Below are 57671 nucleotides of genomic sequence, written 5' to 3'. Positions count from 1 at the left end.
ATTCATGGCTACGAACACCCAGACTTCCGAAGAAATGCCGCGCTCCGTATGTTCAAACACAGTGTATCCGAAACCATGTCGGGTGACGTAGGGAGAAGCGCCTCTGACCGGATGCGGCATGGGCGACCAGAAATGGCCGCGATCCTCGTCGCGCAGGTAAAAGGCTTCTCCGCTTGAATCCACGACCGGATCGTTGTGCCACGGGGTGAGGCGGAATTCGTGGGCGTTCTCGCTCCAGGTGTAGGTTGGGCCGTTTTCCGAGACAATGGCGCCGAAATTTGGATTAGCCAGCACATTGACCCACGGCGCCGGTGTGACCTGCTCGCGACTGGTGGTCATGACGTACTCACGACCATCCGGGGTAAAGCCCCCGATTCCGTTGAAAAACAGGAGATCCTCACGCGGCTGGGGCGCAACCATGGGCGGCAGGGGGCGGAAAATACGGGTCGGCGCCAGGGCCGGGATTTTCGGCTGATCACGCCCGACGCGGTTCAGTTGATCCATGAGCGTCCCCCGGCTGTCCCGAATGACGACCCGGGCCAGGGCCTGAAAGATAATCCGGTCTTCCTCTGAAATCTGATCCGCGTTGCGCACGAACACCTCGCCCGGGCGATCCGCCCGCTTGCCGTGGACGCCGGCGGCGATAAACCCCATGATCTGGTCGTGCAGAATCTGTCGATAACCGGCATGATCTTCATTGATGATCACCAAATCCACGGCCAGCCCCTTGAGGCGCCAATAGGCATGAGCCTGGACGAGCTGGCGGGCCAGTTGGATATTCTCCCGATCCTCGATCCAGAGCAGGACAATGGGCAGATCACCGGAGATGGAGTAGCCCCAGAGGCTGGATTGTCCCCGAAGATTTTTCATGATCACGCCGGGATCGGCGCGCAGCCCGGAATTGGCGTAAAGAACCGAGGCCGCGAGCCGCCCGTAGAGCTGCGCGTCGGCTTCCGTGGCGTTGATCTGCTGCAGAAGCACCTGGCTATGGGTCCAGGCCAGCTCAAAAACACGGTCCACAAGATAGCGGTCCCGGTATTTGCCTACCAGTCCCGCACAGACATCGCGGGTTTGTGCCGCGCCGGTGATGATGTTCACGGTTGCCGATGTTTCCGGATCCAGGGTGATCCGGCAGCGAATGGCCACGATGGGATCCAAGACCGGCCCTTCGCCGCCGGAAAGGGGTAAGCGGCTGAGCATGGCTTCGGGAGCGGCCGGCGTGTTCCCGCGACCGATAAACCGCAACCTGTCGGTCTCATAGGACATTTCGCCCATGTCCGCGCCGTGGACGGCCATGGTGTGGAACATCCACGGCGGCTGCTCGTCGGCAAACCGAGGTCGCCGGGTGGCCATAATCGCGCACTGGGGCCTGATGATCTCGGTTTGGACGAAGAGATTGCTGAAGGCTGGATGCGCCGCGTCGGACGCCGGCGATGCCAGGACGACTTCCGCATAGCTGGTCACTTCGATGGACCTGCGGGTCTTGGACCGGTTGGTAATGGTGATCCGGCGCAGCTCGATGTCATCCTCGGGTGAAACGGCGATCTCCGTATGGGTGTCGATATCCTCATCCCTGCGGCGGAACTCGACCCGGCCTTCGGAGAAGATGGCTTCGTAGCGCTCGGCCGGCTTGAGCGTCGGCTGGTGCGCCGTGGACCAGAAGACACCGCTGGACATGTCCCGGATATAACAGAAGGCCCCCCAATTATCGCTGGTGCCATCTTCACGCCACCGGGTCACGGCCAAATCTTGCCAGCGGCTATAGCCGCCGCCGGCATTGGTGACCATGACATGATATCTTCCGTTGGACAGGAGCTGCACCTCGGGGATGGACGTATGCGGAGTCGTGGAGATGCGCAGCGGCTTCTCCTTCAAAGAGGTCGACATTTTCCGGGACTCGGACAATTCCGAGATTTGCGAGTGGTATGCCGTACTCTTGGGCAACCGCTCCTGAAGCAACAGCACGGTTGCCTGAAACATGGGATTCGCCTCGAACCGTTTCCGCATGGGCTGGTCCAAAAGCAGATGCGTCAGGGCGAGCAGGCTCATGCCTTGATGGTGGGCCATGTAGGAACGAACCACGGCGTTGGTCCGCCCGCGAGGCAGATGACTTGGTGTGTAGTCAATGGCCTCGTAGAATCCGTACCTGCCTTGAAAACCACGGGACGACATATCCTCAAGATTACGACAGGCTGCTTCGGGCGCCACCATCAGCGCCAATGCCGAAGCATAGGGGGTGATGACCAGATCCTCGGCCAGTCCGCGTTGCAGACCAAGACCGGGCACCCCAAAAGCCTTGTACTGATAGTTGAGCAGACTATCGGTCATGTTGTAGCCGGATTCCGAAATTCCCCATGGCACGCCGCGTTGCTTGCCGTAGTCGATCTGCCTGGCCACGGCCGCCTTGCAGCTTTGATCAAGAATCGTCTGATCGTAGGTGGGCATTATCACCAGCGGCATCAGATATTCAAACATGGAGCCGCTCCAGGACAGAAGAACCGACTCTCCGCCGGCAATGGTCAGCAACCGCCCCAGAGCAAACCAGCTTTCCTGAGGCAGTTGGCCCTGGGCAATGGCCACGAAACTGCTCAACCGCGCTTCCGAAGCCAGCAGGTCGTAGAAGCTTCCATCCCTGCGCCCCTCGCTGACGTTGTAGCCGATGGCCAGCAGACGGCGCGCGCTGTCGTACAGGAAGTCGAATTCCATGTTCCGGGCAAGTTTCTGGCACTGGTGCGCAAGATCTTCCAGGCGGGCGATGCTTCTCCCGGCACTGCGACTGGACTCCATGATCAGCCGTTCAAACGTGTCGAGTCGTTGTTTTTCCTCCGGCGTCCCGCTGCTTTGGCGCATTTCCTCAATCAGGGTCGGTACGTCATTATCAAGGCAGGCCAGTCGGCGCAGCGTGGGGATATCCTTGAGAGAGGGAATTTGATCAATAATTTGATCGGCAATTTGCCCGGAAAAGGGCGGCCCGGCCCAGGGCACCAGCACGTTCAACTCGTCAACCGCATCCCGGCATTGTTGCTCAAGGGACCGCGCCCACCACATGGTTTCACTTTCAGGGTTGTCTTCAAAGCTCAGATCCACCTCTCGCGCGGTTATTGCCAGCCGCTCCAGGGACGCCTTCAGATCCCCAAGGGTCTTGGCCGCCGGACTCGCGTTTGGCGGGCTCGCGTCCGGAGGGGAAGACCGGACGGACTCAAGGTCGTACATGAACTGGGTCAGCTTCGCGGGTATGCTTCCACTCGCGACGTCCATGAGCACCAAGGCCGTATCGGCGATTCCGTCGAACAGCCGGTCTCCCGTGAGCTTCTGGTCGGGAAGCGCGAGCAACCCTTCACGCAAGGTCATCAGACTCGCGGCCAGGTTCCCGCTGTCCACCGAGGAAACGTACATGGGCAGGAGCGGCTCGCGGGTTTGGGTGTCGTACCAGTTGTAGAAGTGGCCGCGGTGCCGGGCCAGCCCTTCCATTGCCCCCAGGGCGTTCTCCGTGCGCTCCATGAAGCGTCCGACGTTGATGTAGCCGAAGTCGAGGGCCGACAAATTCGAGAGCAGCGCAAAACCCATGTTGGTGGGCGACGTGCGGTGCGCCACCACCTTGCGTGGTGCTTCCTGATAATTGTCCGGGGGCAGCCAGTGGTCTTCGGGGCCGACGAATTTCTCGAAAAAGGCCCAGGTCTTGCGCGACAGCTTGCGCAGGAAGACCAACTGATCATCGGTCAAGCGGACTTTTGGGGGCCTGATGGGTTGACTGATCCACCAGGCAATCAGGGGAGAGACAAACCAGAGGACCAGCAGCGGCAGGGCCGCGACCAGTGCCCCTGGCGGAACCATTGCCTGAGGCGGAACGAGATACCCCGTCACGGTCATGGCCGCGACCGGGCCGATCCACATCCGGCGATACGACGCGCCAAGCGCTGCCAGGCCCGACGCTGTTCGTCCCGTCCCATGGGCCAGACCCGGCGGGTTCCATTCCAGGAGCCCTCGGCCGGATACCCCCATCCGCCACATGGTTCGCAGGATGGCGGCGCCATTGGTGGCCGCCTCATACGGCAGACAGAGCAACGTGAAAGTGGATTGGGCAAGGCATCCGCCGATGGCTTGGGCCGCGCCGGCAAGGTGATGGCTCATCAGGGCGTGGCCCTTTGTATTGAAGAAGCCCATCAGGCAGTTGATCAGGGCCGGAACCAGCACGATGCCGATGACCACCGCGGTCCAGAACCAGGGCGTGGCCGAGACGGTCCAGCCGAACACGAGCAGGAGAGTCAGCGCCATGGGCACGAGACTGCGCCGGAGATTGTCCAGGATCTTCCACCGGGACAGGAGTGAGAGCGCATTCTTCGTAAATTTCGTCTTCGGGCCGGGAACGCCGGGAAAAATCCATCGCAGGATCTGCCAATCCCCACGAATCCAGCGCGTGCGGCGGCTCACGTCTTCACTATAGCGCGCCGGATACTCTTCGAAGAGCTGCACGTCGCTGATCAGCCCGGACCGGGCATGGCATCCCTCGATGAGATCGTGGCTGAGGATCAGGTTCTCGGGAAACCGATCCCGGAGCACCTGATCAAAGGCGTCGACGTCGTAAATCCCCTTGCCGATGTACGAGCCTTCGCCGAAGAGATCTTGATAGACGTCCGAGACAACTCCGGTATAGGGGTCGATACCGGCGTCAATCCCATACATCCGGGCATACCGGGACCTGTTCGTTCCCGGCAGGCTGACGGCCGCCCGGGGCTGCAGGATGCCGTATCCGGACACGATACGTCCTTTGTCCTCGTCGTATTGGGGACGGTTCAAGGGATGGGCCATCGCGCCCACGAGCTGCCATGCGGTATCCCGCGGCAGGTCCGTGTCCGTGTCCAGGGTGATGACGTACTTCACGTCCCGCAACACTTCGAGATTGCCCACGATCAGCGAGAAATCGCCCCTGGAATCGGCCCCAAAACCACCATCAGGACCGCCCTCACGATTGTTCCTGAGCAGCGCATTCAGCGCCGCGAGTTTGCCCCGCTTCCGCTCATAGCCCATCCAGATCCGCTCCCGCGGGTTCCATTGCCGGGAGCGATGAAAAAGAAAGAAGGCGTCGCCGGCCTCTTTGTATTTCTCGTTCAACCCCTCGATGCCTTGTTGGGCCGACAGCAACAGCGGTGCATCCTCGGCGACGGTCTCCTGGTCCGCGTCCAGGAAGTCGGTCAGCAGGCCAAAGCGCAGGCTTTCTTCCCGTCCGGCCAGAAATCGGACTTCCAGGGCATTGATCAGGTCCGTGACGCTCTCCGGGCTGGAAAGCATGGCTGGGATCACGACCAGCGTGGACGAATCGGGTGGAATGCCCTTGGAAAAATCCATGCGGGGAAGCGCATGCGGCTTGGCAAGACGTGTCGCGACAAGGTTGACCAGCGCTATGGCCGGCTGGCTGACCGCCAGCAGGAATACGGCGGCCACGAGCCCAAGCAGCACGCCGTCCAAACCGTCCGCACGGGTCTTTGCCAGCAAACCCGCGGTGAATATCCCCGTGAGGAAAAAAATCGAGCCGAGATACAAGAGCAGGGGAAATCGGCGCCCAACGCCACGCAGCTTGTCCAGGACCGATGATCCGGCACGAACCCGACTTTCAAGCTGAGCCCGCCCGATATCGATGAGGTAGAACCCGACATGCCCCGTCCGGCTGTCGCCATGCGCCCCGGCAGCGCCTTGTCCGGCCAGCTCGATGGCTGTTCGGGCCACTTCCATTTCGGTGAGTCCGCCTTTTTTGGCGATCTCCTCCACCACGTGCCGGTATTGATCCCGGGTGTTGAAGTGCGTGCGGCCATAGATTCCGGCCGGGTCCCTTTGCAGGATGTGTTCAACGGCGCTCAGAGTCTCCACGAATCGGCGCCAGTCGATGACGCTCAGGACGCGCAGGCCCGCGATGCTGTTGCTGATGGAAAGCTGATCAGCCGCCTGCTGCTGGTTCTCCGATTGGACCAGTTGATCAATGGTCAGGGGGGATTCCAGGAGTTGCTGCTCGACCCAGGCCAGAGGAAGTGCGAGCGCCGGGCCCTGTCCCTGGAGGCGACGGGCCAGCTCCGCGACAAAGGAGCTGACCATGGGCGGAGCCGACCTGGCCATGTCGGCAACCGTGAGGATCAGCTTTTTGGGGTCTTTTTGGGCTGTCTCCAAAATTTTGTCGGCCCAGTGATCAGCCAGGTCGCGGTCGGCCCGGTTCACGGCAATTCGCGCGGCAATCCGCCTCAGATTTTCGATCAGGGCCAGGCGCAGCATGATCGGAATGGCCCACAGTTCTCCCAGACGCAGTGGCGTAACCGTCTGATAGGCAGCGACAAATCCGCTCAGGCTCTCCAGATCCACCCGCCCGTCGCCGTGGGCGATGGTCTCCAGGGCAATGTCGTATACTCGGGGAAGGCCTCTGGACGGGCCATCCTTCAGGCGGGGAAGCTTTCTGGCGTAGTTCTTGGGCAACAGCTTCCCGGCCACCAGAATCTGCTCTTCGATCAGATAAAAATTGTCCAGCAGCCATTCCCCCGCCGGAATAATCACGCGGTTGGCCTGCACCACCTCAGTCAGCAGATCGCGAACCTCGAACAGGACCTTCTCGTTCTTGGCAAGCCTTCCCAGCAGACGCTCCGGGGCATGCTCCGCGCCCAAGGCATGCATGCCCGCGAGGATTTTACCGTGTTCCTCCATCTGGGAGGTGCTGAACAACTCGGAACGCAGCGGCGCTTCGTCGTCTTTGTTCTCCTGGAAACGAAGAACCCAGCGCAAACGCTCCCGGAGTTGACCTGATTTTTCGACAATTGTCGCCGTGGTGAGCGTCATGGCACAAACATCCTTGGCTGGAACGTAATTGATCAGTAAGGCCAGGTAGACTACCTCCGGGACTCCGTGTTGCCTGGATACCGGCCTGCGCCGGTATGACGGAATGGAATACCTCGATAGCGAATCTTCTCGGTCGTCACCCCGGCGCAGGCCGGGGTCCAGGTGTTTTTGAGTGGTCCACTTGCCCGAAGTTATTGAACAGTTACGCTGAAACCTTTGAAACCGAACAGGGGCGGTTTACCAACCGCCCCTGTGAACATCGTTCGCGACCGCCTCTACGAAAACAGACGGGTTGCTCCTTGTTGCCGACGGAGAGGAACCGACACCTTAAAACTGAAAACGCAAGCCTGCGCCATAGCGGACGTAATCGTTAAAATCGTTGAGATCCTCCACTCCTATGCGGCCCTCGACAAACAAGGAAAGATTGCGCTGATACGCTTCCCCGTAAATCCGGTAGCCCGCGTTCACGATCATATCCGCGCGATCCTTCCGGCTGGAATGCCAGAATCCCATACCGCCTCCGAAGTACATTCGATCGAAGTGGTAATTGGCGGTCAGATCAGCCATGAACGAATCAGTGTCGTCGTCACCGTGGACGACCGGAGCAAATCCGATCATGCCCAAAAGGGAAAAATGCTCATGAAAGCGATAGGCGTAGCCGACCCGCATCAACAAATAGTTCGCGGGATCAGGCTGATGCAGATAGCCGAGATCGACGACGAAGTTCCCGCGCTTCAGAATCGGCTCCGTCCATGAGGTATCCGTGGCCGGGGCGGGAGCGGGAGCGGGAGCCGGCGCCGCGACAACCGGCGGCGTCGCCGGTGTCGGTGCCGTGACAACGGGAGCGGGAGCGGGCAGATCGCTTGACCGAAGCAGAGATACGTTGCCGCATATCGTCGGGACCACGAAAACATTGCGCTTTCCGTCTCTTTCAACGACCAACCGATATGCCTCGAAAGGCTCTTTGCCGGCCCAGATCACGTTTTTCATGACTTCGACGCGTTGCGCCTTTTTATAGATCATCCACTGCAGTTGCTCACCAATGGGCACGTCGACTTTTTCAATGTTGGCCTGCTGGACCTGAATCACGAAATCGTCAAGCAATGCAGAGGCGCCGGCCGTTGCAAAACCTCTTCTCAAATCCGGAAGCGTCTCTTTGACCATATCCTGAAATTCGCCGACCGTTTGCAATTCAGGTTTGTAAAACGGATTCCGGCCCAATTCCTTGAGTTCCGTTTGGGCCTGAGCCGTACCGACAACACCCAACAACACGAACATCGCCACCAACCATACGCCCAACTTCAAAACGCGTTCCATTCCCTTTCCCCCTTTTTTAAAGACGATCATGTTCCCATGCCGAATCAAACAATTTGTCCGGCACGCACCTCTCGGAGCACCATTCAGATCATTATCAACCTCCGACTCGTATTCCTGACAGAGATCCTATTACTCCAAAGACACTTAACAACCATATGATAACAGCAATAATCACGACGACATTCAGTATTTGTTTAATTTTTCCGTCCATGGGGATGTAGTTGTTGACCAGCCAGAGAACAACGCCGATGACGACCAGAATAATAATCAAATTAATTATGGGCATTCCTATCTCCTTTACTGTTTTCAATGTTAAACACGAATATCATGTCACAAAGTTCCACGGGATTGCTTTCCAGATTGGAGTGACGGATCAGCAGCCTCAGTGGGTGTCGAAAAAAATCGTCTCCGACGGTTCGTTCAAAAACCCCAAGCCTGGGCTGAATTCATGCCGACGGGAGCGGAGAGGGACGGAGCGACGATCCGGGCCAGTCCAAGGTTGCCGCACATCGCCGGGACGACAAAGACGTGGAGGTTTGCATTTCTTTCCACGGTCACCACGAAGGCCATGAAGGGATCTTTTCCCGCCCTGGCCACGTTCTCGATGACATCAACGTTTTGTCCATCAACGAACATCATCCACAAGAGATTTCTTTCCGGGAGCACCTCGATTATTTCAATGTCGGCCTGTTCGACCTGGCTTACAAAGCCGTCGAACAGGTCGGCGGCTTCGGCCATATCAAAACCTTTACGTAACCCCGGGAGCATCCGGCGGACCATTTGTTGAAAATCATCCATGGTCCGCAATTCAGGTTGAACAAGCGCACTCCGACCCGGTTGATTCGGTTGTTTTTGGGCCTGAACCGCACCGACGAGACCCAGCAGGAAGAAAGCGACCGCGCACAATACGGCCATTCTCAAAATGCACTTCATGGCTTCCCTCCTTCCGCAACGGCCGTGGGCATGGCGTTGGACAAACCGCTGGACGCCGGACGAACTTTTCGTCGTCTCACCTGTTTCAGCTTTCAGGACGAAGTGTAGCTTTTCCCTGAGCCGTGTCTGTAGGGAAATCGCTTAATTATACCGAGGAAAAACCCCGGAAGATGGGAGTATCTCCCGGGTGGAGGTTGGGAGTGCGAGTGTTGCGAGGGAGGTGCGGAGGTGCGTTCCCTGCTCGTGCTCAGGGGAGAGGGAAAAAGTGATCGTGAGTGGGCGGGCGGGTCGGGCTCAATCCTTCCACTGGTCCACATCGATCAGCCCGATTCGGACCGCGTAGCGAATCAGGTCGATGGGCCGTCGGAGTTCGAGCTTGCGCATGATGTTGACGCGGTGATTTTCGACTGTTTTCGGGCTGATGGCTAGCCGATTCGCTATTTCCTTGGCTGTTTGCCCTTCCGCCAGCAGCCGCAGGATCTCTTGCTCGCGGGAGGTCAGGCTCCCGTAGTCGCCATTGATGACGACCGTCTGCGCATCAGGAATTTTTGAGATTTTCAGGATCACTTCCCGGGACAGCGAACTGTCCAGGAAAAACTCTTCGTTGGCCACGGCTTCCATTGCTTTCAGCAGCCCATCGCCGGCGGATTCCTTGACCATGTACCCCAGTGCCCCGGCCTGGAAGGCCTTGGTGATGTAGTCTATCCTGGAATGCATGCTGACAACCAGGATCCGCGTCTCGGGCCGAAGGCTTTTCAGATCCTGGACCAGATCGATGCCGCCTTTTTCGGGCATGGATATGTCCACCAGGGCAAGATCGGGCCGCAACTCTTTGGCTTGCTGAAGCCCCGCCTTCCCGTCGCCGGCTTCCCCGACCACCTCGAATATCGGGCTTCGATTGATAATTGCCTTCAAACCTTCCCTGTAGAGCGGGTGATCATCAACGATCAATACTGTTTTTTTCTGAGTCATGAGGTTTCCTTTCATAAGGGAGTTCGACCAGGATTTGCGTGCCTTTTCCCAGTCGTGAGCGGATGCGCATCGTGCCTCCGAGCAGGGTGGCCCGTTCCCGCATGCTGTGCAGGCCCATGCGCTTCTCCGCGGTCGCGCCCGCCATCCGTTGCACCGGATCAAAGCCGAGGCCGTCATCTTCAATCCGCAAGATGATTTTCGGAAAGGATGCCACCATCCTCACGACAGCCCGCCTGGCCAAGGCATGCTTGTGGATGTTGTTCAGGCTTTCCTGGACCAGCCGGTACAGATTGATCTCGGCATCGACATCAAGAGACGAATTTTCCACGCCCGTAAAGGTCATGCGAATATCAAGCCCTGTTTTCTCGGCGAAATCCTTGCCGTATTGCGTCATGGCCCGCACGAATCCGAACTGATCAAGACCTGGGGGACGCAGTTCATAGGCCAGGTCCCGGACAACCATGATGGCCTGTTGCGTGAGATCGGAGAACGCCGTCAATTTCTCCAAACACTCCGGATTCTGAATGCGGTGCTCGTGTCGCAAGGAATCAAGGCCGATTTTCAAGGTCGAAAGGTCCTGTCCCACGCGATCGTGAAGCTCGCGGGATATCATCAGACGCTCGGCTTCATGGGCCCTGATGAGCTGTTGGGAAAGAGCATGAATGCTCCGTTGAGCGCCTTTTTCCTCCGTAATGTCCTGAATCTGGGTCATATATCCGACCACGGCATCGCCCGTGCTCATCCCCAGCGGGGTGATCAGCACGTCCAGATACAGCTCCTTCGTTCTTGTTGGATCAAGCACGCCGCCATCAACGGCTTTTGGAAAATCGACAACGACCTCCTCCCGGATCGCGTTGCCCGCCAGCAGTCTTTCTTTCGTCTCACTGCTCAGCAGAGGGTCGTCAAAGAGCGATGTTCCAAGGACTCGGGTTGCATCAGGCATTCCGTAAATTGTCAAATAGGATTTGTTCACTCCGTACATAAGGCCGTGCGCATCATAGACCGCGATGCCGATGGGCGACTCCAGAAAAATATTCTTGAGCTGTTCGTCGATCTCCTTCAGCACCTTTTCGGAGTGCATCTGAGCGGTAATATCGTCAAGAAAGCTCAGGACGGCCGGTCGGTCGTTCCATTCGATCAGCACCCTTTTGTTTCGCAGCCATCGTATTTGCCCCGCCTTGCCGACCACTCTCGCATTATATGACTGTGGCTGCACCTGCTCCCGCATTGCCCGCGCTTGATATTCCATGACCATCGCGACATCGTCCGGATGGACAAGATCAACGATGGGCAAACCGGCTAACTCTTCCCTGGTATATCCTGTAATATTTTCAAAATTGGCATTTGAAAATTTAATTTCGGAATTTTGCGTGACGATAATACCTTCATTCGCGTTTTCAACCACGATGCGGTATTTTTCTTCGGATTTCTGCAATTCCAGCTCGATCTGGCGACGCAGAACAATTTCCTTCCGGAGCTCCAGGTTTGCTTTTATCAGTTCACTCGCGCGGGCCTCGACCCGCTGTTCCAGTTCCTCGTTCGCGACCTTCAGTTCCGCTTCGAGACGGACACGCGCGGTGATGTCCATGACCGCGATGCGCAAACGATCGGTCTTCGCTGCGTCGTCAACCACGGACGTGGTTTGCAGTTGGGCGTGGAATCGCGAGCCGTCCTTGTTCACGAGCACAAGTTCGCAAACCTGCTTGCCCTCGGACGCAAGCACTCTTTTTCGATGGAAATAGAACGCATCCTGGGAGTCCGGGGCGATGAAGCGGGAAAATCGCTGCCGGATCAAAAGCGCCCTTTCCAGACCCAGGAGTTCCGCGCCGACAAGGTTGACCTCCCTGATCAGATTGTTCTCGTCCAGGCAAAAGTATCCGACAGGGGCAAAGTCATAGAGTTCGTGATACCTGTTCCGGGACTGTTCAAGAGCCGCCTGAGTCGCACGCAGTTCGTCATTCTGGATTTCCAGCTCAATCTGATGCACCCGCAGCTCATGGATCAGCTTCTGAACATCCTCGACAGGAGCTTTATGGATGCCCTGGGAATCCCCGGCCAGTTGCTTCTCAGCTCTGGCCCGAAGATGCTTGCTCTTGTTATCAGCCCGAGGCTTGGACTTTGGCACGGCTTCCTTTGGATGGTCTCAGGGTTTTGCGGGGTCGGAAATGAGGATGGTTCGTCCACCGCCGGAGGGAAAATCCCCCGCACGCGTCCGACCCTGTTCTTTAGCTTCACAAGATATGTGCGTTTTTTCAAACAAAGGCAAATGTCGGGTCCAAGGACGACTCGCGGTGCCCAGTTCGCGGGCGCGACGCTTTCTTCCTTCAACGGGATTGTGCAAGAGGAATGGACTCTCGATTCGAAAGGGTCCCGGACTTTTGTCGACTCACGGCTTGACAGACTTATCCCTCTCCGCTTATAGGCTTCCTCTTTCAGTTCTGAACGAGGAGACGGAGCGCATGAAGACATATTCCCCGACAGCGGCGGAGCTTGACCGCGAATGGTACGTGGTCGACGCCGAAGACAAGATTCTGGGCCGCTTGGCAAGCACCATCGCCATGCGCCTGCGTGGAAAACATAAGCCTGAGTTCGTCCCGCACATGGACAACGGAGACTTCATCGTCGTGATCAACGCCGAGAAGGTCAAAGTCACGGGCGCGAAGCTGGATCAGAAGATGTACAATCGGCATTCCGGCTACATGGGCGGCCTGAAGCAGACCAACCTGCGGACCATGCTCCAGAAAAAGCCCGAGCATGTCCTGCAACACGCGGTCAAAGGCATGCTGCCCAAAAATCGCCTGGGACGCGCGTTGCTCAAAAAGCTGAAGGTCTACACCGGCACCGAGCATCCCCATGCGGCACAACAGCCGAAACAACTGGATTTTTAAGAGAGGTCGAGTATGAGCAGTGAATTCTTTTACGGAACCGGACGCCGGAAATCCGCCGTGGCCAGGACCCGCATCTATCCTGGAAGTGGCCAGATTCTGGTGAACAATCGACCCTTTGACGAATATTTTCCTCGGGCCACTCTGCGGATGATCGTGCGCCAGCCCTTGAATCTGACCAAAACCCTGGGCAAGTTCGACATCAAGGCCACCGTGGACGGCGGCGGCGTAGCCGGACAGGCCGAGGCCCTGCGTCACGGCATTTCCCGCGCGCTGCTGGCCTTTGACCTGGAACTGCGGCCGACTCTGAAACGCGCCGGCCTGCTGACCCGGGACGCCCGGATCAAGGAACGCAAAAAGTACGGCCTGCGTTCCGCCCGCGCCCGGTTCCAATACTCCAAGCGGTAATCTTCGCCCCTTTCGACATTGCTTTCCAGGCGGATCTCTCCAGAGAGGTCCGCCTTTTTTGTTTTTGGCCGCTATTGTATCGTTCGATTTCACGATCATGCCCCTCGCTACGACCTTGAGCCGCCTTCGATCCGGCTTCACCAAACGAGCCACCAGTCCCGACGGAAGCGACCACCTCCCGGTGCGGCTGGGAACCAACCGCATCTATATTCTGCCCACCAAAACCGGGATCGGTTTTTTCATCCTGCTGGTCATCCTGCTGCTGATCTCCATCAACTACAACAATCCGCCGGGCTATCTCCTGACCTTCCTGCTGACCGGCATCGCCCTGGTCGGCATCTTCCACACCCATCGCGGCCTCTCCGGGCTGCTGATCAGCCAAGGTCCGGCATCTCCGGTCTTTGCGGGCGACCAAGCGAAATTTCCGGTGACGGTCACCAACCCGAGCCCGTGGCCGCGTCATGGGATTCAGGTCGGTTGGGCCCGGGGCGATACCGGATCACTCAAAGACCTCCCCACCGCCGGAGAGCAGACCTTTCTTCCATCCTTGTCGGCGACCAACCGAGGGGAATTGCGGCCAAAGCGGATATTGGTCGCCACGGTTTTCCCCCTGGGCCTGTTCCGGGCTTGGTCCTGGGTCGCCCTGCCGTTGCGCTGCGTGGTTTACCCGGCCCCGGCTTCAAGGGCTTCCGTCCTTGATCAACAAAGCGCTTCCCAGGACCAAGGCGAGAAACGGCCACGGGCGGGAAACGGACTGGAAGGCGAGGAATACCATGGCTTGCGAGCATATCAGATGGGCGACCCCTTGCGCCGGATTGCCTGGAAGGCCGTAGCCAGGGGCACGGAGCTGGTGTCCAAGGAGTTCGGCTCCGCCGCGAACCAGCAGGAGATCGTGCTGGACTGGGACGCCCTGCCCGGCGGGGAAACCGAGGCCAAGCTGTCCCTGCTCTGCCGCCTGGTTCTGGACGCTGAAGCCGCCGGACAAGCCTACAGCCTGCGGATTCCCGGCAAACACATTCCCGTCGGAAACGGACCGCGCCAGATGCACGCCTGCTTGACGGCCCTGGCCCTGTTCGCCATGCCTGCCTCAGAGCCGCCCGACGAGGCCCGACGATGATAATCCGTGCCTCGCGAACTCTCCTGCGAGATCCCCACGGCCCCTGGCTCTGGATTCTCGGCCCGGCATTCCTGGCCGCGCTGCCGCACTTCGCCAGGTATCCGGCGTGGATTGGGCTGACCTGCGTCGGATTGTGGTTTTTGCGACTGTACACCTTACAGCGCACGGGGTTGACCCCGTCCAGAATGATCCGTCTCGTCTTAACCCTGGGCGGCGTGGGCGGCGTCTACCTCAGTTTCGGCTATTTGCTGGGTCCGGAACCCGGCACGGCCCTACTCTTGCTCCTGCTGGCCCTGAAGCCCTTCGAGGCCAGGGGACGTCGGGATCAGGTCCAGATCCTGTTCATGACGTACCTGCTGGTGCTGCTCCAATTTTTGCACAGCCAAAGCCTGCTGGTGGCGGGGTACATGATTTTGGTCGTGCTGATCGCCACGGCGGCCTTGATTGGCGTCTCCCATCCGCCCAGTCAGACCGATCCGCGGTTTCGGCTCCGCCAGGCCGGCGTCCTGCTGCTCCAGGCCCTGCCGGTCATGCTGATCCTGTTCGTGCTCTTTCCCCGGCTGCCCGGCTCTCTTTGGGGCCTGTTCCAGGCCCCGAGAACCGGACTGACCGGGCTGAGCGACACCATGAGCCCCGGAGACATCAGCGAACTGCTGCAATCCTCGGAAGTGGTCTTCCGGGTCGCCTTCGTCGACCAGCCTCCGACAGTGAGCCGGATGTACTGGCGGGCCCTGGTGCTCTGGGAAACAGACGGGCGGGGATGGCGAGTCGGCGAACCCGAGCGGGAGTCTGGCCGGGAATCTGGCCGGGAATTCAGGCAATGGCGAGTCCGGCCCTTGAGCGAGACGGTGGAATACGTTCTGACCATGGAGGCCCATGACCAGCGCTGGCTTCCGGTCCTGGAAATGCCGCTGGCCGGAGGCTGGGAAAGACAAGTGGGTTCATCGGCGGAAGCGTTGCCGGACATGAGTCCTGAAACGATACCCGGCACGGAAGCGGATACTCCTGGGATCATGGCCGAGGAGCTCGAACCGGCTCCGGATTTTCGCCTGGAGGCTCGCGAAGAACTGCGTCGCCGCGCCCGGTTTCAGCTCCAGGCGGCCCTGGAATTCGAGACGGACGCCCCGACGCCGGGAGAGCGTCGCCGCGCTCTGGAACTGCCGGCCTCCGGCAACCATCGGGCCAGGGAGCTGGCCTGGAGTTGGGTCGCGACGAACGAGGACGCGGACGGGGACGAGCGGAGCGTGGTGGATCGGGCCTTGGATTTCTTTCGCGACGAGGCTTTTGGCTACACCCTGCGTCCGCCCTTGCTGGGCGAAGAGGCCGTGGACGATTTTCTGTTCCGGACCCGGAGCGGGTATTGCGAGCACTATGCGTCGGCCTTCACCTTCCTGATGCGCGCGGCCGGCATACCGGCCCGGGTGGTGGTCGGCTATCAGGGCGGAGACCGCAATCCCTTGGGAGACTACTTCGTGATCCGCCAGTATCACGCCCATGCCTGGAGCGAAGTCTGGCTGGAGGAAACCGGCTGGACCCGTGTGGACCCGACCACGGTGCTCGCACCGGAACGAATCGACGTGGGCGCCGGGGCACTGGTGCCGAATATCGACATGCCCAGGGTGCTTTCCAGCCGGGAAATGGGGTGGGTGATCAGCGCTTGGCGTGGTCTGACCCAGGGCTGGGACGCGGCCAATACGCTTTGGAATCAATGGGTCCTGGATTTCGGTTTCGAACGGCAGCGCCGTTTCCTGGAGCGTTTCGGCTTGGCCGGAACGACCCGCCTGGAGCGCTTCGGCCACTTGGCTCTGGCCCTGAGCCTGAGCTTCGTCGCCGCGGCCCTGGTCTACGGCGTGATCCTGCTCCGCTCCCGTCCGCCCGAGGACGCCCTGGACAAAATCTACGCCGGGTTCTGCCGCCGTCTGGCCAAAATCGGCATCCCCCGCTTCCCCCAGGAAGGCCCCCGGGATTACGCCTTTCGAGCAGCCGGACTGCGCCCGGACCTGGCGGAACCGATCACGGCCATCAGCGCGGACTATATCCGGCTGCGCTACGGGGCGTCCATGCGTTCCGGCCGGGATGCAACGGACGCATCATCTCCCGAAGCCCAACGGAGCGAGCTGGCCCGAAGGGTCCGGGCGTTTCGCCCCAGGCGGGCCTGATGCTGGTCCTCTACCCCCGAAATACCCTGCCCTCCAAGTCCGGAAAAAAGCCTCTGGTATCCAGAACAGGAACGCTCAACGCGGCGGGATCGATGTCCTTGTAAGCCTCGTGGGCGGTGCAGAGGATGATCAAGTCGTATCCGTCGCCCACCGGCATGGACTCCCGCCCGGCGTACCGGGCATATTCCCGGCTCGGCCGGATGACCGGGACATGTGGATCGTTGTAGGCGACCAAAGCGCCTTTGTGCTCCAGAAGTTCCATGATTCTGTAGGTCGGAGATTCGCGGTCATCGTCCACGTCGGCTTTGTAGGCCAGGCCCAGCAACAAAATCCGGGACCCTTTGAGCGGTTTGCCCTGTTCGTTGAGGACGTCCGCGGCTCGCTGGATCACGAAGGCGGGCATGGACGTGTTGATCTCTCCGGCCAATTCGATGAACCGGGTGGTCACGTCGTACTCACGGGCTTTCCAGGTCAGGTAGAAGGGATCGATGGGAATGCAGTGCCCGCCGAGCCCCGGCCCGGGATAAAAGGGCATGAAGCCGAAAGGTTTCGTGGAGGCGGCCCGAATGACCTCGAAAACATCGATGTCCATCTTCATGAAGGCCGTCTTCAGTTCGTTGACCAGGGCGATATTCACGCTCCGGAAGATGTTTTCCATCAGCTTCACGGCCTCGGCCGTGCGCGTGGAGGAAACCGGTATCACTTGGTCGATGACCTGTTCATAGAGGGCCAGACCGACGTCCAGACAGGCCGACGTGCTGCCTCCGCAAACCTTGGGAATGGTCCGGGTCTTGAAATCGGGGTTGCCGGGGTCCTCGCGCTCCGGGGAATAGACCAGAAAAATATCCCGACCGATCGCAAACCCGGCCTGTTCGATCCGGGGACGCAATTCTTCCTCCGTGGTCCCGGGATAGGTGGTGGACTCCAGCGAGACCACCTGGTCCGGGCGCAGATACGGCAGGATTTCCTCCAGCGAGGCGATTACGTAGCTCAAGTCCGGCTCTCGGTGGCGGTCCAGGGGCGTGGGGACGCACAGAATCAGGGCGTCGGCCTCGGAGGCACGGGAAAAATCCGTACTGGCCGTAAATCTTCCCGCCTGAACGGCTTCATAAATCGGCGCGACGGAAATATGCTTGATGTAGCTCTTTCCGGCGGACAACAGATCCACCTTGCTCTGGTCCACGTCCAGCCCAAGGACGGAGTACCCGGCCTCAAGGTAACGCAGGGCCAACGGCAGGCCGACGTATCCCAATCCAACGATGCCGATGCAGGCGTGCTTTGAGTTCAGTTTGCTGATGAGGGTGGACGACATGTTTGGATTCTACTCCTTAGGTGTAGTGGTCTAGTTTTTCGCGTCCGAATCCTAAAAGAAACGGCCCGCGCTGTCTTCCAGAGTCCGGCCCTGGAGAGCCGAGGCGGCCAGGCGGCCATAAAGACCCTGGGGGTCTTCTGTTTTCAAGTCTTCCAGAACGGCTTTCCATTCGGCGTGGTTCTGGGCGCGTTGATAGAGCTGCGCCAGCCGATAGCGACTCATGCTCCAGTCCGGGTCGGAGCGATCGATGAGTTGGTCCAATTCCAAGGCCCAGGCCAGGGCTTCCTGGAGCCGACCAGTGCGTTCCGTGACCTGGGTCAACCACGTCACGGCGTCCCTGATCTTGCCGGTATCCTCCCGGTCCAGCAGCAACAGGCTCAGGGCTTCCTGGGCGTAGAGATAGACACGCTCGAAATTTTCCTCCTGCATGGCCGTACGGGCCAGAAAGTACAAGGCATAGCCGCGCTGGGCGTCGGTCAGGTCGAAGTCTTCGGCCAGCCCGCGCCAAAGCGGCCGGGCCTCCTCGGAACGGCCCAGATTTTCCATGGCCAGGGCCACGGAATAGGTCAGCTCCCGCCGCTGCGGCCCAGGCAGATCGTCCCGGAGTGGAGCCAGGTCCACGATCCGCGCCCATTCCTGCTGCTCCAGAAAAATTCCCAGAATCAACTCCAGAGCCGAGATTTGCAGTTCCTTTGGCGTGTCCTCCCCAAGATAGGGCCTGGCCAAGGCAATGGCCTGCTCCATATCGCCTGCGCTCCAATAGGCCATGGCCAAGCCGAGCTGGGTGCTCGGCGACAACTCGTCCAGCATGTCGTGGAGAAAAACATTCGCCTGCCACTGCTCCAAAATCTCGGGATATCGTCCGTCCGCCGCGTTGCGCTCCACCAGCCGGGTGAAAGCCTCGACACCCACTTCCAGGGCTTTGGGAACCAGGGAATGATTGGGTCGACTGCCCAAAAAACCACTGATGACCATCAAGCTGTCTTCGAGCCGCTTGTTCCAGATTTGCCAGATGGCCAGCTTGACCGTGGCCACCGCGGCCAAGGGGCTATCCGGATGCTTGGAAATAATTTCCGAATAGACCTCCGCGGCCCTGCGCATGGCGAACATGTCGTCCAGGCTGGGTTCGTCATGGATCCCGCCCTCCACCAGCCGCATCTTGGCGATCAGGCCGCCCTCCTGGTCCGGAAACAGCTCCGCGGCTCGTTCAAAGACTCGTCTGGCCGGATCCGGCTGACCGGAAAGCAGATAGATGTCCCCGATCCGGGCCAACAGCATATCGGCCTCCGGGGTGTCCGGAATCAGGTTGTAGTAGGTCAGCAAACGCTGCTTCGCGGATTCCAGAGCGTTGACGCGCAAGGCGATGATTCCGGCCAACTCCAGAAGTTCGGGCTCGTCGATGTAATACCTGGGCCAACGCTTCTCCATAAAATCCATGATCTGGAACGCCTGTTCGTCATAGCCCAGAGCGTTCAAGGCTTTGGCCAGCCCCACCGAGGACTGTTGAGCAATGGAATGCTCCGGGTGGTTCTGGACCACGATCTGAAAGTAATCCGCGGCCTGATCGTAGTCGCCCCGCTCCAGAAAAAACTGCCCGAGATAGTATTCCGTGGTGGGCACAAGGGGGTCGTGAGGATAGTCGCGCTTGAGCACGTTGAAATAGGCCTTGGCCTCCGGTAGATTATTTACCCGCAAATGCAGCACGCCCAAGTTCCGTAAGGCCGTGGCGGTTCTCTGGGATTTTGGGTTGAAGTTCATGGCCCGTTCGTAGGCCTGGGCGATGGGTCCGAAATTGTCGGCCAGATCAGCCTGGTGCAGACCGAACAAGGCGTCGCCGAGATTGTAAAGCACCTCCTCCCGGGCCGTGTCCGACAAGTCCGGAAGGTTGGAAAGAGCTCGCAGGGCAGCGATGGCTGCATCGAACTCCGAGTTCATCATCGCCGCTCTGGCCGATGTCAGCAATCGCTGGTGCTGTTGGTCAGGATCTTCGGCCTGTTCCGGAATGGTGGGAGACGAGGGAGAGGGCGAAGGGGCAGGCGTCGCCTCTGACTCCAAAAGCGATTCGGGCGGATCCGGCACGGCGTCCGATTCCTCCGCGACCACCGCGGGCAACGGTTCCGAAGGTTCAATCTCGGTCACGGGAGCAGGTTCGATCAACTCTTCGTCGGCCGACTCCGCTTCGGGCACCGGCTGCCGGAGAATGGGAGCGCGGCTCATTGAAGGATCGTCAGGCTGCGCTATGGGTTCGGGTCGGGCCATGGCCTCGGGCAATGCGGGGAGCGGCTCAGCCGCTGCTTCCACTGGCGGCGCGACTTGTCGCTCAACAGGCTGATCAATAACCGGAGCCACGGGAGCGGCCTGATCCGGGCCGACACGCGAAATCGGAGAACGAATCGCGCTCTGACCTTGGGTCTGGTCCTGGGTCTGGGCCTGGGTCTGAATCCGCGAGGCGTCGGTATCCGGCGCGGACGCGAGAGGAGCGGACGACTCAACTTGCTCGGGAACAGCGGAACGGATCGGTGCTCGGACTTGAGGGACATCTTCCGTAGCCGTGGGCATCGAAGCAGGCATGGAGACCGGGTCGCCGGCTTGGTCTTCCGGACGTTCCCGCAATGGTCGGCGAACCTCCGCCGTCATGCTTTCGGAGGATGGCTCCATCCTCGGGACAATCCGCTGGTCGGGCGTCCCAGTCGGTTCACTGGACGCCCGGGCTTGGGAAGGAGGAGGTGGTGGAGCGGCAGGGGGAGATTCCGGTGGGCTTGTCGCCGGGATATCTGAAGGCTCGGGAGCTGGGGCCGCTGGGGGGGATGCTTGGCGCGAGGCGGTTTCTTGCCAGCGATTGCCCAGCGGATCCGGAAAAAAGTCCACCAACAGCAGTCCGGTGGAGGGATTGAATTGCGAGACGAAACCAAAGGCCTCGGTGCTCGTGCGGACCACGAGGCCGGTGGGTTCCCGGAGGAAAGCCGTCAAAAGCAGCGACCCGGCGGGGGACGGCAGGTCCAGATCAGCCAGCTCGCTCCGGTCCACGCCGGGCAGTTCCAACCGGACGGCTTGGCCTTCGACGCGTCGCACCTGGGGAACGACCGGAGTCCCCGCGGTATCCGCCGACAACCGCAGAGCCACCTGCTCTCGCTGCGGATACTGCCGCAGGCTCATCTCCAGGGCCGATACGGGCTCGGACCCGCAAACAAGGACAACAAGCCCCAGAAAAAAGCCGAACACCTTTCCGAACACGGAGAACCCATGCCGAGCTGTTGCCATCGGGATGAACCAGCTAAACCGTTGGGTTCGCGTACGTCGCCGCGAAGCGACTGCATGGGACTGGCGGGAAAATACGGGCATGGTGTTCGGATCCGTCAAAGGCAAGGTCGCGCGACGAAAAGGATTCCTGGGGGCCTGGCTCAAAGAATTTCATAGCAAAAAGCATGCTGATCATGAAGAAAAGAAATAATCTCTTCGCTCAGACAGGCAAGGCCGAGGCCGTCGTCATGCTCGCGGTCAGCCGTTGGCGGCGTTGCGCTTCTTGAGCTTTTCTATCAGCGTGGTTCGCTTGATTCCCAGCAGTTCCGCCGCCTGATTTTTGACGCCCCCGCACTCCTCCAGGGCTTCCTGAAGCAGGCGGTCTTCGATCTCGTCCATGAACTCTTTCAACCCTCCGCTCTGACCGCGCAAATCCACCAGGGTCGGCCAGGCAAAGCCTTCCAGGGCGAGTTTCGGCTGTCGCTTCGGGACTTCATGGCCCACGAACTTCAGAATTTTATCGGGTAAATCCTCGGGAGCGACTTCACTGTTCTCGCACAGAATGGAAATGCGCTCCATGAAATTTTCCAGTTCCCGGACATTTCCGGGCCAGGGGTAGGCGATCAAAAAGTCCTGGGCCTTGGGCGACAAGCGCAACAGATCCCGTTGTTTTTGCTCGCAGAACACGTTCAGAAAATGCTTCCCCAGCAAGATGATGTCGTCGTCGCGTTCGCGCAGCGGGGGAAGGTGGATCGGGATCACGTTCAGACGATAAAACAGATCCTCCCGGAATCGTCCCTGGGCCACCTCCTGCTCCAGATCCCGATTGGTGGCCGCGACGATGCGCACGTCCACCTTGGTGGTCACGGTCCCGCCGACCCGTTCAAATTCCTTTTCCTGGATCACCCGCAGAATCTTCACCTGCAGGGTCAGATCCAGTTCCCCGATTTCATCCAGAAAGATCGTTCCGCCGTCGGCCATTTCGAAACGGCCCGCCCGGGAACGAATGGCATGCGTGAACGCGCCCTTTTCATGGCCGAACAACTCGGATTCGATCAGATCCCTGGGGATGGCGCCGCAGTTGATGGGCACGAAAGGCTTGCCTTTTCGCTTGCTGTTGGCGTGCAGAGCGCGCACCAGCAGTTCCTTTCCGGTCCCGGATTCTCCGGTGACCAGAACGGTGCTGTCAGTGGGCGACACTTTGGCCAGCACGCCGAAAACCTGCCGCAGACTGGGGCTCTCCCCGATGATTCCAGTCCGATCAACGCCCATGACGACACACTCCTGACTACCGTGCGGGAAAGAGAATGAAAACCGCCTCTCAACCAAAGAACTGATCCGTGTCAACATTCTGACGCAAAGTCAAGTCCTGAATGACTTTTCAAATACAAGTCGCAACCGACGAAATGGGCGAAAAGCCGGTGATGAAAAAAAGCCCGCGCTCGGCGGGAAGGGCCGAGCGCGGGCTGAAAGCACGGTGGAAGGGTGGACGTTATTTGGTGTAGATTTTGATCTGGTTGGTGGACATTCCCTTTTGTCCCGGGGTTTTCTGTCCCGAAGTGATGACCACGTTTTCTCCGGGCAGGAACTCGGAAAACTCCTGCACGAAATTGGTGGCCCGGCCCATATGGCTGTCCAATTGCGGCTTCACGAGGCGGGGATGGACCCCCCAGACAAAATTCAGGGCCCGCAGGACCCGGTCGTCGGTGGTCAGGGCGTAGATGGGCCGGGCTGGTCGACGGCTGGAAACCAACCGGGCCGTGGTGCCGCTGGTGGAGTGGCAGACCAGGGCCTTGCTCTCGGCGTTGTCCGCCAGCAGACAGGCGGCATAAGCCAAATACTTGCCGGGATTTTTTTCCTTCTTGGGAAAGTAGGGCTCACCCAGCCGCTCCAGATAATAGGCCTCCGCGTCCCTGGCAATGTCGTGCATGTAGCGCACCGCCTCCACCGGGTTGTTGCCCACCGCGGTTTCCTCGGACAGCATCACGCAGTCCGCGCCGTCCAGAATGGCGTTGGCCACGTCCGTGCATTCAGCCCGGGTGGGAATGGGGTTCGTGACCATGGACAAGAGCATCTGGGTGGCCACGATAGCCGGTTTTTGGGCATGGCGGCAGGCCCGGAGGATTTTTTTCTGGATGATCGGCAGGGCCGAAAGCGGGCACTCCAGGCCGAGGTCGCCCCGGGCGACCATCACCCCGTCGGCCAGAGCCAGGATGGAATCCAGGTTGTCCACGGCGTTCTGGCGCTCCAGTTTGGCGATCACCGGAATCCACGCACCCTGCTCCCGGATCACTTGCTGCAGGTCGGCCACATCCGAGGCTTCCTGCACGAAGGACAGGGCCACGGCGTCGATGCCGATCTCCAGGGCTTCGCGGACATCCTTGCGGTCCTTGTCCGTCAACGCCTTGATCGAGAGGCTCTTGCCGGGAAAGGAAATTCCCTTGTGCGAGGTCAGATAGCCCCCGTTCTGGGCCTCCAGTTCGAAAAGTTCGTTCTCCTGAAGCACACGGGAGACGCGAAACTGGAGCATGCCGTCACTGAGGTTCACCGGCATGCCTACCTGAAGGCCTTGCAGCAGGGCCGGAATCTCCAGGCTGATATAGGGAGCGGAACCAGGGCGCTTCAGCTCCAGAGGCCCCAAAAGAACGTGGCCTCCCTTGTTCACTTGCAGCGGCGAACCATCCACGTCGCCGATGCGCACCTTCGGACCGCACAGGTCGGCCATGGCGGTTAGCGGCAGTTCCAGCTCCCGCTCCAAGCCGCGGATCATCTCCATGGCCGGAACGAAAAATTGGGCGTCGGCATGGGAGAAGTTCAGTCGAAAAATGCGGACCCCATGCTGAACCATGGCCTTCATTACATCGTAGTTCAGCGAAGCCGGACCGAGGGTGGCGACAGTCTTGCAGTGCATTGCGGTTCTCCTTTGTGGATCGAAACAAAAAAACGGTTGATGTGGATCGGGCAAAAGCTCAGCCACCTTCCAGGACCAGCCACCAGGATCCGGCAATCACTGCCAGGGCGGCCAGGAGCAGATGATTCTGACGGGTTTCGCTGACGTGGCGCGGCCCCAGCAGGGTATAGGCGATTCCCAGAACGAAACCCACCACGCAGCCCATCAGGTGTGCCCCGATGTCGGTTTGTACGTCGCTGCCCAGCATGGCCAGCAGCCCGAAGGCCGCCCCGGCGGGAAGCAGCCAGGATCTGGCGCCGGAATACTCCGTGCCCTCCACGGGAAACACCCGGACCCCGCCCAGCAGCCCCACGGCCGCGAAAACCGCCGTGGAAGCCCCGATGGAGAGGAAACCGGCCTGATGCAGCCAGGCATTGAGCAGATTCCCGCCGGCCCCGGCCAGAACGATCAGCAGCCAGGCCGCGCCCACGCCCACTCTCCGGCACAGCAGCGTGCCGAAGACAGCGATGCCCAGCATGTTCCCAGCCAGATGGCGGGCGTCCGCGTGCAGCGTCAAAGCGGTCACCGCACGCCAATATTCGCCTTCGAGAATCCGGGCCGCGTGAGCTCCGGCCTCCATGATCATGGCCTCATGAGCCCCGTCGCGGGACGTGACCAAGTGGAAAACCAGCAGAAGCAGGGCCGCCGCCGCTCCGGTCAGGGTTTGCGGCGGGGGGGGGGGAGATAGGGCCGGACGAGGGCGGTGGTCCTCCAGAAGGGGGTTTTCGAGATTGAACTGTTCGATTTCCGTCACGGCCTGGGAAACGTCCCGCTCCAGAACTTCCAGGGTCCACCCCCAGCCGGAACGACGGAAACGATAGGGAATTCCCGCGGCGGCCAAGACCAGGGCGTACCGATCCGCCTGGTGCGAAGTCAGATTGTCCCAGAGCGAGCGAGGCTCGTCCTGGGCCGTGAAGTCATTCACGCACGCAGATCCAGGACGGTTCCGGTCATGTCGTCCCAGGCACGGACCATGGCCACGTTGGCTTCAAAGGCCCGCTCGTCCCGGATTGAGTTGACCATTTCCGTAACCAGCTCGGTGTTGCTGCCCTCGGTCAGTCCCCAGACCGTGTTCAGCACCCCGTCCTCGTCCACTTTTCCTTCCAGCGCGGGCATAAGCGGACCGGGCGAGGTGTCTTGGTCAATGCTTTGCGGCCGGACCCCGTAGCCATCCGGCCCGGTTTCCAGAGTCAACCGCGAGGCCTTGAATTCAGGCGTGTTGATGTTGGCCACGTTGTTCGCCCCGATTTGGCGGGACAAACCAATGGCCTGCATGGCTTGGATATTGGGGGATATGTTCATGTTCGGCTCCTTGTCCCGAGGGTCGACGGTCCAGGTCGGTGCCGCGAAAAGGCAGGGTCAGAAGACAAAGTCTACCCGAGTCGATCTTGTTTTTCAAATCCTGATGACGATCCAGGACAGATTTGGTTTCGATCCTCATCCGTTATCTGAATCGGTATCGAAATCGAAATCGTGATCGAAATCGAACATCATGTCCAGGAAGATGACGTCGTCGTGGGGCGATGTACGGCATTTTTCAATTCCGATTTCGATAGCGATTTCGATTTCGATTTCGACTGGCTGACCAGCTATCCCGCTACCACATTCTTCGCCTGGGCAAGGGACCGCTCGATCCGGGCGTAGGCGCTGTGGTTGTGGATGGATTCCTGGCTTTCCACTTCGACCCGGTACCACAAAAGCTGATTCAGGCGTTCCAGGCCGCGGGAAACGTTGCGGACCACGTCTTCCACGAAGCAAGGTTGTTCGAACGCGTTGTCGATGATCCGTTTCTCGTCCTCGCGCTTGAGCAGGGCGTAAACCGGAGAGGAAGCGGATTCCTGCGCCAGTTCGATCAGGTCTTCCAGCCAGATCAGCCCCTTGTTTCGGGTCCTGATCCGGACCATGGCCCGCTGACTGTGAGCGCCTCGTTCGCAAATGGCCAGGGAGCAGGGGCAGACGGTCATCACCGGGACCTCCACCTCCAGGCCGAACAGCAGCCGACCATCTTGGTGTTCCCCGACCACCCGGCATTGATAGTCCATCCGGGAGCGGCTGCCGCTGGCCGGCGCGGACCGCTCCAGGAAAAAGGGAAAACAGAAGCTGATCCAGGCCTTCCGGGCGTCCAGCCGGTTCTGGATGTCGCCCAGGAGGTGCTTCAAGTTCGGATAGTCCAAAACACCGGACCAGGCCTGCAGGGCCTCCACGAACCGGCTCATGTGGGTGCCCTTGAAGCGGGCCGGCAAGTCCACGCCCATTTCCACCTGGGCCACGGTGTTCTGCCGGCCCTGGGCCCTGTCCAAAACCGCGAGCGGAAAGTGGACGTGGCGGATGCCGACCCGGTCAATGTCCACGGGAACCGTGGCCGGGGTGTTTTGAACGTCGTCGAGCATGGGCCCCCGGCTTTACTCCAGGTTTTTGCCGGTGGTGGTCAGGTTCAAGGTGCCGTGTTTGACCCCCTTGGTGGCGGTCAGTTTTGCGCCCAGGTCACGCAAGCGCTCGCCGGTTCCGCGCAGCACCAGAATTTCCATGCAGTTGTGGTGGTCCAGGTGGACATGCTGGGAAGTCACGATGATGTCCAGATAGTCGTGCTGCAATTCGGTCAGCTTCTGGGCCAGGTCGCTTTGATGATGATCATAGACCATGGTCAGCGTGCCCGCGGTTTCCCCGTCCAGATCCTCCCACTCTTTTTGAACCAGCATATTGCGGATCAGGTCGCGGATGGCCTCGGACCGAGTCTGGTAGGATCGCTCATCGCACAGCGCGTCAAATTTCTCCAAGAGATCGGAATCCAATGAAACCCCAAATCGAATCGTCTTACCCATGCTCCACCTCGCTTTTTTGTGCTTCCCAGATATTGATGTTCACCGTGTATCCTTCGGTCGGCACCACCTTGCGCGTGGCCCGGCGCACCTCCCAGTCGGCTTCCCGCAACAGTTCCCAGGCGCCGGAGGAGACGCTGCGCTCCGGCTCGGCCAGCCAGACACGGCCGCCTGGGGCCAAAACATGCTCGAAAAGACGCATCAGGGGCTGAGCAAACCGCTTTTCGTAAAAGATGTCCGCCCCCCAAATCAGGTCGAAACAGCGAGGCTTGAGTCCGGGCCACCGCCAGTCCATCTGGACCCAGAGCGGCGGGAATTCCACTCCGTTTTCCTCGGTGTTCACCTGGGCATACCGCAGGGCGTCCCGGATGTAGTCCAGCCCTATCACTCGCGCCCCGGCATCCGCGGCCACGCAGGCGCTCAGGCCCAAACCGCAGCCCACGTCCAGGCAGACCTTTCCTCGAACCCGGTCCCGGCATTGATCCAGCCACTCCACCAGCAGCAAACTGGCCGGCCACAACTCCACCCAATAGGGAATCCGCTCATCCGGCCCGAAATCAGCCTCGCCCATTTGTCGCCACAGCGCTTCCAGGTCCCCGGGGCGATAAACGGCCCAGGACCGCTTCGCGACATCGAACCGCAGACATTGCGCCGCGGCAACCAAGGCCGCGTGGCGCGCTGCATCGCCGTCTCGGTTTGGAAACAACGCGGAGTTCAAGGGCAGCAAGCTCCCTGCTCCGCTGGGGCCTCCACGTCGCGCACGACGTCTTCGCCCTTGTTGGAGAGAATAAATCCCTTCTCTTTCCTGCCGGATGAGTCGCCGGATTGGATTTTCAGAATATACCCATGCAGATACAGAAACTCCAAATCATCCGCCCGACAGGCCGCCTCGGCCTCCTTGCGCGGGAAGATGCCGCCGGATTTGCGCAACCTGCAGAAATGATAGATGTCTCGAAGAATATCCACCTGATCCGGGGTCAGGCAGTGGCGTTCCGCGTGGAGTTGGATCGCGGCGTCCAGGGAGTCCAATCGGTACTTGGCCTCCAGCTTGCGTAAGGTCCACTCGCCCTTGCGCGTCAACTTAAACCCGCGCACCTCTCCGCCACAGGGCATCATCAAGGTCACGGACTTGACGTAGTCGTTGTCTTGCAGACTCCGCAACTCCTTTGGATCGTAGATCAAGGCGTCCTTAAGCGGAAGGCATCCCCCCTTGGACCCCACCTTGGTCAGTACGTGGATGTCCTTAAGCATGTAAAACTGATTTTCCGTCACCTGCATGAATCATCCTCAAGAAGCCGATTCGCCGCGAAAGCCCCTGGGCAGATTTGCTCTAACTCGTCCACTATCTGAACCGGTATCGGTATCTAAATCGAAATCGAAATCGAAATCGTGATCGAAATCGAGCGTCATGCCCAAGAAAATGATGTTATAACGGAGTTATGCACAGCTATTTTCAATTCCGATTTCGATTTCGATCGCGATTTCGACTTTGATGAGAACAGATTTTCCCTGACAAAAGCCCTCTCAGGAGTGCAATCTGATTTCCTTTTGCTTATCCTCAAAGCTTGGTATATATCTTCGGTGTCGGCTTCTGGCAATGGCCGTTGCGATCTTTTTTCATCAACATCTTGGTATTGTTCCAGAAAGGAGGAATATACGATGCCCGTACGCATAGGAATCAACGGTTTTGGACGCATCGGACGGTATGTGGTGCGGCTGTTGGCTGAAAACAAGAATCTGCAACTGGCGGCGGTCAATGCCCGAGCGGACAACAAGGCCCTGGCTCACTTATTAAAGTACGACTCCGTCCACGGGCGGTTCAACGGGGATCTGGAAGCCAACGACGACGGGTTCCTGATGAACGGAAAACAAGTCAAGGTTACCCGCCATGGACCGGGGGAATGGGCCTGGAAGGACCTGGGCGTGGACATCGTCCTGGAAACCACCGGCAAGTTCACCGACCGGGAAAGCTGCCAAAAACATCTGCAATGCGGGGCGAAAAAGGTGCTGATCAGCGCACCGGCCAAAAATCCGGATCTGACCGTGGTCATGGGAGTCAACGACAACGCCTACGACCCCTTCACCCACCATATCCTGTCCAACGCTTCCTGCACCACCAACTGCCTGGCCCCGACGGTCAAGGTGATCAGCGACGCTTTCGGCTTTGACTACGGGCTGATGACCACGGTCCATTCCTACACCATGAGCCAGCGCATCCTGGACGGCTCGCACAAGGACCCGCGCCGCGGCCGGGCCGCCTGCATGTCCATGCTGCCCACCACCACCGGCGCGGCCCGGGCCGTGGCCGAAGTCCTGCCCGAAACCAAAGGCCGACTGGACGGGATGGCCATCCGCGTACCCACGCCCAACGTCTCCATGGTCGATCTCGTGGTCCACACCACCAAACCCACGGACAAGGACGCCCTCAACGCCGCCTTTCGCCAGGCCGCCGAAGGCCCGTTGAAGGACATCCTCGGCTATACCGAGGAACCACTGGTTTCCGTGGACTACTACGGCAGCATCTACGGCGGCGTGGTGGACGGCCCCTGCACCAGCGTGATGCGGGACAAGATGGCCAAGGTCATCGTCTGGTACGACAACGAGGCCGGATTCTGCAACCAACTGATGCGCCTGACCGCCAAGGTGGCCAAGTCTTTGGGATGAGTCCCCACTCACGAAATTCCCTCGGCCCCAGGGGCGGAAAAAGGAGAAGGTCGAAAGATGAATGGAGCGGCACGGGGAAACCCGAACATCGATATTCGTCCGGATGCCAAGCCCCGACTTTCACGCTTTTCCACCCTCCGGCTCCTGAATTCTGAATTCTGACTTCTGTCTTTCACTTCCCCCATGCCCGACTTCGTTCATCTGCACTGCCACACCGAATACAGCCTGCTGGACGGCGCGATCCGGATCAAGGATTTGTGCGCCAAGGCCAAGGATTTCGGCATGAATTCCGTGGCCATCACGGACCACGGCAATCTGTACGGCGCGATCACGTTCTACAAGACGGCCAAGTCCTTCGGGCTGAAGCCGATCATTGGCTGCGAGGTTTACGTGGCCCGGAACAGCCGCCACGACCGGGACGCCCGCTCCGCGTCCCAGGCCGGATACCATCTGGTACTTCTGGCCCAGAACGAGACCGGCTACCGCAACCTGATTCGTCTCGTGTCCATGGGGCACATGGAAGGCTTCCACTACAAGCCGCGGGTGGACAAGGAAATCCTGACCCGACACTCCGAAGGGCTGATCGCGCTCTCCGCCTGTCTCAAGGGCGAGGTGCCCTACAAGCTGACCCATGAAGGATTCGACATCGGGCTGGAGACGGCCAGGTTTTACGCGGACGTGTTTCCGGGGCGGTTCTATCTGGAAATGCAGGCCAACGGGCTGGCCGACCAAGTAATCCTGAACGAACGGCTGCAAGAACTGGCCGAGGCAACCAAGCTGCCTTTGGTGGCCACCAACGACTGCCACTACCTGACCGCCGAGGACGTCCAGGCCCATGACATCCTGCTCTGTATCCAGACCAACGCCTGTGAGACGAGCGAAAAGCGGATGCGCTTCGACACCAAGGAACTGTACTATCGCGGCCCCGAGGAAATGGAGGCCGCCTTTGCCCACTGCCCCCAGGCATTGGCGGCCACCGCGGAAATCGCCGAAGCCTGCAATCTGGAACTGACCTTCAACAAGCCACACTTCCCGGCCTATAGCCTGCCCGAGGGCATGACCCTGGAGGAGGAGCTGCGCCGGGCCGCCCGCAAGGGGCTGGATGAGCGGCTGGCCAAGATTCGACCGGGAGCGGAGCGGGAGGTCTACGACCAGCGGCTGGCCTTAGAGCTGGACGTGATCTGCTCCAAGGGCTTTGCCGGATATTTCCTCATTGTCCAGGATTTCATCAACTGGGCCAAGTCCCGGAACATCCCCGTGGGCCCGGGCCGGGGGTCCGCCGCCGGCAGCCTGGTGGCCTACGCCCTGCGGATCACGGACCTGGACCCCATCCCCTACAATCTGCTTTTCGAGCGCTTCCTGAACGCCGAACGGGTCAGCCTGCCGGATATCGACGTGGATTTCTGCTTTACGAGACGCGAAGAGGTGCTCAGGTACGTTTCGGAAAAGTACGGCCAGAACAACGTGGCCCAGATCATTACCTTCGGCCGGATGAAGGCTCGGGCCGCGGTGCGCGACGTGGGTCGGGCACTGGGGCTCAAGCCCGCGGAAACGGACAAGATCGCCAAGCTGGTTCCCGGCTCCCTGGGCATGACCATTGCCAAGGCCCTGGAGCAGGAGCCGGATCTGAAAAAGCTGGCCGAGAGCGATCCCACCGTGGGCCGGTTGATCGACATTTCCCTGCGCCTGGAAGGGCTGGCCCGGCACGCCTCCACCCACGCGGCGGGCGTGGTCCTCTCGGACCGGGCCATGGTGGAGCACGTTCCGCTGTGCGTGGGCAAGAAGAAGGAAACCGTCACCCAGTGGGACATGAAGTGCGTGGAGAGCGTGGGGCTGATCAAGTTCGACTTTCTGGGCTTGAAGACCCTTACCGTGATCCAGGACGCCGTGGATCTGATCCGCGAGGGCGGCAAGGCCCCGCCGGACATGGCCCACCTGCCCCTGGACGACTCCGAGACCTTCAAGCTGCTCTGCGAAGGCCGGACCGAGGGCATCTTCCAGTTGGAAAGTTCGGGGATGCGCAAGGTGCTCATGGATTTGCGGCCCTCCTGCTTCGAGGACGTCATCGCCCTGTTGGCCCTGTACCGGCCGGGTCCGCTGGAAAGCGGCATGGTGACGACCTTCATCCGCTGCAAGCACGGCCAGCTCCCGGTGGAATACCTGCTGCCCCAGCTGGAGCCGATCCTCAAGGACACCTACGGGGTGATCCTCTACCAGGAACAGGTCATGAAGATCGCCTCGGACCTGGCGGCCTACTCCCTGGGCGAGGCGGACATTCTGCGCCGGGCCATGGGCAAGAAGGACCCCCAGGTCATGGCCCAGCAGCGTTCCCGGTTCATGCAGGGCGTGCGCGAGAACGGCCTGCCCGAGAGCAAGGCCGCCCAGATTTTCGACCTGATGGAAAAATTCGCCGGATACGGCTTCAACAAGTCCCACAGCGCGGCCTATGCCTTGATTTCCTATCAGACCGCCTATCTCAAGGCCCATTATCCAGTGGAATTCATGGCCGCGTTGATCAGCTCGGAAGTGGACAACGCGGACAAGATTCTGCGGTACCTCAACGACTGCGGGGAGATGGACATCCCGATCCTGCCGCCGGACGTGAACCACAGCCAGGCCCGGTTCAGCGTCGAGGAGGACAAGATTCGCTTTGGTTTATCAGGGGTCAAGAACGTGGGCGAGGAGGCCATTCGGGAAATCATCCTGGGCCGGGATGAGGGGCTGTATCGCGGGTTGACCGATCTGTGCCAGCGGGTGAATACCCGCAAGGTGACCAAGCGCGTCCTGGAATACCTGATCAAGAGCGGCGCTTTCGACTCCATCCACCCCGGACGGGCCAGGGTGCTGGCCGGAGTGGATACGGCCATGGCCACGGCTCAGAAGCGGGCCAAGGAAAAGAAGCGCTCACAAATGTCGCTGTTTTCCTGTCTGCCCGGCGGAGAGAACATGGCCCTGGAACTGGCCTGTGGCCTGGATCCGGTGGGCGACGGACCGGAACCGGAGTGGAGCGACGAGGAAAAGTCCCGCTTTGAAAAGGAAGCCCTAGGATTCTTCCTGACCAGCAACCCGCTGCGCCCGTTTCGCGAAGAAGCCCGTCGGCTGGGAGTCCGCACGATCCAGGAATGCCAAGAGCTGTCCAAGAAAACCGAGGTCCGGTTGGGTGTCTTGGTCACCGGGATCAAGGAATTCCAAACCCGCAGGGGCGACAAGATGGCCTTTTGTCAGATCGAGGATCTCACCGGCATGGCCGAGGCTACGGTCTTCGGGGATGTCTACGTCCCGGCCAAGAGTCACTTTCAAAGCGACCGCCCGCTGCTCCTGGAAGCCCGGATCAGCGATTACGAGGGCCGAGGGGGGGATGCGGGCTCGGAAAACGCTCCTCAACAGCTCAAGCTGGAAGTGCTGCGAGTCAGTCTTCTTGACGAGGCCTGCGCCCGCAACGACGAGCCGGTGCATCTGCGCATCGGGCGCGCCGACCTGGCCAAGGAAGATCTCCTGGAATTGGACCGACTCTTCAAAAAACACCCGGGTCAGACACCGGTCCGGGTGGTCCTGGACCTGCCCGAGGGGCGATGCACCCTGCAACTCGGCCCCCAGCACCAAGTGTCCCCGGGCCCGCAATTCTGGAAGGACGTGACCGCCTGGCACGATGCCGGGTCCGCGTCGCCCCCGCCATCAGCCTGAACGGAAAACATCCATGTCCAAAGGTATCTGGAGACTGACCGTCTCCGACCATTTCAGTTCCGCCCACCAGTTGCGCCATTATCAGGGCAAGTGCGAATCCCTGCACGGCCACAATTTCGCGGTCCAGGTCCAGGTCCAAGGCCGCGACCTGGATCCGAAGCTGGGCATTGTGATGGATTTCCAGGAACTCAAGACCCTGCTCAAGCAAGTCCTGTCCGAACTGGATCACCGCAACTTGAACGAACTGGCTGAATTCAACGAAATCAACCCCTCCTCGGAGCACCTGGCCCGGTATATTTATCACCGCCTCGCGGCCCTGCTGCCCGGACCCGGAGCAACCATGCACGCCGTTTCCGTGGCCGAGGGGCCCACCTCCATCGCCACGTATTCGGAGGAATGACATGCGGCTGGTGATCCAGCGGGTCACGTCCGCTTCGGTGACGGTGGAAGGCGAGCCCGTGGCGGCCATCGACCTGGGACTGCTGGTTCTGGTCGGATTCGGACGCGAAGACGAGGACGAGCCGACGCCTTCGCCCATGCTGGCCCGGATGGCCCGCAAGCTGGCCCAGGTCCGGATCTTCCCCAATGAGACCGGAAGGCTTGACCGGGACGTGGTGGATGTGGGAGGTCGAATTTTGGCCGTATCCCAATTCACCCTGCACGCCGATTGTCGCAAGGGGCGTCGCCCTTCGCTCCATCCGGCCGCGGATCCGCGCCGGGCGGAAACGCTGTTCACGGCCTTTGTTTCCGAATTGGAATCCCTGCTACCCACCCGGGTCGCCACCGGTCGCTTCGGCCGGGAAATGAACGTGGCCCTGTGCAACTGGGGCCCTCTGACCCTGGTCTGGGACTCCCTGGATGTTTAGCCGTTTGCTTTCTTGGACTCCATGACGACACCGCACCAGGACACGCACCAGGATGCCCGACGGAACGGCCATCCCAGCGTCCACCCGAACGTCCATCAGGGTGGCCATACGGGCGTGGACGCCCTGATCAGCGTCATGATCGTGGACGACTCCATAACGGTGCGGCACTACCTGGAGCAGATCCTCCAGGACGAATACCGGATCCGCTCCTGTCGCGACGGCGTCGAGGCCCTGGAAGCATACCGGGAAGACCGCCCGGAAATCTGCGTCCTGGACATAAACATGCCCCGAATGGGCGGCCTGGAAGTGATTCGCCATGTTCGCGGGGAATTCCGGGACCAGGACTTGTTCATCCTGGTTCTGACCTCCGAGGACTCCCTGGAACAAAAGTCCGAAGCCTTGCACCTGGGGGCCAACGATTATCTGATCAAGCCCTTCGACACCTTGGAATTGTTGGCAAGAATTCGGGTTGCCGAGCGTCAGGTCCGCCTGACCCGAGGTCTGCGCCAAGCCTACGAGATCATGCACCGGGAGATCGAGGAAATCGCGCGGCTGCAACGTCGCCTCCTGCCCACTGCTTCCCCCCATCACCCCGGAATCACGGTCCAGAGCCTCTATCTGCCTTCGTCCCAAGCCAGTGGCGATTATTTCGATTATTTCTCCCTGCCCGACGGTGGACTGCGGGTGGTCATGGCCGACGTCAGCGGGCACGGGGCCAAGGCCGCCTTCATTATGTCCATGGTCCGGGCCATGGTTCGCTTTTCCGGTGCTCCGTCCCAAAGCCTGACCGCTCTGGTGGAACTGATCAACGATCAGTTACGCAGGTTTGCGGGAGAAGACGGGGATTTCGTCACCCTGTTCGTCGCGGATGTCCGGGCCGACCTGTCCGCCCTGGACTACATCAACGCCGGGCACGTTCCGGGCATGGTGCTGCGCCGCGGAGCGGTTCCGAAACAGTTGCCCGCAAGCATGCCCGCACTGGGCGTAGTTCCTTGTACCGCGCACCCGAAGACCGTCGAACTGGAAGGCGAGACCGTGCTTTTTTTCTTTACCGACGGCTGCTATGAATGGGAGATCGACCACGGAGAGTTCTTTGGTCTGGAACGGTTCATGGAACGGGCCGCGACGTTCGCCAGTCATCCGGACTGCGTTCTCGAGAACCTGTTTTTCGGTTTGGGGTGTTCCCAAACCCCTCGGCTCGACGACGACGTCAGCGCCCTGCGGGTGGGACTGCGCGGACCGGGTTCACGATAACGAACCGCCCCTCGGTCTCATCGCTCCCTCGCGTTCAGACATTCATCAACAGGAGGAATCATGGCCGACTTGCACCATGAACCAATGACCAACTGGACCAAGGTGTCCTTGTCCGGGAAGATCACCTACGAGGCGACACAAACAATGAAGACCCAGGCCGAGACCATCCTGACGGAGATGGGCGAGCGGCCCATCCTGGTCTGCGATCTCGGTCGCGTCACGTTTCTGGACAGCTCCGGAATCGGATTTCTGGTCTTTCTGAGCAACAAAGTTCGCCAACGGGACGGCTGTTTTTATCTGTATCAACCCAACGACGTGGTCGTAAAAACCCTGGAATTGGTCCAACTCCTGGCTTTTTTCGAGTGTATTGAGAACGAATCCGAACTGGTCACGTGCCTCCCGGTGTAGACCGGAAGTCTTTTCGCCTCGCCAGCGAGTGGAGATGCCATGAGTTTTGTTTTGAAGCATCACTTTGATCCGGACTTCAATCATCTGGACATAAAGGCCAAGGCCCGGGGCAACGAACGGGTGGACCACCTGAACCGCGACTACGTCCACAACGTGGTGGCCGGACAGGTTCTGGCCGAACTGGTTCAGGCGACCGATCAGGATGTTACCCAGCACGATTCCCGATTCATTCTGGATCAGCCGATTTTCCCCGTCGGCACGAACACCGAGGTCGATCCTCAAAACCCCAAACTTCTGCTGGCCACGGCCAACGGATACGTCTATTACGACCCCGACGGTCGGATCTCCGTCAAAACCCTGCTCAACGTCCGCCGGGACGTGGACTACGCCACGGGCAACATCTCCTTTGTCGGCGACGTCGTGATTCACGGGTCGGTACGCTCCGGGTTCAAGGTCAAGGGTCGAAACATCCTGGTCAAAGGCCCGGTGGAGGCCGCGGTCCTGGAGGCATCCCAATCCATCCAGGTGGAAGCCGGGATCAAGGGAGACCACCGGGCCGAATTGAAGGCCAAAAATAGCATCAAGGTCAAATTTTGCGAAAACGCCCTGCTCAGTGCCGGCAAGAACCTCCTGGTGGAAGGGGCCTGCCTGCACTGCAAGTTGCTGGTGGGCAACGCCCTGGCGGTGGGGGACAGACTGATCGGTGGTGAAGCCGTCTGTCGGAGACTGGTCCGGGTCGGCGCACAGCTGGGCGGCGGCCTGAGCACCGTCACCACCGTCACCCTGGGCTATGATCCTTTTTTGATGCAGAAAATTTCCGACTTGGAAAGCACGATAACGACATTGAGAGCCCGCCGGGGGTCCCTGGACGCTCGAAAGAAGCAAAGCAAAGCGGAAACGGAGTTGATGCGGGAGTTGGATCACAAACTGTCGGTCCTGGAAAAACAGCGCTTCGCCTGGACCGAACGGATATCCACCTCGGATCTGGCTTCTTGCGCGGTGATCGTGCCCGGAGAAATCCGGCCGGGAGTGGACATCAGCATCGGCCAGGCCTTTTTGCCCATCGCCGATCCCGTTTCCAACGTCAGGCTGACGCTGCGCGACGCGCAGATCGAAATGACATCCCCGGCGGAACCCAAAAAGTAAAAGGTCTCACAGGCTATGGACATCGGAACTCTGCTCGGCTTGATCAGCGGCGTCATCTTCGTCTTCATCGCCATCATGCTCGGCGGCGACTTCATGGGCTTCGTCAACGCCCCATCGGCGCTGATCGTAATCGGCGGCACCGTTTCCGTGACCTTCATCATGTTCCCCATGGGCGTGGTTCTGGGATCTTTCAAGGTTGCGCTGAAGGCCTTTTTCTCCAGAAGTCCCAACCCCAAGCTCGTCATCGACGAGGTGGTGGCCCTGGCCAACCTGGCCCGCAAGGAAAGCCTGATCGCCCTGGAACGAGCCACGATCTCGGACAAGTTTCTGAAAAAAGGCGTGATGCTGGTCGCCGACGGTACCGAGGAACGGCTGGTCCGGACCATCCTGGAAACCGAGCTCAGCTTCACCCAACAACGCCACCGCCAAGGGCAAGGAGTGTTCAGGGGCATGGGGGCCATGGCTCCGGCCTTCGGGATGATCGGCACTCTGATCGGCTTGGTGAACATGCTCCAGGTCCTGGACGACCCCACGGCCATCGGCCCGGGCATGGCCCTGGCCCTGCTGACCACTCTTTACGGCGCCCTGTTGGCCAATCTGGCCTTCATTCCCATTTCCAAAAAGCTGGAGGAGCGCTCCCTGGAGGAAGTCACGATCATGGAAATGACCATGGAAGGGGTCATGTCCATTCTGCGCGGAGAAAACCCGCGACTGATCCAGGAAAAGCTGGAGTCCTTCGTGCCCCCGGCCCTGCGCCAATAATTCGGTACACTTTCGCGACGCTTCACGTTTTCAAGACGCCGACACCATGCCCAGAAACAACGCACCGCCCCAGGAAGAAGAAGGCGCCCCTTTGTGGATGGTCACCTTCGCCGACTTGATGTCGTTGTTGCTGACCTTCTTCATCCTGGTGCTTTCCTTTGCGAACATGGACATCGTCCGCTTCCGGGAGATGCTCGGCTCCATCCAGACCGCCTTCGGGGTCCAGGTCCAACGCCGGGAGGCGGACTACGTAGCCTTTTCCCCCTCGGAGTTCGAGCGCAAGGATCTGGAACTCAGCCGGCAAAACGAGGAAGTCCTGAGCATGGTCGTCCAATTGCGGACCATCATGCAGGACGACGAGGCCCTGCAAAAAAGTTCCGGCGTGGAGGCGGACGACGAGGGGCTGGTTTTGCGGGTGGACAGCGAGTCCATGTTCGACGTGGGCTCCGCCGAGCTCAAGCCCGAAGCCGTTCCGGCCCTGGAAGCGGCCATCAAAATTTTGCGCGACTACAACATGAACCTGGTCATCCGCGGCCACACCGACAATACGCCCGTCAGAACAGCGCAGTTTCCCTCCAACTGGGAACTCTCCTCGGCCCGGGCCACCGCGGCCCTGCGCTACATTCTGGAGCACGGCGGCTTTTCTCCCACCAGAATGCGGGCCGTGGGCTACGCGGACAGCCAACCTCTGGTCCCCAACAATTCGGAAGACAACCGGCGGAGAAATCGACGGGTCGAGTTCTACTACCACTCCCCGGACGCTCAATCCTGGTGACCCGTCCATGACCGACGCCCGTCAATCCACGCTCCCGACCCCACCGCCCGCTTCCGGACGCGACACTTCCGTCGGCACTACCGCCTACCGAGCCGAGGCCGTGCCCAACAGCCCCGAAGTCTCCTTTGCTTCCCCTCCGGAAGACGTCCTGATTGTTTTTGAATCTGGTCGAAAGTGGCGGCTCTGGGGCCGCGATGGCGGGCGGCGCGAGGAGGAGTTGGTCAAGAAAGCGCTGAACGACTCAGCCCGCGGATTGCCCGTACTGTTGGGTTGCGGTTTGGGTGTCGCGCTGCGGGAGCTGTTGCGAACCGCTTCCGGTCCCGTGGCCGTGGTGGATAAGGAGGCGGCAATCCAGTCCGTGACCGGCTCCCGTGACCTGGCCGACAATCCGCGAGTGCTCTGGGTGGACTCCTCAACTCCGGAAGAAGCCCTGGACGCCTTGACCCGCTGGCAGATGGACCATGGCGGTTTGCCGTTGCATCCGTTGCTCATGCCCCTGTACGCCCGCCTGGACCCGGAACATTACAAGGTCGTCCAGGCTCACTTGGAAGCCAGCTCCCGCTTCGACATCTGGGCCCGTGCCGCATATGCCAAGTGCCGCGCCTGGCCGCCCCGAGTTTTGCTGCTGACCAGCCAGTATTTCCTGCTGGGCGAGGTGATCGGGGCCTTCCAGCGCATGGACGTGCCCCACCGGCTACTGGAGTTCACACCTCGGGAATTCGGGCGAACCGAATTCGTCCAGGATCTGCTCACCGCGATTCTGGAGTTCAAGCCGGACCTGGTCCTGACCATCAACCATCTGGGGGTGGACCGGGAAGGCGTGCTCATGGAACTGCTGGAAAAATGCCGCCTGCCCCTGGCCTCCTGGTTCGTGGACAACCCGCACCTGGTACTCTACGTCTACACCAAACTGGTCAACCCTTGGACCACGATCTTCACTTGGGACGCGGACAACGTGGACTCATTGCGGGCCATGGGCTTCGAGCATGTCCATTACCTGCCTCTGGGCACGGACATCCACCGATTTCGTCCGCCATCCGGCTCCACGAACCGCCCCGAGTCCTGTCCCGATTCCTGGCGGGCCCGGGTTTCCTTCGTGGGCAACTCCATGCTGGCCAAGGTGGCGGCCCGGCTCAAGGCCGGACGCTTTCCCCGGCCCATGCTCCTGGCCTACCGCGAGGTGGCCCGCTCCTTCGGGGATTCAGCTGACGACAGCGTCCGGGAGCACCTGCGGATCGCCTTCCCAGAGGTTTTCCAATGCTTCGAGGCCCTGCCATCAGTGGAAGAACGGCTGGCCTTCGAAACCGCCGTGACCTGGGAGGCCACCCGCCTGTACCGCAACCGTTGCGTCCAGCGCATCCTGCCTTTTAAGCCGCTCATCGCCGGGGACAAGTACTGGAAGACCGCCCTGCGCGGCCGACCTGAAGCGTGGCGCTGGCACCCGGAACTGAGCTACTACTCGGATCTGCCCAGGTTCTACCCCTGCTCCGAAATCAACTTCAACTGCACCAGCATGCAGATGAAGGGCGCGGTGAATCAACGGGTCTTCGATGTTCCGGCCTGCGGTCAGTTTCTGATCACGGACCAGCGCCGCCAGATGGACGAGCTGTTCGAGCCCGGCCGGGAGGTCGTGGCCTATGCAAATCCCGAGGAAATCCCGGACTTGGTCGATTTCTATCTGCGTCATCCCCTGGCCCGCGAGAAAATCGCCCGGGCCGCCCGAGAACGAGTCCTCCGGGAGCATACCTACGACCTGCGGATGACCTCCCTGCTCAAAACCATGCTCGCGGTTTACGGATAATGTCCGCGAAGCCGATCCTCATTCTCCAGATGCAGCGGATGGGGGATCTGATCCTGTCCTTCCCCCTGTTCTTGTGGTTGCAACGGGAGCATCCGGGCCATCCGATCTGGGTGGTGGGCGAGCCGCGTTTCTACGAGGCCTTGTTGCCCGTCAGTCCGGCGGCCACCTACTTCCCCTGGACCGCGACCGAGCAGGTACGCCGGACCGCCTTCGCCCTGTGCGTCAACCTCAGCCACGAGCGGGCCGCGGCGACCCTGGCCGGCGAGGTCCGGGCCGAACGCCGCGTCGGTCCGGTGCAGTCCACCGACGGCGTACGCCGTATTCATGGCCCATGGCACCTCTACCGGGCCGGACTGGTCCACGCCAACCGCCACAACCGCTTCCATTGGGCCGACCTGAACGCCCTGGACTGCGTTCCCCTGTCCCGGATCGCCGCCACCCGCTGGCCCGAACCCCGGACCTGTCTGGGAGACCGACGCCGTATAGGTCTGTTCCTGGGAGCCAGCGAACCGGCCAAAAGGCCGACCCCACGCTTCTGGGCCGACCTGGCTCGGGAACTGCTGCACCGGGATCTGCGACCGATCCTCTTGGGCGGGCCCGCTGAACGGGACGTGGCCGCGAAGGTCCAAAAACAGACCGGTCATAATGTCCTCAACCTGGCCGACCGCCTGACCCTGGCCCGGTTCGTCGACCTCGGCCAGAGCCTGGAACTGCTGGTCACGCCGGACACCGGCCCGATGCATCTGGCCGCCTGGACCGGCCTGCGGGTCCTCAACCTGTCCCTGGGCCCGGTCAATCCCTGGGAAACCGGCCCTTACCAGCCCGGCCACCATGTACTACAAGCCCGGATCAGTTGCGTGGGCTGCTGGGGCTGCACCCACCCCAGGCATCCGGGGGCGCATCATGAAACCCGCCACGCAACCCATAGGTGCCACGACCATTTCCTGCCCCGCCGCGTGGCTCAACTGGTCCATGCCCTGGCCGATCCTGACGGCCGGGGCCAAGCCAGGCCGAGAACGGCGGACGGCAACCTGTTCTTGTCCGCCAAAACGCCCCAAGGCTTGTACCACCTCAACCGCCTGCTCCCGGAAAACGCCACGCGGTCGTCCCGGAACATGCTGGACGAATTCTGGTCGATGTTCTGGGGCAGTTCCTTCGGTCTGTGGGAACGGGACAAGCCCCTGGCGGCCTGGACCGACCTGACCCGCGCCTTCCCTGACCTGGCCGAAACCTTTGTCCATTTCCTGTTCGGCTTTCACCGCAAACTGCGCCGGGCCAGGGACGAGACGTTTTGGTCCCAAGGCCCGCCAATGCTGCGTCCGCTTTACAGCCAGGCCCACTTGATCTTGCAAAACGACGATTTTTCATGGAAAAGTGAACGGCAAATCCTGACCATGACCGAGGAACTGCTCCGGATCGTGGCAGGGGAGAAAAACCTATGACGCTGAAAATTCGCCATGGAATCGGATATGCGGCCCTCTGTAGTTGCCTGCTGACCTGGACGGCGTTGATCGCCGCCGCCTCTCCGGCCGCCGACACCTTGGGCGAGCCCAAACAGGTCACCCTGCCCATGACCATCGACTATTCGCTGCTCAACGCCATGATCCGGAACACGTTTCTGGAAGGAGGAGCCGTCGCGGGGGTGGATCCGGAGAAAACGCGCAAGACCTTGTATTACGAGCAGGACGGCTGCCAGGGCGTCGTTGTTTCCGCTCCGCGCTTCCGGGAGGAAGGCGGTGTGTTGCTCATGGAAACGCAGGTCCATCTGCGCTACGGACGGAGCATGGGCAGGTATTGCGTCCTGCCGCTGAGTTTCGACGGGGTGCTGGTCATGCATCAACGCCCCTCGGTCTCTCCCGAGGACTGGACCCTGCGTTTCAGGCCGTTCAAATCCGAAATGCGCACCCTGGACGGCCAACCGGCCCGCCTGGCCTCCTTGGCATGGCGTTTGGTGGAGGACTACGTCCTGGGGGCATTGGCCGACGTCTCGGTGAACCTGGGACCGCCCAAACAGCAGTTACAAGACTTCCTTCCGCTGATGCTGGCGGACGCGGATCGGCCGCAAGTCCTTGAGATGCTGAACGGACTTCGTCCGAAAGACGTACAGATCCAGGCTCAAGGATTGCGCCTGGAAAATGTGATGACGATTTTCGACGAACTGTACCAGCCCGAACCGGAATGGCTGGAGCCATATCTGTCCCACGAGGAACTGGAGCAATTCATAGTCGCCTGGGAAGTCTGGGACGCTTTCCTGGTACATCTGATTACGACCCTGGCGACCAGACAGCTTACGGACGACGAGCAAATGCTTCTGCTGGACGTTTTGCTGCGCATGCGCCATGAGTTCGCCTATCATCTCGAGGATCCCGTGGGCCAGGCCGACTTGGTCCGCATCCAGTTCGTGGAGGCCTGGACCTGGCTCGGGCCGCTGTTTCGCGGCCAACTTCTGGATGCCGACAACGAATCCCTGCTGGGCTATCTGGCCTTTTTTTCGGCTTCCGACGCTCTCTTGGCCCTGGACAAGCTGGGTCCGACCCTGGGGCTGGAGATCAGCCGGGACGGGCTGATCCGTCTGGCCTGGCTGCTGGACGAGCAGGAGACCCTTTTGGAGTATGGACCGAAATTGCTTCCGGAGTTGCGCCGCGTTTTAGGGTTGGACTTGGGGTTGGACAGGGAGCTGGAAAGGGGACTGGAAAGGGGGCTGGACAACGAGGACTCCGGAAGGGAATCGACGCCGCCGGGTTCTCCGTGGTCCCGGAGCCTGAAATTTCTCCAGGACCATCTCGCGGCGTTTTTCATAGGTACAGCCCAGGCCGAGTTCCCCCCGGCCGAACTGGAGGTCGATCTTGCCCATTGGGTTTTCCAGGGGCGAGACCTGGGAACGTACATGGACCGAGTGACCGGGTTACTCCGGGACCGGGCCGAAGAGGTCTTGGACAAAACCGAACGTCCCGCCGGACACCACGACTTCTTCCACGACATGGTCCTGGCCGCGGCCTGGCAGGAAAGCTGTTTCCGACAGTTCACGACATCCGGGGACCGAATCATGTACATCCGGTCCTACAACAATACCTCGGTGGGGATCATGCAGATCAACGAACGAGTCTGGCGCGGCCTCTACGACCAGACCCGTTTGCGCTGGGACATCGCCTACAACTCCCAGGTCGGGGCCGAAATCCTGGACCTCTACCACTCCAAATACGCCCACCCCAGGATGCGCAAGGAGCCCGACAAAGATTGGAACGCAGACTTGTGGGCCGGGATGCTCTACGCCATGTACAACGGAGGACCTGGACAGCTGGACCGTTTTCTGACCCGCGCCCAGGAGAACAATCTGTTTCGCAGCGACCGCCTGTTCAGGGAAAAATGGAACTGGGTTCGCCAAGACGCCCTGGACAAGATTTCCGTTTGCCTCATTGGCCGCTAACGGGCTGTTACATGGTCCTCACCGACTGCTTCGCAAACCACCATGATCGACAAAAGCTCAGCCGTTTTCACTATTCTGGAGCGCCTGGAAAAGCTGCCCTTGGGTCATTGCCTGGAGATCCGGACCTACAAGCGCAATCGGCGAGTGCTCTTTCTCCGGGTGGGGGAAAACGCCTGGGACGTCCTTCAGGATGGTTTCGACAAGAGCCTTTTTGAAGACATTGCCCTGGAAAAAATACGCAAACTCCTGCAAACCCTGCTGCGCAAGGAATTCCCCCGCAGCACGAAAATCCGCATATACGCCCTGGGGCCGTGCGACCCTCAAGACACATCGACCCAGGAGCGCAAGGTGCTCTGATGAGGCGACACGAGGCCACACTTGATTGAGTCAATGGCTTGGAGTAGACAAATCCATATTTCCTCCACGGGCCGCCATGGCCCCTGAACGCGATCGGTTTCCGACCCGGCGCATCAAACCACAGCACAACGGACTTCTGATTATGCAAACAGCGGTATTCGGCGGCGGCAGTTGGGGCACGACCCTGGCCAACCTCTTGGCGCACAAGCATGGCTCGGCCCGTCTCTGGGTCCGGGAAAAGGAACTGGCCTCCTTGATCCGCGCCAAGCGCCGCAACCCCTGGTATCTCCCCGACCTGGAACTCGCTCCCGGCCTCACCGCCAGTGACGACTTCGCCCAGGTCACGGATGGCGCGGACTTCTTTCTTTTCGTCGTCCCCAGTCAGTTTTACGGCGGGGTGCTCAAGACCGTGCGCGAGTTCCTCCCTAAAAAGCCGATGATCATCTCCGCCAGCAAAGGCATCGCCCTGGAAACCCTGCGGACCATGTCCGAGGTGACGGAGGATGCCCTTATCGGCCTCAAGCCCGTTTTCGCCATGCTCTCCGGCCCTTCCTTCGCCAAGGAGGTGAGCAAGGGCATGCCCACGGCGGTCACCCTGGGATGCAAGGACAAGGCCGCGGCCAAATCCATCCAGGACCTCCTCTCTACTGACGCCTTCCGTGTCTACACCAACAAGGACGTTCGTGGCGTGGAACTGGGCGGGGCACTGAAAAACATCATCGCCATCGCCGCCGGGATATCCGACGGCCTCGGCTTCGGCACCAACGCACGGGCGGCCCTGATCACCCGTGGTCTGGCCGAGATGTCCCGACTGGGCGTGGCCATGGGTGCTCAGGCCCAGACATTCATGGGGCTTGCCGGCATGGGGGACTTGGTCTTGACCTGCACCGGAGACCTGTCCCGCAATCGCCAGGTCGGCCTGAAACTGGCCGAGGGCAACAAACTTTTAGACATCCTCGGACAGATGAAAATGGTGGCCGAAGGCGTCAAGACCACGGAATCGGTGCACGCCCTGGGCCGCCAGCATAAGGTAGATATGCCCATTACCGAACAAGTGTACCAGGTTCTTTACGAGGACAAAAACCCGCGACAGGCCGTGCAGGAATTGATGCAACGGGAACTGAAAAGCGAGCAATAACTTCACGATCCGTAAACCCATCAGGGAGGAGAGTATGAAAATGCATTCAACGCGTAAAACATTGGCGATTTTAGCTGTATTGGCGTTGCTGGCCGCTGGTTGCGGCAGCACCCAGGGTGGCAGCGCACCAATCAACCAGATCGGTGGAGGTCTGCTCGGCGGGATCGGCGGCGGCATTGCCGGCGCGCAGATCGGCGCGGGCAGCGGGAGGGTCGCGGCAATCATCGGCGGGACCATCCTCGGCGCGGCCCTGGGTACCTATGTGGGCGGCTACATGGACCGCATGGATCAGCAGCAGGTCAGCCGCACCCTGGAAACGCAACCCACCGGACAGACATCCCAGTGGAAAAATCCGGACACCGGCAATCGCTTCAACGTCACCCCCGTGAACACCTTTCAGCGCCCCGACGGTCAATATTGCCGGGAATTTGTGACCCAGGTCGAAGTAGGCGGCAAGACGGAACAGGCGTACGGTACCGCCTGCCGCATGCCGGACGGCTCCTGGAAGGTCCAGTAGAGGCCTCGGTCCTTTTCCTTATACCGAAACGCCATCACAGCGGAGGATGAAACCATGCTCAGATCAGCCTTATTCCTTGTTTGCCTTCTCGTCGCAACGTCTCCGGCGCTTGCGCAGCAGGTCATCGACAACTGCACCCTGCAACCCTATACGAGATGTCCCGGGGTGAACCTCCAAGGCGCCAATCTATCCGGAATCAATCTCCAGGGAGCCTATTTTAAAAATGCCAATTTCACCAATGCCAACCTCACCAATGCCAACTTCATCGACACGTACCTGGATGGGGCAAAAATGGACGGAGCAACACTGACCGGCGCCAATTTCAGCAAGGCCATCTGGCCCGATGGACGGGTCTGCGCCTTCGGGTCCATCGGACAGTGCAACTAATGCACGACGGCGTCCCGTAAAGAAACTCACCGAAACATTATCGTGGACACGGCATACCAAAACTTGTTCACGACGAACCAAGCATATCAGGCCGCCCCCACCCAGGCGGCCTGATACGTTTTTCCCCAGGCTCCCTCCCACGCATGCCCTCCCGACCAACGCCGTTGACCATCATCCATACCGAAGCCTCGGACGCCTGGGGCGGGCAGGACATTCGGGTCTTCAATGAGGCGCTTTGGCTTCGGGACCAGGGGCACCGCGTGCACCTGTTCACTCCAGCCCATGGCGAGCTGTTCCGACGCGCATCAGAGGCAGAGCTGGATTGCGAAGCGATTCCCTTTGTTAAACGGAAAAAGCCGGTGGACTTTGCGCGCCTGATTCGGCGGTTTAGGGCAATCCGACCGGACGTAGTCTGCACCCACAGTAGCGTGGACAGCTGGGTGGGATTGACCGCGGCCAGGTTTTGCAAGGTGCCGGCCACGATTCGCTACCGTCATGTGAGCACCCCTGTCCGAAACAACTTCATGAACCGCTGGCAGTACCAGAGCCTGTGCGACCATGTGGTGACCACGGCCAGGACAATTCAGGACGAACTACGCAGCACCCTGGGATTATCTCTGCACAAGGTCAGCTCCATTCCCACGGGCATCGCCGTCCCGGAGCTGCCTTCGCGAGAACAGGCCCGGGCCGAGTTGCTGAAACGCTTCAACCTTCCGGACAACGCCTTGCTCATCGGCCAGGTTTCGGTCTTGCGCAGTTGGAAAGGGCAATACGTGCTCATTGATGCCTTCGAACGCTTGGCCGCTGAGCTGCCTGACGCCCACCTGCTTCTAGTGGGCGGAGGACCGGTCATGGGCGACTATTCCAAGCGCGCTCGGGAAAGCCCATTCGCCTCGCGCATCCTCCTGCCCGGCCACCAGGAAGATGTCTGGCCGATTTATCGCGGTCTGGACATGGCCGTTCTGGCCAGCACGAAAAATGAAGGCATCCCTCAAGCCGGGCTGCAAGCCATGTTCGCGCAGTGTCCCTTCGTCGGCACGGCCGTCGGTGGAATCCCGGAAATCGTCGATAACGAGCGCACCGGACTGCTCGTCCCACCCAGCGATCCGGAAGCCCTGGCCGCGGCGATCATGAGGGTTCTGCGTGACCCCGAGCTTGGAGCGGCCATGACGCACAACGCCCAGGCAATGGTCCGGGAGCAATACTCCCTGGAGCAGATGGGTCAAAGGATGGAGGAACTGATGCAAAGGGTCGTGCAAGACGCAGGCACCAGACAGAACAACAAGAGCTGTTTGTCGTAGTCAGCTCGCATGCCCATTGCAATAAATCCTTCTGAAACCAATTGGTACTCCTGACGTCAAAACAGTTCCTTTCAGAAGGCCATCGTCATGAAAAATAAACATAAAACAGTACATGTGATATTCAGATACGATGATTTTTCTTCTTCCAGTCCAACAGAAATGGAAGAGAAGATAATTGCCGTATTTAAAAAACATGATGCTCCATTGATCATAAGCGTTATCCCTTTCATCGCTTCACAAAATGTGCTCAACCCGTCTCCACAAGCACTTCTTCCTCTTCAGGAAGAGAAAGCTGCCATTCTCAGACAAGGCCACAAAGACGGCATAATCGACATTGCCCTGCATGGGCATACGCACCAATCAATGCACCCTGATCGCAGGAGCGAGTTTGTCGGCCTTGGGCGAGCGGTTCAGCTTGAAAAGCTGACCACTGCCAGGTCATACATTGAAAGGGTCGTGGGTGTTCGCCCCCAGGTGTTCGTCCCGCCTTGGAATGCCTACGATCACGAAACGCTGACAGCCCTTGAGGAACTTGACTTCACAACCCTGTCAGCAGACTGCCGCGGCGTGGCCCCGAAGGACTCGGCATTGTCCTTTGTCCCGTTCACATGTTCACTTGATCAGCTCCAGGATGCGATAATCATCGCTCGGAAGTCGTTGGATCCGCAGCCGGTCATAGTCGTTCTTTTCCATATCTACGATTTCCTCGAACACGATGCCCTGCAAGGAAAGCTGTCGTTTGGAGAGCTTGACGCGCTGCTTGCTTGGCTCACTGCGCAAGATGATGTCCGGGTCGTTTCGATTACACAGGCCGTGGCAGGAGGCGTCGACCTGGGCAGCCGTCGCTTGCGGAGAGCTAGAATGAATCGAAAATTAGCTAAGTTTTTTCCTTTTTTTTTCAGAAAGGACTGTTTATACCTCCATAGTTCAGTGATCTATGGCACAATTTCCAAGGTCATGGCTTTTTCTTTGGTTGTGATTGCATCAGCGGCATCCATTGTCTATGTCGCGTGGAAAATTTTGGCAGCCCCCTCTGCAAATATTGTATTGTGACCGGTTATATCACCATGAGCAACGTTTTGATCAAGCAGGCCAGACAAGTGGTCGACAATTCGCATATCGGCCTGAGCTACGTAACGCATTTCTACCTGGACCAAAAAAAACCGGACTCTGTCCTCGACCTGCTGGAGCGGTATGCGCAATATGCCCCGGAAGTCCTGGACAGGGTGCAGTTCGTGGTGGTGGATGACTGCTCCCCCCTGCAATTCCCTCTACCGGAACTGGACCTCAATCTGACGTGGCTGCGCATTGTGGACGACATTCCCTGGAATCAAGGCGGCGCGCGGAATCTAGGCATGGTGTATGCCGCGTCAGACAAAGTGCTGCTCACGGACATCGATCACGAATTCCCAGAAGCGACATTGTCCTACATGCTCCGCCAGCCCCAATGCGGCCGTGATTTTTTTAAAATCTACCGTACCTGCCCGACTACTGGTCGGCTGCACAAAGGCCACTCAAATATTTTTCTTCTTTCCCGGGCCAGATTTCTTAGGCTTTACGGATATGACGAGGAGTTCTGCGGTCATTACGGTGCCGAGGACTATCGGTTCGTCAAATTCCAAAAATATCACGGATCCAGGCAACGCTATCTTCCCAAAAGAATAACCTGCATCCCTCGCATCGACATTGACAGGGGCGCTGCCTATCACGGACTGGAGCGCGACCTGTCTCACAACACGCCCATCGACGCCCGCAAGGAACAGGAAATGAAGCAGTACGGCGGAGACGCCGGGCACAGCCGGATGTTCCTGCGCTTTCGCTGGGAAGTGGCTCTGGAGCGATCCCGGAACGTCCGCATCCAACGTAAACGCAATCCGTTGTGGCAAAAGTCCTGGTACTGGCGCTGGCTGGTGGGAGAACGGTAGCGGCCATGAAGTTCCTGTTCATCAAGCTCAAACACATCGGGGACAGCCTGCTGCTGACACCGGTGATCCGCTCCGTCCGGGCGGCCTATCCTCAAGCCGAGATATGGGTGGTAGTGCGCCGGGGATGCGAAGGCATTCTGGCCGGATGCCCGGAAATCGACCGGGTGCTCGCCGCCGCCGCTCCGGAGAAGAACAACCGCCGTCCCTGGAACTGGGCCGCGGATTTCGGTCTGGCCGCGGCGGTGCGCCGGGAGCGTTTCGACTACGCCTTTGAATTGGGCGACGGAGACCGGGGCCGCTGGCTGACCCTGATCAGCGGGGCACGTAGACGATGCGCCAACTCCGCGGGCCGACCGCTGCACTGGTGGTGGAAACGGACGTTCACGGATTTTTCCGACTTCTGGTGGTACAAGAGCCACCAGGTGGAAAAGGATTTTCACACGGTCAGCGACTGCCTGCCCACCCCACTCCCCTTGCCCATCCCCTCCCTGTCCTTTGCCAGGGAACACTCCCGACCCTGGCCTCCGGCCGCAGGACTGACGCGCTTCGCCGTGCTCCATCCCGGAACACGATGGTCCATCAAACGCTGGCCGGAACAGCGTTGGCGATATCTCTGCGTCGGGCTTCTGGAGCGCGTCCCGGCCATCGTGCTCAGTTGCGGTCCGGCCCCGGAAGAGGTCCGATTGTGCACCTCCCTGAGCAGATCGGCTCCCGGACGAATCATCTGCACGTCCGGGCAAACCTCCTGGGCCCAATTGGCCGGACTGCTGCACAGGGCCGCCTTGTTCGTCGGCGTGGATACCGCGGCCATGCACCTCGCCGCGGCCTGCTCCTGCCCCACCGCGGCCCTGTTCATGGGTTCCAGCCCCATTGAATGGGCCCCCTGGCAAACCCGGAACGTGGTGATCCAACCGGAGCCAACGGACGAAGAGTCCTCTCGCTCACCCGCGGAAAGGATCAGCGTCAACATGGTCCTCCAGGCCTGCGATGAACTACTCCGGACCGAAGGCCGGACATGAGCACGCTCTTTTTCGTCGTCAACCAGGACCCCTTCGACGGCTCAGCCCACGGCCTGTACTGTCTGCGCGACTGCCGGGCCCTGGCCGAGACGGCTCCGGATGATACAGTGCGTCTGATCTATCCGGGGGCCTTGTCAACGGCATTAATTCGAAAACGGAGTCACGATCAAACCGTTTCAGAGCAACTCAACTGCATGGGGCTGTCCTTCCCGCCCAATCTGCGCCTGCACCCCCTGCCCGCTTTGCGCCGGGCCAGAGGCCGTCGCGGCGTAACGGTCAACGCGGTCTATTACTGGGCCTGTCTTCTGTTCCTGCGTCGCCGGATACGCACGGGGGACACACTGGCCAGCGCCAGCTTTGCCGGATTGACGCGGTTTCTGTTTCTGCGTGTGGGGCGTGAGCGGGGCGTGAGGCGGGTGTATGAAGTGCATCAGTTGGCGCATCTGGAGCGAGGTCCGGAATCCAAAGCGGCCAGGACGGAGCAGGCCGTGTTTAAAGAGGCGGACGTTCTTCTAACCACCACCGAGGTGCTCCGCAGCCAGCTTCAGGAGCTTGCTCCCGGCAAGCCCGTGGTGAATCTGGGGCTGGCCTGCGGGTTCGATCCCGAAACCGTCTCTCCACCTGAGCCGGACGCCTCCCGGCCCTTCACTCTGGCCTATATCGGCTCCCTCTACCCGGAACAGGGCGTCCAGTGGCTCATTGGGGCTTGGGGCGAAATCACGGAACTGATCCATGTTCCGACGCGACTGAAAATCGCCGGAGGAAGCCCCCGTGAGGTGGAAGCCTTGCGAGAACGGACCGCCGGGCGCGAGGAGACGGTTCTGGTCCACGGTCCCGTGGCCCCTGGAGAACTGTCCGTTTTTTTGCGGGATGTGGACGCCCTGATCATCCCGGCCCTGAACCGGGGCCGCATGCCGTACGTGGCCATCACCAAGGCCTACGACTATTTAGGATTGAACCGCCCGATTCTGTCCGCAAGCCTGCCCAGCATCGCGGAGGTGCTGCGACCGGAGCGGGAGGCGCTGCTGTTTGTCCCTGAGGACGCCAATGGAGTGGCCGATGCCCTTGCCCGGATCATGCGCGACGCGGACCTTGTCCGGGCCCTTACGGCCCATTGCCGGGCCCGCAGAGGCGAGTTCACCTGGGAAAACCGTTCTTCCGCTTGGTGGCGGGCTGTACAGTCATGAAAATCTCCATCGTCACTCCCACGTGGAACCGGGCCGAACGGCTGCGTTCCTCTTTGGAAAGCGTTGCCAGCCAGCAAACACCGCCCTGGGAGCACATTATCGTGGACAACCTGTCCACCGACGGCACCGAAGAGCTGGTCGCCGAATACACACGGACGGCACCCTATCCGGTGCGCCACCTCCGGGAAGCGGACGGCGGCATCTACCAGGCCATGAACAAGGGCATCGCCCAGACAACGGGCGAGGCCCTGCATTTTCTCAACGACGACGACATGCTCTTCGGGCCGGACGTGCTGACTTCCATGAGCCGGTGCCTGACGCTTACGGACGCGGATATCGTTTTCGGGGACGTGGTTCTGCTGGACGAAGGACATAAGCAGGTCCAGAGCTATCGCCGTCACCGCCAGATGAATCGTCTGACCCTGGTGGAGCGGACCATCACCCAGCAGGCCATCTTCTATCGTCGGGACGTCTTTAGCCGGTGCGGGACATTCGATCCCAGGCTGCGCATCGCCGCGGACCACGAATGGTTGCTGCGGGCGTTTCTCAAACACAACATCCGGGGCATCTACCTGAAGCGCCCGGTGGCCGTGTTCCGCATCGGCGGCGTGTCCAACGACGCGGCATCCGCGGCGGCCCATCGTCGGGAACGGGAAGAGGTCACTCGAAAATATTTCTCCTCCCGCGAAATCAAGGCGGCCAAACTCTTTCGCCGTTTGGTGCGCAAGCTGCCCTTCGGCGTTGCGGTCCTGGACCTCTTCGTGCCGTTGCGCCTGGATGTTCGAACTCTGCGTGAAAAAAACGACTCGCTACGATCCGATCCCCTGGCCTGGATCGATCTGTGATCCTGCCAGCCTACCAACTGCCGAGAAAGCTCGCGTACTCTTCCAGCCCGCTGTTCCAGCGCGCATACCCCAGTTCATGCTCTTGCCGAGCCGTTACGCCGAGTTGCTCAGGATCAATCCGGCGTAGAGCCGACCCGATCTGACCGACGCCGACCATGTGGTAGAGGTATGGCCGTCGCTTCCCCGTAAGGCGGTGCCAGCGCTTCCCCAGGGACTTGCGCCATTTATGCGCGGCGCGAGAGTAGGAGCGGAACAGATGGCCGCTGTGGCCGTGGACCACGTATTCGTTGGTGGCCGGGCCGTCGTAGGCCAGGACGCAGGCTCCGCGGACCATGGATTGGAGCACGGTCAGACCAACGCCTTCGCGGGCCCGGGGGGCCAGGCAGAGGGAGCTTTGCCCCAGGAGCCGTTGATGCTCGGCGTCCGGGAGGAACTCGCGGAGGGTCTGAACTTGTGTTGTGCCGAGGCGCTCCGGCAGGGCCAGGCCGGGGTGGTCGTATCCCGGATCAGAACGATGGATATGGATCAACCGCTCCACGGCCAGATCGGCGCAGATGCGGCGGATAGCCGCTTCGCTATACAGCCCGACCCGGTTCCAATAGATCATGGTTCGCTCCGAGTCTCGCCGGACGGGTTCGAACCGTTTGGGATCGAAAAAGAACCGCAGCCGTAGAGTGGTCAACCCGAAACGCCGCGCAAGCTGCTCCACGGGCCGGGAAAAAGCCACGATGCGTGGCCGGGCTGGCGACCGGGCCAGCCCGGCCCAGAAGGTTTCGGGCCACCGGGCCACGTTGTCCCACATGGGCAGCCAGACAATCCGGGCCTTGTCCCGGCACAGCAGTTCCGGAGGGGGAGGCAGTTGGCAAAAGATCAGAGGCCGACCGGGGTCACGATCCAAGACGTCCAGAGGCGTTTGGCGGTTCTGGTCCCAGGGGGTCAGGGCGATGTCCAGCATGCCCCGCAACGGCGCCGCCAGGATTTCCTGGAAGGCGTTGCTCACGGCGGTGTGCCAGGGCATGCAAAACGCGGGAATCGGGGTCATTTGGGCCGATCCGTACCGGATGCCTCCGGCCTGTCGGGACGTGGACAGGCCGCCCGCCGGCCGTCCTCGGGAAGCAGGCTTGGCGGAGGCTTCACCGGGAACATCCGCTTGTTCAGTGACCGTCGCCAGCGCTCCAGGAGCCGTTCCAGGGAGGCCAGGACGCCCCTGGGCCGGGCCAGGGGATCAGTGGAAAACGTCCGTCTGGTCAGCAGATGCAGGGCCGTGCCGTCGGAATAGAGGGTCGTGCCTGTTTTTTCGGCCAGTACCCGCAGGGTGGGCAGGGTGTAGAAGGTGACGTGCTGCCCGGTCTGGGGCCAGAAGTACCACCAGTCGTCCACGCTTCGGGGCCACGGATCGGGTTGCAGGCGGGTGGAAAAAAGCAGGGAATCGGTATGCTCCAGCAGACGGCGCACCGTTGCCGTGGGCTCTTGCAGATGCTCCAGCAGCTCGAAGGCCGTGATGGCCTCGAAACGGTGGCTCGCCAGGTCCGGGAGGCATGGGATGGCTGGGAGATATGGGAGGTCTGGGAGATCGAAGTTTTGGGCGAAGATATTCGTACAGAAGGGGTCATGGCGATGGAAATCAAAGCCCTCGTCGCGCATGAGGCGGACCATCAGCCCGTATCCTCCGGCGTAGTCCAGATATCGTCCGCCCGGATCGAAATGGGCCAGCAGGATGTTCCGCAGTTTGGCCGCCAGTTCCAGGTTACGCCGCACCAGGCCCACGTCCTGGTTGGCGATGGCCTGATCGTAGGCCTCGGCCAGCCAGTAGGGAGGCTCGGTCTGGATCAGGCCGCAGCCGGGGCAGCGGAAGTAGGCCACGTCGTGCTTGTCCAGGATGCGGGCCTGGAAGATCGGCGCTGTTCGCTCTTCGCAAACCCGGCACGGCTCGGGCTGGTCCTGATTTGCCGAAGGCGGCTGAAGGGATGATGGGCGAGATTCAGATTTTTCCAGCATGGTCGGGGTCCCGCCGGGCGCGGATTTCCGCGGCAATGACCAGTCCCACGGGCAGCCAGAACTGGATCCACATGGGGGATATCTTGGACAGGGTCAGGTATCCGGCGGAAATGCCGAAGACCAGGGGATAGAGCACGATGGCCAAAAGCAGGAAGCCGCCGGTACGGCGGTATTCCCGCCACGCCCCGCGAAGGGCCAGAGCGGCCAGGGCCAGCAACAGAAACGTCCCGACCAGGCCGCCGAAGTGCAGATTTTCCAGGTACAGATTGTGGGCCACGCCGTGCAGCTCTCCGCTGGCGGAAATCAGATCCTGGTGTTCGTTCAACCCGAACCCGAACCAGGGCCGTTCCCAGGCCCGTTCCAGAGCCAGGGACCAAATCTCGCCGCGCACGCCCAGTCTCCGTTCCTCCCCGATCATCCCCTCGGGATGGTGCAAGGAAAACACAATCACGGCCAGAATGGCCACGCCGAGTACGGCCAGGGCCATCAGCAGCCGTCGGTCGCCCTGAATCAGCAGCCCCAGCCCCACCACCAGGGCGATGCCCACCAAGGCCCCCCGGGTCTGGGTCAGAACCACGAAAACCAGCACGGCCACCAACGCCGCCGCCCCAATCCAGCTCCACGCGGCGCATGTTCCGCCTCCCGCCTCAATCCCCTTTGCCTCTTGCCCCTGGCCCCTTGCCCCTTCCCCGCCTCGGGCCACCAAACCGAAAATCAAAAAAACCGCCGCAAAACCATACAGCCCGGCGGAATCAATGGGATGCCCGGCCAGGCCGATGTCCACGGCCCGGCTTTCCAGCCCGCCCAACATGGGGATGTGTTTGCCGGCATAGAACACGTACACGGACACCAGGGCCGCGCCCCCGGCCACGCAGGCCAGCAATTTGGCCAGCAGGCGCGGGAAGTCGTCCACGTTCAGGGCGTAAAAAGCGGTGATGGCCAGAAAGCTGAGCAGGATGACCAGGGTCCGGGCCTCGTTGTAGAAGACGTATCCCCCGGACGCCGAGGACCAGAACAGAGTGATCCAGAGGTAGCCGAGAAACGCCAGGGCCGCGAGGAAAACCGGCGAACCGGGCAGATCGGCCCAGTACCTCCGCCCAACCTGGAGCAGGAAGGGCGCCAGGACCAGGACGTAGTAGATGTTCCGGTGCAGCCGAACCTTGTCCGTGACGAACAGGGAGCACAGGAACAGGCAGAAGATTCCGGCCCAAAGCATCCTGGCTCGGTCCGTGGCCAGAGTCCGGCGCAAGGAATCCAGGGCATGGGTCAGGGAAGCGACGTGGTGCTGCATGATGCGCCTGGAAGGTGCGTCCGAAAAGCGGGAGAACGGGGTCGACTTACTTGTCGACGGAACCCGAGCCGTGATCGCGGTGGGGGTTGTGGTTCATCATATAGCGCGTGGTCTCGTACAGGCCGCGGGTCAAGTCCCGCATCCCGGCGGCGGTTTCCGGATGTTGGTCCATCAGGTTGGGCCGGGAATCCTCGGCATGGATCAGGTGCAGGGACTGTCCTGCTCCGTCCAGATGCATCCGGAAATAGAACCGGTCGTTGATCACGCCGATGCTCGGGACCGCGCCGTGGGTCATCACAAAGGCGTGGCGGTCCGGGTCAAAGCGCGGATTGAACAAATCCCGGCCCAGGGTGGTGTTCACGTGGGCATGGCCAATCAAGGAGGCCATGGTGGTCATCACGTCCATCTCGCTGGCCACGGCGTCCAGGACGCGGGCCTCGGGGAACAGAGCAGGGGCGTGGATCACCAGGGGGACGCGGAACTGGGCCAAGCCGAGCTGGATCTCCGAAGGATAGTAATGCACCGCCGCTTCGGTGAGATGGCCGTGATCTCCGAAAAAGATAAACACCGTGTCCTGGTAGTAGTCCGCGGCCTTGGCCATGTCCATGAACCGGCCCACGGCATGGTCCATGAACCGGAAGGAGTTGAATTCGGCCGGGGAATGAAACCCGTGGCTGACCAGCATGTCCTGGGGCACGTCGTCGCGGATCACGAAGCCGTCGTTGTCCTCGGGAATGGTGTAGGGTCGATGGTTTCCGGAAGTCAGCAGGATGGCCATGAAAGGTCCGGTCTGCTCCCGGAGAACAGCGTGGGCCTCCCGAAACAGGGCCAGGTCCGAGATGCCCCAGACGTCGTTGCGGGGAGAGGCGTAGTCGCCTTCTTCATAAATTTGCAGGCCCTGAATATTGCCCTGGAGTAGCCCTCGAATATTGCCCCAACTGGCGCTGCCACCCAGGAAAAAGAATTTCTCGTAGCCTTCCAGAGCGTTGTTGATCATATGCTGGTTGATGATCGTGGGATTGCGGGAAGCGGTGCTGCGCAGTTGGACGTCGGGCAGGCCGGTGACCGCGGTGAACACGGACCGGGCCGTGCCGGCGGTGGGGGTGAAGAAATTCGGAAACAACAGGCTTTCCGAGACCAGCCGGTCGAAATTCGGGGTCGGGTCCAGCGGATTGGCGGACCAACCGGTCTTGTACGTGGTAAAGGACTCCAGCAGGACGATGACCACGTTCAACGGGCGGTCCGGCTGAAACATGGGTTCGACGTGGCGGACAAAGTCCATGCGGTCCGGATCGGGATGGTCCACGCCCAAAAACTCGGCGATCCGTGGATAGGCGGCGCGCACGGCCTCCTCGTCGTACTCCAGAGCCCCGGTCTTGAAGGTGTCGAAAAAGTAGAGAACCGGGTTGGACGCCACGGCCGGGGTGAAGACATGGGTGGAGAAAAAGGCGTCGCTCCAGCGCAACGGATACCAGGAAAGCTTGCCGTAGATCCCGGCGGCGAACAGCCCCAGGCAGGCGACGACGATCAGGGACCGTTGCCAAAGGCGCGGAGGAGCGTACTCGACCCCGGCGCAACGCCGGGTCAGCCAGGCGTAAAGCAGACCCAGCAGAGCGAACAAAACCAGCAGACCAAGAAGCCAGAGCAGGACCGGATAGCTTTCCCAAACCATTTGCGCGGAGATCAGCGGGTTGGAGAGAAACCGCAGGGCCGTGGAGTCCAGCCGGGAGAGCAGATAGGCGTAGTGGCCGAAATCCGTGACATAAAACCCGGCGGCCACCAAGGTTACCACTCCCAGATACCCTCCCCAGAGCCGCCGCCCGACCCGGGTGAACAAGGGGTGAATCCACTTGATCCAGCCCAGGAGCCACAGCGGTGCGAGCATGAGCAGGGTCAGCCGCAGATCGAATTTCAGCCCAACGTACAGGGCCGGGACCAACTCACCCAATCCGAGAGGATCGTGGGGATTGTCGAAGACCAGCCAAAAGACC

General features: G+C 60.5%; 47 protein-coding genes (2 of these 47 running past the window's edge). 27 read left to right on the top strand and 20 right to left on the bottom strand.

The window, feature by feature from the left end:
* The 6 genes from GY33_RS0110800 to GY33_RS19850 all read right to left on the bottom strand — a co-directional run.
* On the bottom strand, nt 1–6816 hold the 5' portion of the coding sequence (locus GY33_RS0110800) for a GH36-type glycosyl hydrolase domain-containing protein (RefSeq protein WP_051822521.1). 2040 nt of this gene lie to the left of the window's left edge; 6816 of the gene's 8856 nt are visible here — the first part of the coding sequence; it begins with the start codon at nt 6814–6816; its stop codon lies off the left edge, out of view.
* A gap of 327 nt (nt 6817–7143) precedes the next feature.
* On the bottom strand, nt 7144–8163 hold the full coding sequence (locus GY33_RS21555) for a hypothetical protein (protein WP_031387351.1): 1020 nt from the start codon (nt 8161–8163) through the stop codon (nt 7144–7146).
* A gap of 64 nt (nt 8164–8227) precedes the next feature.
* Nucleotides 8228–8419 (bottom strand): Thivi_2564 family membrane protein, encoded by a 192-nt coding sequence (locus GY33_RS0110790; RefSeq protein WP_031387350.1) that lies wholly within the window; start codon nt 8417–8419, stop codon nt 8228–8230.
* A gap of 134 nt (nt 8420–8553) precedes the next feature.
* Nucleotides 8554–9066 (bottom strand): hypothetical protein, encoded by a 513-nt coding sequence (locus GY33_RS0110785; RefSeq protein WP_152555167.1) that lies wholly within the window; start codon nt 9064–9066, stop codon nt 8554–8556.
* Nucleotides 9067–9360: 294 nt separating this feature from the next.
* Entirely contained in the window at nt 9361–10038 is a 678-nt protein-coding gene (locus GY33_RS0110775) for a response regulator (RefSeq protein ID WP_031387347.1), read from the bottom strand.
* Complete coding sequence (locus tag GY33_RS19850) at nt 10007–12025, bottom strand: PAS domain S-box protein (RefSeq protein WP_051822520.1); 2019 nt, start codon at nt 12023–12025, stop codon at nt 10007–10009. Before GY33_RS19850 ends, GY33_RS0110775 begins: the two co-directional genes overlap by 32 nt.
* A gap of 472 nt (nt 12026–12497) precedes the next feature.
* Between GY33_RS19850 and rplM the strand changes: the two genes are divergently transcribed.
* From rplM to GY33_RS0110740, 4 genes are all read left to right on the top strand, one after another.
* On the top strand, nt 12498–12926 hold the full coding sequence (gene rplM / locus GY33_RS0110755) for a 50S ribosomal protein L13 (RefSeq protein ID WP_031387345.1): 429 nt from the start codon (nt 12498–12500) through the stop codon (nt 12924–12926).
* Between the two features lie 12 nt (nt 12927–12938).
* Entirely contained in the window at nt 12939–13331 is a 393-nt protein-coding gene (gene rpsI, locus GY33_RS0110750; RefSeq protein ID WP_028572480.1) for a 30S ribosomal protein S9, read from the top strand.
* 97 nt (nt 13332–13428) lie between these two features.
* Nucleotides 13429–14448, top strand: a complete 1020-nt coding sequence (locus tag GY33_RS0110745) for a DUF58 domain-containing protein (RefSeq protein ID WP_152555166.1) — start codon at nt 13429–13431, stop codon at nt 14446–14448.
* Complete coding sequence (locus GY33_RS0110740; protein WP_051822518.1) at nt 14445–16607, top strand: transglutaminase TgpA family protein; 2163 nt, start codon at nt 14445–14447, stop codon at nt 16605–16607. Before GY33_RS0110745 ends, GY33_RS0110740 begins: the two co-directional genes overlap by 4 nt.
* 10 nt (nt 16608–16617) lie before the next feature.
* On the opposite strand, the gene GY33_RS0110735 is transcribed toward GY33_RS0110740, so the two are convergent.
* Together GY33_RS0110735 and GY33_RS19845 are read right to left on the bottom strand one after the other, a co-directional pair.
* Nucleotides 16618–17919 (bottom strand): nucleotide sugar dehydrogenase, encoded by a 1302-nt coding sequence (locus tag GY33_RS0110735; protein WP_031387342.1) that lies wholly within the window; start codon nt 17917–17919, stop codon nt 16618–16620.
* 51 nt (nt 17920–17970) lie between these two features.
* Nucleotides 17971–21153: a tetratricopeptide repeat protein gene (locus tag GY33_RS19845; RefSeq protein ID WP_051822517.1), complete on the bottom strand. Its 3183-nt coding sequence runs from the start codon at nt 21151–21153 to the stop codon at nt 17971–17973.
* A 31-nt stretch (nt 21154–21184) separates the two neighbouring features.
* Between GY33_RS19845 and GY33_RS21345 the strand changes: the two genes are divergently transcribed.
* The gene (locus GY33_RS21345; protein ID WP_161788468.1) at nt 21185–21370 is read left to right on the top strand and encodes a hypothetical protein; all 186 of its coding nucleotides are present in this window, start codon (nt 21185–21187) and stop codon (nt 21368–21370) included.
* Nucleotides 21371–21417: 47 nt separating this feature from the next.
* On the opposite strand, the gene GY33_RS0110720 is transcribed toward GY33_RS21345, so the two are convergent.
* The 8 genes from GY33_RS0110720 to GY33_RS0110685 form a co-directional block, all read right to left on the bottom strand.
* Nucleotides 21418–22431 carry a sigma-54 interaction domain-containing protein gene (locus GY33_RS0110720; RefSeq protein ID WP_031387341.1) on the bottom strand — a complete coding sequence of 338 codons (1014 nt, stop codon included), beginning with the start codon at nt 22429–22431 and terminating at the stop codon, nt 21418–21420.
* A 220-nt stretch (nt 22432–22651) separates the two neighbouring features.
* Nucleotides 22652–24070, bottom strand: a complete 1419-nt coding sequence (pyk, locus tag GY33_RS0110715; RefSeq protein ID WP_031387340.1) for a pyruvate kinase — start codon at nt 24068–24070, stop codon at nt 22652–22654.
* Between the two features lie 58 nt (nt 24071–24128).
* A complete protein-coding gene (locus GY33_RS19190; protein WP_051822516.1) occupies nt 24129–25034 on the bottom strand; it encodes a rhomboid family intramembrane serine protease in 906 nt (301 codons plus the stop codon).
* Entirely contained in the window at nt 25031–25411 is a 381-nt protein-coding gene (locus GY33_RS0110705) for a flagellar basal body rod C-terminal domain-containing protein (RefSeq protein ID WP_031387338.1), read from the bottom strand. Before GY33_RS0110705 ends, GY33_RS19190 begins: the two co-directional genes overlap by 4 nt.
* Nucleotides 25412–25698: 287 nt before the next feature.
* Entirely contained in the window at nt 25699–26499 is an 801-nt protein-coding gene (gene folE2 / locus GY33_RS0110700; RefSeq protein ID WP_031387337.1) for a GTP cyclohydrolase FolE2, read from the bottom strand.
* 12 nt (nt 26500–26511) lie between these two features.
* Nucleotides 26512–26931: a nickel-responsive transcriptional regulator NikR gene (gene nikR / locus GY33_RS0110695; protein WP_028573348.1), complete on the bottom strand. Its 420-nt coding sequence runs from the start codon at nt 26929–26931 to the stop codon at nt 26512–26514.
* A complete protein-coding gene (locus GY33_RS0110690) occupies nt 26924–27655 on the bottom strand; it encodes a class I SAM-dependent methyltransferase (protein WP_235185505.1) in 732 nt (243 codons plus the stop codon). Before GY33_RS0110690 ends, nikR begins: the two co-directional genes overlap by 8 nt.
* On the bottom strand, nt 27643–28206 hold the full coding sequence (locus GY33_RS0110685) for a hypothetical protein (RefSeq protein ID WP_031387335.1): 564 nt from the start codon (nt 28204–28206) through the stop codon (nt 27643–27645). The genes GY33_RS0110690 and GY33_RS0110685 overlap by 13 nt, the downstream gene beginning before the upstream one ends.
* 381 nt (nt 28207–28587) lie before the next feature.
* Between GY33_RS0110685 and gap the strand changes: the two genes are divergently transcribed.
* From gap to GY33_RS0110575, 22 genes are all read left to right on the top strand, one after another.
* Entirely contained in the window at nt 28588–29592 is a 1005-nt protein-coding gene (gene gap, locus GY33_RS0110680; RefSeq protein WP_031387334.1) for a type I glyceraldehyde-3-phosphate dehydrogenase, read from the top strand.
* Nucleotides 29593–29775: 183 nt separating this feature from the next.
* On the top strand, nt 29776–33276 hold the full coding sequence (gene dnaE / locus GY33_RS0110675; RefSeq protein WP_031387333.1) for a DNA polymerase III subunit alpha: 3501 nt from the start codon (nt 29776–29778) through the stop codon (nt 33274–33276).
* A 13-nt stretch (nt 33277–33289) separates the two neighbouring features.
* A complete protein-coding gene (gene queD, locus GY33_RS0110670; protein WP_031387332.1) occupies nt 33290–33676 on the top strand; it encodes a 6-carboxytetrahydropterin synthase QueD in 387 nt (128 codons plus the stop codon).
* 1 nt (nt 33677) lies between these two features.
* Entirely contained in the window at nt 33678–34142 is a 465-nt protein-coding gene (gene dtd, locus GY33_RS0110665) for a D-aminoacyl-tRNA deacylase (protein WP_031387331.1), read from the top strand.
* Between the two features lie 21 nt (nt 34143–34163).
* Nucleotides 34164–35396 (top strand): PP2C family protein-serine/threonine phosphatase, encoded by a 1233-nt coding sequence (locus GY33_RS0110660; RefSeq protein WP_051822515.1) that lies wholly within the window; start codon nt 34164–34166, stop codon nt 35394–35396.
* A 60-nt stretch (nt 35397–35456) separates the two neighbouring features.
* Nucleotides 35457–35804, top strand: a complete 348-nt coding sequence (locus GY33_RS0110655) for an STAS domain-containing protein (RefSeq protein WP_035271871.1) — start codon at nt 35457–35459, stop codon at nt 35802–35804.
* Nucleotides 35805–35843: 39 nt separating this feature from the next.
* Nucleotides 35844–36950, top strand: coding sequence for a DUF342 domain-containing protein (locus tag GY33_RS0110650; RefSeq protein ID WP_031387328.1), 1107 nt, complete (start codon nt 35844–35846; stop codon nt 36948–36950).
* Between the two features lie 15 nt (nt 36951–36965).
* The gene (locus GY33_RS0110645) at nt 36966–37712 is read left to right on the top strand and encodes a motility protein A (RefSeq protein WP_031387327.1); all 747 of its coding nucleotides are present in this window, start codon (nt 36966–36968) and stop codon (nt 37710–37712) included.
* Nucleotides 37713–37758: 46 nt separating this feature from the next.
* Complete coding sequence (locus tag GY33_RS0110640) at nt 37759–38487, top strand: OmpA/MotB family protein (protein WP_031387326.1); 729 nt, start codon at nt 37759–37761, stop codon at nt 38485–38487.
* A gap of 7 nt (nt 38488–38494) precedes the next feature.
* A complete protein-coding gene (locus GY33_RS0110635) occupies nt 38495–40288 on the top strand; it encodes a CgeB family protein (RefSeq protein ID WP_084185092.1) in 1794 nt (597 codons plus the stop codon).
* Nucleotides 40288–41730: a glycosyltransferase family 9 protein gene (locus GY33_RS0110630; RefSeq protein ID WP_031387324.1), complete on the top strand. Its 1443-nt coding sequence runs from the start codon at nt 40288–40290 to the stop codon at nt 41728–41730. Before GY33_RS0110635 ends, GY33_RS0110630 begins: the two co-directional genes overlap by 1 nt.
* Complete coding sequence (locus GY33_RS0110625; protein ID WP_031387323.1) at nt 41727–43715, top strand: lytic transglycosylase domain-containing protein; 1989 nt, start codon at nt 41727–41729, stop codon at nt 43713–43715. The genes GY33_RS0110630 and GY33_RS0110625 overlap by 4 nt, the downstream gene beginning before the upstream one ends.
* 42 nt (nt 43716–43757) lie before the next feature.
* Nucleotides 43758–44072: a hypothetical protein gene (locus tag GY33_RS0110620; RefSeq protein ID WP_031387322.1), complete on the top strand. Its 315-nt coding sequence runs from the start codon at nt 43758–43760 to the stop codon at nt 44070–44072.
* Nucleotides 44073–44214: 142 nt separating this feature from the next.
* Nucleotides 44215–45210 (top strand): NAD(P)H-dependent glycerol-3-phosphate dehydrogenase, encoded by a 996-nt coding sequence (locus GY33_RS0110615; RefSeq protein ID WP_031387321.1) that lies wholly within the window; start codon nt 44215–44217, stop codon nt 45208–45210.
* A gap of 34 nt (nt 45211–45244) precedes the next feature.
* Nucleotides 45245–45727, top strand: coding sequence for an RT0821/Lpp0805 family surface protein (locus GY33_RS0110610; RefSeq protein ID WP_235185504.1), 483 nt, complete (start codon nt 45245–45247; stop codon nt 45725–45727).
* Between the two features lie 54 nt (nt 45728–45781).
* Nucleotides 45782–46114 (top strand): pentapeptide repeat-containing protein, encoded by a 333-nt coding sequence (locus GY33_RS19185; protein WP_084185091.1) that lies wholly within the window; start codon nt 45782–45784, stop codon nt 46112–46114.
* Nucleotides 46115–46257: 143 nt separating this feature from the next.
* Nucleotides 46258–47415, top strand: coding sequence for a glycosyltransferase family 4 protein (locus GY33_RS0110600; RefSeq protein ID WP_084185090.1), 1158 nt, complete (start codon nt 46258–46260; stop codon nt 47413–47415).
* Nucleotides 47416–47502: 87 nt separating this feature from the next.
* Nucleotides 47503–48468 (top strand): DUF2334 domain-containing protein, encoded by a 966-nt coding sequence (locus tag GY33_RS0110595; RefSeq protein ID WP_084185089.1) that lies wholly within the window; start codon nt 47503–47505, stop codon nt 48466–48468.
* Between the two features lie 14 nt (nt 48469–48482).
* On the top strand, nt 48483–49340 hold the full coding sequence (locus GY33_RS0110590) for a hypothetical protein (protein ID WP_031387317.1): 858 nt from the start codon (nt 48483–48485) through the stop codon (nt 49338–49340).
* Nucleotides 49341–49345: 5 nt separating this feature from the next.
* On the top strand, nt 49346–50359 hold the full coding sequence (locus GY33_RS0110585) for a glycosyltransferase family 9 protein (protein WP_031387316.1): 1014 nt from the start codon (nt 49346–49348) through the stop codon (nt 50357–50359).
* A complete protein-coding gene (locus GY33_RS0110580; protein ID WP_031387315.1) occupies nt 50356–51546 on the top strand; it encodes a glycosyltransferase family 4 protein in 1191 nt (396 codons plus the stop codon). Before GY33_RS0110585 ends, GY33_RS0110580 begins: the two co-directional genes overlap by 4 nt.
* Complete coding sequence (locus GY33_RS0110575; protein WP_031387314.1) at nt 51543–52391, top strand: glycosyltransferase family 2 protein; 849 nt, start codon at nt 51543–51545, stop codon at nt 52389–52391. The genes GY33_RS0110580 and GY33_RS0110575 overlap by 4 nt, the downstream gene beginning before the upstream one ends.
* Before the next feature lie 10 nt (nt 52392–52401).
* Here GY33_RS0110575 and GY33_RS0110570 read toward each other — a convergent pair whose 3' ends face one another.
* The 4 genes in view from GY33_RS0110570 to GY33_RS0110555 are tightly spaced (at most 46 nt apart) and all read right to left on the bottom strand, a layout consistent with a single transcriptional unit that may run on beyond the window.
* Entirely contained in the window at nt 52402–53433 is a 1032-nt protein-coding gene (locus GY33_RS0110570) for a glycosyltransferase (RefSeq protein ID WP_031387313.1), read from the bottom strand.
* Entirely contained in the window at nt 53430–54389 is a 960-nt protein-coding gene (locus GY33_RS19840) for a class I SAM-dependent methyltransferase (protein ID WP_051822513.1), read from the bottom strand. Before GY33_RS19840 ends, GY33_RS0110570 begins: the two co-directional genes overlap by 4 nt.
* Nucleotides 54373–55680 carry an O-antigen ligase family protein gene (locus GY33_RS0110560; protein ID WP_031387311.1) on the bottom strand — a complete coding sequence of 436 codons (1308 nt, stop codon included), beginning with the start codon at nt 55678–55680 and terminating at the stop codon, nt 54373–54375. The genes GY33_RS19840 and GY33_RS0110560 overlap by 17 nt, the downstream gene beginning before the upstream one ends.
* A 46-nt stretch (nt 55681–55726) precedes the next feature.
* A protein-coding gene (locus tag GY33_RS0110555; RefSeq protein WP_051822512.1) for an LTA synthase family protein crosses the window boundary here: on the bottom strand, nt 55727–57671 show its 3' portion. The gene runs 83 nt beyond the window's last position; 1945 of the gene's 2028 nt are visible here — the last part of the coding sequence; the start codon falls outside the window, past its right edge; the stop codon is at nt 55727–55729.

This window comes from Desulfonatronum thiodismutans (assembly GCF_000717475.1).
Classification (GTDB): domain Bacteria; phylum Desulfobacterota; class Desulfovibrionia; order Desulfovibrionales; family Desulfonatronaceae; genus Desulfonatronum; species Desulfonatronum thiodismutans.
This window is presented reverse-complemented; position numbering and strand designations above follow the sequence as displayed.

What these genes read in the sequence shown, in the direction of transcription:
- rpsI (WP_028572480.1), top strand. Translation starts at nt 12,939, where the DNA reads ATGAGCAGTGAATTCTTTTACGGAACCGGACGCCGGAAATCCGCCGTG.
- GY33_RS0110580 (WP_031387315.1), top strand. Translation starts at nt 50,356, where the DNA reads ATGAGCACGCTCTTTTTCGTCGTCAACCAGGACCCCTTCGACGGCTCA.
- GY33_RS0110600 (WP_084185090.1), top strand. Translation starts at nt 46,258, where the DNA reads ATGCCCTCCCGACCAACGCCGTTGACCATCATCCATACCGAAGCCTCG.
- GY33_RS0110655 (WP_035271871.1), top strand. Translation starts at nt 35,457, where the DNA reads ATGGCCGACTTGCACCATGAACCAATGACCAACTGGACCAAGGTGTCC.
- GY33_RS0110560 (WP_031387311.1), bottom strand. Translation starts at nt 55,680, where the DNA reads ATGCAGCACCACGTCGCTTCCCTGACCCATGCCCTGGATTCCTTGCGC.
- GY33_RS19185 (WP_084185091.1), top strand. Translation starts at nt 45,782, where the DNA reads ATGCTCAGATCAGCCTTATTCCTTGTTTGCCTTCTCGTCGCAACGTCT.
- queD (WP_031387332.1), top strand. Translation starts at nt 33,290, where the DNA reads ATGTCCAAAGGTATCTGGAGACTGACCGTCTCCGACCATTTCAGTTCC.
- gap (WP_031387334.1), top strand. Translation starts at nt 28,588, where the DNA reads ATGCCCGTACGCATAGGAATCAACGGTTTTGGACGCATCGGACGGTAT.
- GY33_RS0110720 (WP_031387341.1), bottom strand. Translation starts at nt 22,431, where the DNA reads ATGGGCGTTGATCGGACTGGAATCATCGGGGAGAGCCCCAGTCTGCGG.
- folE2 (WP_031387337.1), bottom strand. Translation starts at nt 26,499, where the DNA reads ATGCTCGACGACGTTCAAAACACCCCGGCCACGGTTCCCGTGGACATT.
- GY33_RS0110615 (WP_031387321.1), top strand. Translation starts at nt 44,215, where the DNA reads ATGCAAACAGCGGTATTCGGCGGCGGCAGTTGGGGCACGACCCTGGCC.
- nikR (WP_028573348.1), bottom strand. Translation starts at nt 26,931, where the DNA reads ATGGGTAAGACGATTCGATTTGGGGTTTCATTGGATTCCGATCTCTTG.
- GY33_RS0110570 (WP_031387313.1), bottom strand. Translation starts at nt 53,433, where the DNA reads ATGACCCCGATTCCCGCGTTTTGCATGCCCTGGCACACCGCCGTGAGC.
- GY33_RS21345 (WP_161788468.1), top strand. Translation starts at nt 21,185, where the DNA reads ATGAACCAGCTAAACCGTTGGGTTCGCGTACGTCGCCGCGAAGCGACT.
- GY33_RS0110610 (WP_235185504.1), top strand. Translation starts at nt 45,245, where the DNA reads ATGAAAATGCATTCAACGCGTAAAACATTGGCGATTTTAGCTGTATTG.
- GY33_RS0110790 (WP_031387350.1), bottom strand. Translation starts at nt 8,419, where the DNA reads ATGCCCATAATTAATTTGATTATTATTCTGGTCGTCATCGGCGTTGTT.
- GY33_RS0110590 (WP_031387317.1), top strand. Translation starts at nt 48,483, where the DNA reads ATGAGCAACGTTTTGATCAAGCAGGCCAGACAAGTGGTCGACAATTCG.
- GY33_RS21555 (WP_031387351.1), bottom strand. Translation starts at nt 8,163, where the DNA reads ATGATCGTCTTTAAAAAAGGGGGAAAGGGAATGGAACGCGTTTTGAAG.
- dnaE (WP_031387333.1), top strand. Translation starts at nt 29,776, where the DNA reads ATGCCCGACTTCGTTCATCTGCACTGCCACACCGAATACAGCCTGCTG.
- GY33_RS0110705 (WP_031387338.1), bottom strand. Translation starts at nt 25,411, where the DNA reads ATGAACATATCCCCCAATATCCAAGCCATGCAGGCCATTGGTTTGTCC.
- dtd (WP_031387331.1), top strand. Translation starts at nt 33,678, where the DNA reads ATGCGGCTGGTGATCCAGCGGGTCACGTCCGCTTCGGTGACGGTGGAA.
- GY33_RS0110685 (WP_031387335.1), bottom strand. Translation starts at nt 28,206, where the DNA reads ATGCAGGTGACGGAAAATCAGTTTTACATGCTTAAGGACATCCACGTA.
- GY33_RS0110575 (WP_031387314.1), top strand. Translation starts at nt 51,543, where the DNA reads ATGAAAATCTCCATCGTCACTCCCACGTGGAACCGGGCCGAACGGCTG.
- GY33_RS0110660 (WP_051822515.1), top strand. Translation starts at nt 34,164, where the DNA reads ATGACGACACCGCACCAGGACACGCACCAGGATGCCCGACGGAACGGC.
- GY33_RS0110635 (WP_084185092.1), top strand. Translation starts at nt 38,495, where the DNA reads ATGACCGACGCCCGTCAATCCACGCTCCCGACCCCACCGCCCGCTTCC.
- GY33_RS0110620 (WP_031387322.1), top strand. Translation starts at nt 43,758, where the DNA reads ATGATCGACAAAAGCTCAGCCGTTTTCACTATTCTGGAGCGCCTGGAA.
- GY33_RS0110740 (WP_051822518.1), top strand. Translation starts at nt 14,445, where the DNA reads ATGATAATCCGTGCCTCGCGAACTCTCCTGCGAGATCCCCACGGCCCC.
- pyk (WP_031387340.1), bottom strand. Translation starts at nt 24,070, where the DNA reads ATGCACTGCAAGACTGTCGCCACCCTCGGTCCGGCTTCGCTGAACTAC.
- GY33_RS0110650 (WP_031387328.1), top strand. Translation starts at nt 35,844, where the DNA reads ATGAGTTTTGTTTTGAAGCATCACTTTGATCCGGACTTCAATCATCTG.
- GY33_RS0110630 (WP_031387324.1), top strand. Translation starts at nt 40,288, where the DNA reads ATGTCCGCGAAGCCGATCCTCATTCTCCAGATGCAGCGGATGGGGGAT.
- GY33_RS0110775 (WP_031387347.1), bottom strand. Translation starts at nt 10,038, where the DNA reads ATGACTCAGAAAAAAACAGTATTGATCGTTGATGATCACCCGCTCTAC.
- GY33_RS0110595 (WP_084185089.1), top strand. Translation starts at nt 47,503, where the DNA reads ATGAAAAATAAACATAAAACAGTACATGTGATATTCAGATACGATGAT.
- rplM (WP_031387345.1), top strand. Translation starts at nt 12,498, where the DNA reads ATGAAGACATATTCCCCGACAGCGGCGGAGCTTGACCGCGAATGGTAC.
- GY33_RS0110645 (WP_031387327.1), top strand. Translation starts at nt 36,966, where the DNA reads ATGGACATCGGAACTCTGCTCGGCTTGATCAGCGGCGTCATCTTCGTC.
- GY33_RS19840 (WP_051822513.1), bottom strand. Translation starts at nt 54,389, where the DNA reads ATGCTGGAAAAATCTGAATCTCGCCCATCATCCCTTCAGCCGCCTTCG.
- GY33_RS0110785 (WP_152555167.1), bottom strand. Translation starts at nt 9,066, where the DNA reads ATGAAGTGCATTTTGAGAATGGCCGTATTGTGCGCGGTCGCTTTCTTC.
- GY33_RS0110640 (WP_031387326.1), top strand. Translation starts at nt 37,759, where the DNA reads ATGCCCAGAAACAACGCACCGCCCCAGGAAGAAGAAGGCGCCCCTTTG.
- GY33_RS0110585 (WP_031387316.1), top strand. Translation starts at nt 49,346, where the DNA reads ATGAAGTTCCTGTTCATCAAGCTCAAACACATCGGGGACAGCCTGCTG.
- GY33_RS0110625 (WP_031387323.1), top strand. Translation starts at nt 41,727, where the DNA reads ATGACGCTGAAAATTCGCCATGGAATCGGATATGCGGCCCTCTGTAGT.
- GY33_RS0110735 (WP_031387342.1), bottom strand. Translation starts at nt 17,919, where the DNA reads ATGTCGTCCACCCTCATCAGCAAACTGAACTCAAAGCACGCCTGCATC.
- GY33_RS0110745 (WP_152555166.1), top strand. Translation starts at nt 13,429, where the DNA reads ATGCCCCTCGCTACGACCTTGAGCCGCCTTCGATCCGGCTTCACCAAA.